The organism is Pseudooceanicola sp. HF7 (genome assembly GCF_011806405.1).
Taxonomy (GTDB): domain Bacteria; phylum Pseudomonadota; class Alphaproteobacteria; order Rhodobacterales; family Rhodobacteraceae; genus Pseudooceanicola.
This window is the reverse complement of the sequence record NZ_JAATOW010000031.1, coordinates 1-51,866: the sequence shown is the minus strand read 5'-3', so window position 1 is coordinate 51,866 and position 51,866 is coordinate 1. Positions and strand designations below refer to the sequence as shown.

At 66.0% G+C, this 51,866-nt stretch carries 38 protein-coding genes and 1 tRNA gene; 19 read left to right on the top strand and 20 right to left on the bottom strand.

Annotated elements, in window-relative coordinates; genetic code table 11:
- Nucleotides 1–182: 182 nt before the first annotated feature.
- Nucleotides 183–1,556, top strand: a complete 1,374-nt coding sequence (locus tag HCZ97_RS15630; RefSeq protein ID WP_167689790.1) for an aspartate aminotransferase family protein — start codon at nucleotides 183–185, stop codon at nucleotides 1,554–1,556.
- Nucleotides 1,557–1,888: 332 nt separating this feature from the next.
- Entirely contained in the window at nucleotides 1,889–2,362 is a 474-nt protein-coding gene (locus HCZ97_RS15625; RefSeq protein ID WP_167689789.1) for an acyl-CoA thioesterase, read from the top strand.
- 247 nt (nucleotides 2,363–2,609) lie between these two features.
- On the opposite strand, the gene HCZ97_RS15620 is transcribed toward HCZ97_RS15625, so the two are convergent.
- Nucleotides 2,610–2,695, bottom strand: a tRNA-Leu gene (locus HCZ97_RS15620).
- 156 nt (nucleotides 2,696–2,851) lie between these two features.
- On the opposite strand from HCZ97_RS15620, the gene HCZ97_RS15615 reads away from it, so the two are divergent.
- Entirely contained in the window at nucleotides 2,852–3,835 is a 984-nt protein-coding gene (locus HCZ97_RS15615) for a complex I NDUFA9 subunit family protein (RefSeq protein ID WP_167689787.1), read from the top strand.
- A 77-nt stretch (nucleotides 3,836–3,912) separates the two neighbouring features.
- Here HCZ97_RS15615 and HCZ97_RS15610 read toward each other — a convergent pair whose 3' ends face one another.
- Nucleotides 3,913–4,743 carry an undecaprenyl-diphosphate phosphatase gene (locus HCZ97_RS15610; RefSeq protein WP_167689785.1) on the bottom strand — a complete coding sequence of 277 codons (831 nt, stop codon included), beginning with the start codon at nucleotides 4,741–4,743 and terminating at the stop codon, nucleotides 3,913–3,915.
- A 218-nt stretch (nucleotides 4,744–4,961) separates the two neighbouring features.
- Here HCZ97_RS15610 and HCZ97_RS15605 point away from each other — a divergent pair, with 218 nt between their 5' ends.
- Nucleotides 4,962–6,434 (top strand): NAD(P)-dependent oxidoreductase, encoded by a 1,473-nt coding sequence (locus HCZ97_RS15605; RefSeq protein ID WP_167689783.1) that lies wholly within the window; start codon nucleotides 4,962–4,964, stop codon nucleotides 6,432–6,434.
- Nucleotides 6,435–6,736: 302 nt separating this feature from the next.
- Entirely contained in the window at nucleotides 6,737–11,275 is a 4,539-nt protein-coding gene (gene gltB / locus HCZ97_RS15600; RefSeq protein ID WP_167689782.1) for a glutamate synthase large subunit, read from the top strand.
- Nucleotides 11,276–11,458: 183 nt separating this feature from the next.
- Here the strand turns inward: gltB and lhgO are convergent, their stop codons facing one another.
- Complete coding sequence (gene lhgO, locus HCZ97_RS15595) at nucleotides 11,459–12,655, bottom strand: L-2-hydroxyglutarate oxidase (protein ID WP_167689780.1); 1,197 nt, start codon at nucleotides 12,653–12,655, stop codon at nucleotides 11,459–11,461.
- 426 nt (nucleotides 12,656–13,081) lie between these two features.
- Between lhgO and HCZ97_RS15590 the strand changes: the two genes are divergently transcribed.
- The 4 genes from HCZ97_RS15590 to purU all read left to right on the top strand — a co-directional run bounded on the left by HCZ97_RS15590 (nucleotide 13,082) and on the right by purU (nucleotide 16,872).
- Nucleotides 13,082–13,387 carry an antibiotic biosynthesis monooxygenase gene (locus tag HCZ97_RS15590; protein ID WP_167689778.1) on the top strand — a complete coding sequence of 102 codons (306 nt, stop codon included), beginning with the start codon at nucleotides 13,082–13,084 and terminating at the stop codon, nucleotides 13,385–13,387.
- Between the two features lie 241 nt (nucleotides 13,388–13,628).
- Complete coding sequence (locus HCZ97_RS15585; protein WP_167689776.1) at nucleotides 13,629–14,780, top strand: CaiB/BaiF CoA-transferase family protein; 1,152 nt, start codon at nucleotides 13,629–13,631, stop codon at nucleotides 14,778–14,780.
- A 268-nt stretch (nucleotides 14,781–15,048) separates the two neighbouring features.
- Complete coding sequence (folD, locus tag HCZ97_RS15580; RefSeq protein ID WP_167689774.1) at nucleotides 15,049–15,951, top strand: bifunctional methylenetetrahydrofolate dehydrogenase/methenyltetrahydrofolate cyclohydrolase FolD; 903 nt, start codon at nucleotides 15,049–15,051, stop codon at nucleotides 15,949–15,951.
- 36 nt (nucleotides 15,952–15,987) lie between these two features.
- The gene (gene purU / locus HCZ97_RS15575) at nucleotides 15,988–16,872 is read left to right on the top strand and encodes a formyltetrahydrofolate deformylase (RefSeq protein ID WP_167689772.1); all 885 of its coding nucleotides are present in this window, start codon (nucleotides 15,988–15,990) and stop codon (nucleotides 16,870–16,872) included.
- 381 nt (nucleotides 16,873–17,253) lie between these two features.
- Here the strand turns inward: purU and fghA are convergent, their stop codons facing one another.
- The 4 genes from fghA to HCZ97_RS15550 form a co-directional block, all read right to left on the bottom strand.
- Nucleotides 17,254–18,093, bottom strand: coding sequence for an S-formylglutathione hydrolase (fghA, locus tag HCZ97_RS15570; protein ID WP_167689770.1), 840 nt, complete (start codon nucleotides 18,091–18,093; stop codon nucleotides 17,254–17,256).
- Nucleotides 18,093–19,202, bottom strand: coding sequence for an S-(hydroxymethyl)glutathione dehydrogenase/class III alcohol dehydrogenase (locus HCZ97_RS15565; RefSeq protein ID WP_167689768.1), 1,110 nt, complete (start codon nucleotides 19,200–19,202; stop codon nucleotides 18,093–18,095). Before HCZ97_RS15565 ends, fghA begins: the two co-directional genes overlap by 1 nt.
- Before the next feature lie 239 nt (nucleotides 19,203–19,441).
- Complete coding sequence (locus HCZ97_RS20635; RefSeq protein ID WP_254871559.1) at nucleotides 19,442–21,064, bottom strand: hypothetical protein; 1,623 nt, start codon at nucleotides 21,062–21,064, stop codon at nucleotides 19,442–19,444.
- Between the two features lie 80 nt (nucleotides 21,065–21,144).
- The gene (locus tag HCZ97_RS15550; RefSeq protein ID WP_167689766.1) at nucleotides 21,145–22,182 is read right to left on the bottom strand and encodes an NAD-dependent epimerase/dehydratase family protein; all 1,038 of its coding nucleotides are present in this window, start codon (nucleotides 22,180–22,182) and stop codon (nucleotides 21,145–21,147) included.
- Nucleotides 22,183–22,591: 409 nt separating this feature from the next.
- On the opposite strand from HCZ97_RS15550, the gene HCZ97_RS15545 reads away from it, so the two are divergent.
- Both HCZ97_RS15545 and HCZ97_RS15540 read left to right on the top strand, forming a co-directional pair.
- Nucleotides 22,592–23,344 (top strand): siderophore-interacting protein, encoded by a 753-nt coding sequence (locus tag HCZ97_RS15545; protein WP_167689765.1) that lies wholly within the window; start codon nucleotides 22,592–22,594, stop codon nucleotides 23,342–23,344.
- Nucleotides 23,345–23,522: 178 nt separating this feature from the next.
- The gene (locus HCZ97_RS15540; protein ID WP_167689763.1) at nucleotides 23,523–24,578 is read left to right on the top strand and encodes a dipeptidase; all 1,056 of its coding nucleotides are present in this window, start codon (nucleotides 23,523–23,525) and stop codon (nucleotides 24,576–24,578) included.
- Nucleotides 24,579–24,601: 23 nt separating this feature from the next.
- On the opposite strand, the gene HCZ97_RS15535 is transcribed toward HCZ97_RS15540, so the two are convergent.
- The 3 genes from HCZ97_RS15535 to HCZ97_RS15525 form a co-directional block, all read right to left on the bottom strand.
- Entirely contained in the window at nucleotides 24,602–26,521 is a 1,920-nt protein-coding gene (locus HCZ97_RS15535; protein ID WP_254871558.1) for a nucleoside-diphosphate sugar epimerase/dehydratase, read from the bottom strand.
- 105 nt (nucleotides 26,522–26,626) lie between these two features.
- On the bottom strand, nucleotides 26,627–27,250 hold the full coding sequence (locus HCZ97_RS15530) for a sugar transferase (RefSeq protein WP_167689760.1): 624 nt from the start codon (nucleotides 27,248–27,250) through the stop codon (nucleotides 26,627–26,629).
- A complete protein-coding gene (locus tag HCZ97_RS15525) occupies nucleotides 27,247–28,236 on the bottom strand; it encodes an NAD(P)-dependent oxidoreductase (RefSeq protein WP_167689758.1) in 990 nt (329 codons plus the stop codon). The genes HCZ97_RS15530 and HCZ97_RS15525 overlap by 4 nt, the downstream gene beginning before the upstream one ends.
- A 198-nt stretch (nucleotides 28,237–28,434) precedes the next feature.
- Here HCZ97_RS15525 and HCZ97_RS15520 point away from each other — a divergent pair, with 198 nt between their 5' ends.
- The 6 genes from HCZ97_RS15520 (at nucleotide 28,435) to glmM (ending at nucleotide 35,929) form a co-directional block, all read left to right on the top strand.
- Nucleotides 28,435–29,235: a flagellar motor protein MotB gene (locus tag HCZ97_RS15520; protein WP_368484383.1), complete on the top strand. Its 801-nt coding sequence runs from the start codon at nucleotides 28,435–28,437 to the stop codon at nucleotides 29,233–29,235.
- A 111-nt stretch (nucleotides 29,236–29,346) separates the two neighbouring features.
- Nucleotides 29,347–30,648: a flagellar hook protein FlgE gene (locus tag HCZ97_RS15515; protein ID WP_167689756.1), complete on the top strand. Its 1,302-nt coding sequence runs from the start codon at nucleotides 29,347–29,349 to the stop codon at nucleotides 30,646–30,648.
- Nucleotides 30,649–30,708: 60 nt separating this feature from the next.
- Nucleotides 30,709–32,163 carry a flagellar hook-associated protein FlgK gene (flgK, locus tag HCZ97_RS15510; protein WP_167689754.1) on the top strand — a complete coding sequence of 485 codons (1,455 nt, stop codon included), beginning with the start codon at nucleotides 30,709–30,711 and terminating at the stop codon, nucleotides 32,161–32,163.
- Nucleotides 32,164–32,166: 3 nt separating this feature from the next.
- Complete coding sequence (locus HCZ97_RS15505; RefSeq protein WP_167689752.1) at nucleotides 32,167–33,174, top strand: flagellin; 1,008 nt, start codon at nucleotides 32,167–32,169, stop codon at nucleotides 33,172–33,174.
- Nucleotides 33,174–34,286, top strand: coding sequence for a flagellar basal body P-ring protein FlgI (locus HCZ97_RS15500; protein ID WP_167689750.1), 1,113 nt, complete (start codon nucleotides 33,174–33,176; stop codon nucleotides 34,284–34,286). The genes HCZ97_RS15505 and HCZ97_RS15500 overlap by 1 nt, the downstream gene beginning before the upstream one ends.
- A 302-nt stretch (nucleotides 34,287–34,588) precedes the next feature.
- Nucleotides 34,589–35,929 (top strand): phosphoglucosamine mutase, encoded by a 1,341-nt coding sequence (gene glmM, locus HCZ97_RS15495; RefSeq protein ID WP_167689748.1) that lies wholly within the window; start codon nucleotides 34,589–34,591, stop codon nucleotides 35,927–35,929.
- Here glmM and HCZ97_RS15490 read toward each other — a convergent pair.
- The 10 genes from HCZ97_RS15490 to HCZ97_RS15445 form a co-directional block, all read right to left on the bottom strand.
- Nucleotides 35,926–36,897 carry a glycosyl transferase family protein gene (locus HCZ97_RS15490; RefSeq protein WP_167689746.1) on the bottom strand — a complete coding sequence of 324 codons (972 nt, stop codon included), beginning with the start codon at nucleotides 36,895–36,897 and terminating at the stop codon, nucleotides 35,926–35,928. The two genes, glmM and HCZ97_RS15490, sit on opposite strands and share 4 nt — an antisense overlap.
- Nucleotides 36,894–39,518 carry a nitrate reductase gene (locus HCZ97_RS15485; RefSeq protein ID WP_167689744.1) on the bottom strand — a complete coding sequence of 875 codons (2,625 nt, stop codon included), beginning with the start codon at nucleotides 39,516–39,518 and terminating at the stop codon, nucleotides 36,894–36,896. Before HCZ97_RS15485 ends, HCZ97_RS15490 begins: the two co-directional genes overlap by 4 nt.
- Nucleotides 39,518–39,850 carry a nitrite reductase small subunit NirD gene (gene nirD / locus HCZ97_RS15480; protein WP_167689742.1) on the bottom strand — a complete coding sequence of 111 codons (333 nt, stop codon included), beginning with the start codon at nucleotides 39,848–39,850 and terminating at the stop codon, nucleotides 39,518–39,520. Before nirD ends, HCZ97_RS15485 begins: the two co-directional genes overlap by 1 nt.
- Entirely contained in the window at nucleotides 39,847–42,279 is a 2,433-nt protein-coding gene (gene nirB / locus HCZ97_RS15475) for a nitrite reductase large subunit NirB (RefSeq protein ID WP_167689740.1), read from the bottom strand. The genes nirD and nirB overlap by 4 nt, the downstream gene beginning before the upstream one ends.
- A gap of 15 nt (nucleotides 42,280–42,294) precedes the next feature.
- The gene (locus HCZ97_RS15470; protein ID WP_167689738.1) at nucleotides 42,295–43,236 is read right to left on the bottom strand and encodes a GAF domain-containing protein; all 942 of its coding nucleotides are present in this window, start codon (nucleotides 43,234–43,236) and stop codon (nucleotides 42,295–42,297) included.
- Nucleotides 43,236–44,939 carry an ABC transporter ATP-binding protein gene (locus HCZ97_RS15465; protein ID WP_167689736.1) on the bottom strand — a complete coding sequence of 568 codons (1,704 nt, stop codon included), beginning with the start codon at nucleotides 44,937–44,939 and terminating at the stop codon, nucleotides 43,236–43,238. Before HCZ97_RS15465 ends, HCZ97_RS15470 begins: the two co-directional genes overlap by 1 nt.
- A gap of 5 nt (nucleotides 44,940–44,944) precedes the next feature.
- Nucleotides 44,945–46,027: an ABC transporter permease gene (locus HCZ97_RS15460; protein ID WP_167689734.1), complete on the bottom strand. Its 1,083-nt coding sequence runs from the start codon at nucleotides 46,025–46,027 to the stop codon at nucleotides 44,945–44,947.
- A gap of 122 nt (nucleotides 46,028–46,149) precedes the next feature.
- Complete coding sequence (locus HCZ97_RS15455; RefSeq protein WP_167689732.1) at nucleotides 46,150–47,517, bottom strand: CmpA/NrtA family ABC transporter substrate-binding protein; 1,368 nt, start codon at nucleotides 47,515–47,517, stop codon at nucleotides 46,150–46,152.
- Between the two features lie 271 nt (nucleotides 47,518–47,788).
- Nucleotides 47,789–48,970 (bottom strand): CmpA/NrtA family ABC transporter substrate-binding protein, encoded by a 1,182-nt coding sequence (locus HCZ97_RS15450; RefSeq protein WP_167689730.1) that lies wholly within the window; start codon nucleotides 48,968–48,970, stop codon nucleotides 47,789–47,791.
- Nucleotides 48,967–49,551: an ANTAR domain-containing response regulator gene (locus HCZ97_RS15445; RefSeq protein ID WP_167689729.1), complete on the bottom strand. Its 585-nt coding sequence runs from the start codon at nucleotides 49,549–49,551 to the stop codon at nucleotides 48,967–48,969. The genes HCZ97_RS15450 and HCZ97_RS15445 overlap by 4 nt, the downstream gene beginning before the upstream one ends.
- Before the next feature lie 260 nt (nucleotides 49,552–49,811).
- Here HCZ97_RS15445 and HCZ97_RS15440 point away from each other — a divergent pair, with 260 nt between their 5' ends.
- Entirely contained in the window at nucleotides 49,812–50,795 is a 984-nt protein-coding gene (locus HCZ97_RS15440; RefSeq protein WP_167689727.1) for a pirin family protein, read from the top strand.
- Nucleotides 50,796–50,857: 62 nt separating this feature from the next.
- On the top strand, nucleotides 50,858–51,866 hold a 1,009-nt coding region (locus tag HCZ97_RS15435; protein WP_167689725.1), incomplete at its 3' end, for a bifunctional transcriptional activator/DNA repair enzyme AdaA.

The window sequence follows — 51,866 nt, the reverse complement described above, 5'->3', positions numbered from 1 at the left end:
GGAAAATAGGCTGGCAGGGCCGGTCGGTGACAGGGCCAGACCCGCGCCTTCGATAGAGCCAGAGCGCACAACCTGAAGCGGCGGAAGGGCGCCGTCTGGATCTATTCAAAAGCCAAGGCTGGTACTGTCTGGGCGACAGCGACTCGGATATGTGCGAAGATGGATAAGAAGGTGAGGTCCCCATGTACGATAACGATTTGAGCGACGTCGTCGCCGCAGACAAGCGCCACGTCTGGCACCATCTCGTGCAACACAAGGCGTTCGAGGCCTCCGATCCCCGCGTGATCGTCGAGGGCAAGGGGATCCATGTCTGGGATGCCACCGGCAAACGCTACCTCGACGCGGTGTCCGGCGCGGTCTGGACGGTCAACGTGGGCTATGGCCGCGAAAGCATCGCGGATGCGGTGCGCGACCAGCTGGTGAAGCTGAACTACTTCGCCGGTGCGGCCGGCACCGTGCCAGGTGCGATCTTCGCCGAGAAGCTGATCGAGAAGATGCCGGGGCTGAGCCGCGTCTACTACACCAACTCGGGGTCAGAGGCGAACGAGAAGGCCTTCAAGATGGTGCGCCAGATCGCGCACAAGAAATACGGCGGCGAGAAGCACAAGATCCTGTTCCGCGAGCGCGATTACCACGGCACGACCATCGGCTGCCTCTCCGCCGGCGGCCAGCCCGAGCGCAATGCGCAATACGGCCCATTCGCCCCCGGTTTCGTCGAAGTGCCCCACTGCCTTGAATACCGCGCGCAATGGGATGTCACGGGCGCCGAATACGGTCGCCGCGCCGCTGATGCCATCGAAGAGGTCATCCTGCGCGAGGGCCCCGAAACCGTCGGCGCGCTCTGCCTTGAGCCCGTGACCGCTGGCGGCGGCGTCATCACCCCGCCCGAGGGCTACTGGGAGCGCGTGCAGGAGATCTGCAAGAAGTACGACATCCTGCTGCACATCGACGAGGTCGTCTGCGGGCTCGGGCGTACGGGGACCTGGTTCGGCTACCAGAACTACGACATCAAGCCGGACATGGTGACCATGGCCAAGGGCGTCGCCTCCGGCTACGCGGCGATTGCCTGCCTCGTGACCACGGAAGAGGTCTTCGACATGTTCAAGGACGATGCATCCGATCCGATGAACTACTTCCGCGACATCTCCACCTTCGGCGGCTGTACCGCCGGGCCGGCCGCCGCGCTCGAGAACATGCGCATCATCGAAGACGAAGACCTGCTGGAGAACACCAAGGTCATGGGCGCGCGCCTGATGGAGCGCCTCGAGGAGCTGAAGGCGAAACACCAGGTCGTCGGCGACGTCCGGGGCGCGGGCCTGTTCTGCGGCGCCGAACTGGTCGCGGACCGCGCCACGAAAGCGCCGGTCGACGAAAAGCAGGCCCAGGCGGTCGTCGCTCATTGCGCGGCCAACGGCGTGATGATCGGCGTGACCAACCGCTCGCTGCCGGGGCTGAACAACACGCTCTGCCTTTCGCCCGCGCTGATTGTCACCGCTGAGCAGATCGATGAGATCGCCGCCGCCATCGATGCCGCGCTGACCGAAGTCTTCGGCTGAGCCATGCAAACGCACCCACGGCCAGGGCGCGACTCCCCGCGGAGTCGCGCCTTTTGCAAATGTACCAGGGGGGCTTTGCCCCCCGCCTGCGGAAGGACTTCCGCAGGCTCCCCCCAAAGTACTTTCGGCCAGATGAAGAGGGATCCTGTCTTCATCTGGCCAAAAATACTTCGGGGGAGTCCCCGCAGGGGACGGGGGCTGGCCCCCGCTGCCCGCCCTGATGCAGCCGCGCAGCGATTGACCCGGGGCGTCGCGGAAATGCGACGGCGGATATTGCGGTGGCTGACGGTCCATCTAGGCTGACCGGAAACCTTCTGTTCCGGAGAACCCCGATGCCCGACAAGACCCTGGAGATGACCGTTCTGATGACGCCCGACATGGCGAACTTCAGTGGCAAGGTGCATGGGGGTGCGCTGCTGAACCTGCTCGACCGCGTCGCCTTCTCCTGTGCCTCGCGGTATTCGCAACGCTATGCGGTGACGCTTTCGGTCGACCAGGTGACCTTCAAGGAGCCGATCAACGTGGGAGAGCTGGTGACTTTCCGCGCCACGGTGAACCACACCGGGCGCACCTCGATGGAGATCGGGATCCGGGTGGAGGCGCAGGAGATTCGCTCCGGCCTCTCGCGGCATACGAATTCCTGCTATTTCACGATGGTGGCCGTTGATGACAACGGCAAGCCGACCGGGGTGCCCCCGGTGGAGGTCGAGGGCGAGGAGGCGCAGCGGCGGTTCCGTGCGGCAGAGATCCGGCGCGATCTGCGGCGCGAGTTCCAGACCCGGATGCAGGAGGCGGCCAAGGGCTGAGTCCTTTTTCGCGGCAGGCGGATTCGGTCGGGGAGCCGGCGCGGTCCGCCTGTGCGCGCGCTGAAGCGCAGGTTTGGTACGGAAAACATCGGGCCAAGCGTGCTGCCGGATCAGGCGGGATCCTTCGGCAGATCCATCACGGATGGGGTGCTCGCCGGCGCGCTGTTCTGTGGGATGTGGTGGGGCAAGGTCCAGAGGACAGGAAAACCCCCGAAATTATTAAGCTATAATTTTCGGGGGTTTACCGTGGTGCCCAGGAGAGGACTCGAACCTCCACACCCTTGCGAGTACTAGCACCTGAAGCTAGCGCGTCTACCATTCCGCCACCTGGGCAGGTGTCGTGGAGGGGCGTATATGGCCGTAGGAAAACACTGTCAACGGCGATTCGACGGATTTTCTGAAACTGCCGTAGAGAAAACGGCCTGAGCGCTTGCCGCGACCCTGCGACAGGGCTAGGAACAGGATGATTAGACCAGCCGGAGGTGCTTTATGTCCAAGCTCGTCACCGTGTTCGGCGGATCGGGATTCGTCGGCCGCTACATTGTCCAGCGCCTCGCGCATGAGGGATGGCGCGTGCGCGTCGCATGCCGGCGCCCCAACGAGGCCGGGTTCCTGCGGACCTATGGCACTGTCGGCCAGGTCGAGCCGGTCTTCTGCAATATCCGCGATGACGATTCGGTGCGGGGTGTCACCCATGGCGCCGATGCCGTGGTGAATTGCGTCGGCACCTTCGATGTCGGCGGCAAGAACAGCTTCGATGCGATCCACGTGGAGGGTGCGGGACGCATCGCCCGGATCGCCTCTGAGGAAGCGGTTGAGCGGATGGTCCATATCTCTGCGCTTGGCGCGGATGCAGAGGGCCCCAGCAAATACGCCCAGTCCAAGGCTGCCGGGGAAGAGGCCGTGCTGGACAGCATGCCGGGCGCGATGATCCTGCGCCCCTCCGTGATCTTCGGGGCAGAGGATGGCTTCTTCAACAGGTTCGCGGGCCTCAGCAAGCTGGGTCCGATCCTGCCGCTTTTCGGGGGCAAGACGCTGTTCCAGCCAGTCTTCGTGGATGACGTTGCCGCGGCGGCCGCCAAGGGCGTCACTGGGGAGGCGCCCGGCGCGATTTACGAACTGGGCGGGCCGCACGAGGGCACGCTGACGGAATTCGTGAAAGACATGCTGGAGGTGATCCATCGACGCCGGATCGTCGTGAACAATCCCTTCTTCCTGGGGGCGATCCTGGGCTCTGTCCTGGATGTGCTTTCCGCGATTTCCCTGGGGCTCTTCACCAACAACGTTCTGACCCGCGACCAGGTGCGCCAGCTCAAGGTGGACAACGTGGTCAGCGGCGAACTGCCGGGTTTCGAGGAACTGGGGATCGAGCCCGTCTCGGCGGAAACCGTGATGCCCGATTACCTTTGGCCGCACCGGCCGTCGGGGCAATATGCGGCGATCAAGGATTCGGCCCGCAACCTCAAGATCTGATCCGGCTCTGTCCGGAACATGAAAAACCCGGCGAATTTCGCCGGGTTTTTTGTTGTCTTGCAGGTGGTTGCCTGGGGTCAGGCGTGGGCGGGCATTTCCGCGCCGTGCACGTAGGCGAACCACAGCAGGAAGAGGCCCAGCACGACCCGGTAGATGACATAGGGCGTGTAGCTGACCGAATTCAGCAGTTTCATCATCAGCGACAGCGCCAGCAGGGCCGAGAGAAAGGCGAAGACCGCCGCGATGGCGCCATCCTTGGCGGCCTGGATATCCGCCGTGGCGATGACCTCTCCTGACAGGTAGGCGGCGGAGGCGATGATCATCGGAATCGACATCAGCATGGAGATCTTGGCCGCGGCCTTGCGCTCATATCCGGCGAAGAGCGCGCCGGTGATGCAGATGCCCGAGCGCGAGGTGCCGGGGATCAGGGCGATGGCCTGCCAGAGGCCGAACTTGATCGATTCCACCAGGGTCCATTCCTCTGGCATCTTGCCGCTGTCGCCGCGCCGGTCCGCAATATAGAGCAGAATGCCGAAGCCCAGCATGGTCCAGCCGATCACCGCGACGGAGCGCAGCATGTCGTCGATGCCGGTGAGCGCCAGGAAGAGGCCGAAGAGGATGCCGGGGATGGTGGCGATGATCAGCAGCATCGCCAGGCGGGAGCCGGGGGTGTCGGCCTTGCCCGAGAGCAGCCGGGGCAGGCCCTGGATCGCCTCGCGGACATCAGCCCAGAAGTAGAGCACGACGGCCCCGAGCGTGCCGACGTGAACGGCGACATCCAGCACCTGGCCCTGGTCGGCCATGCCGGTGAGGCCGGGCAAGAGAATCAGGTGGCCTGAGGAAGAGACGGGCAGAAACTCTGTGATGCCCTGGATGACCGCGAGCAGCAGAAGATGAAGCAAAGGCATTATGAATGGTATTCCTTGCGCGTGCAGATTCTAGTTTGTTGAAAAAGCTTGGAAATTATAACAATAGGTCCGCTTTGTTACATAAATTCGGGCTCCCGAGCGGTATCAGGGGTGGGGTAGAAGGAAAAAGCTTTAATATAGGTCAGCATTTATGACTTTTATTATCCTTCACGATGTCATAAAACCTCGCGAGACGTTATGCGTAAAGGAGCTAGGCCGTGGCGAAGCAACCGATGCTGAAATTCGTGACCGTTGACCGGGATATGCCCGAGAAACGTGATGCGAAAGTACGCGCCCACGATTTCGATGAGATTTACGCAGAGTTTGCCGCTGCGAAGGCCGAAGAGCAAGCCAGCCGCTGCTCGCAATGTGGTGTGCCCTACTGCCAAAGCCACTGCCCGCTGCACAACAATATCCCCGACTGGCTCAACCTGACCGCGACTCACCGGTTGGAAGAAGCCTATGCAATTTCCCAGGCTACCAACACTTTTCCCGAGATCTGCGGTCGCATCTGCCCCCAGGACCGCCTGTGTGAAGGCAACTGCGTGATCGAGCAATCCGGTCACGGAACAGTGACCATCGGTGCTGTCGAAAAATACATCACCGATACCGCCTGGGAGAAGGGCTGGGTCAAGCCGGCCAACCCGGAGGTTGAGCGCGAGGAAAGCGTGGGAATCATCGGCGCGGGCCCCGGTGGCCTGGCCGCCGCAGACGTGCTGCGCCGCGCCGGCCTTCAGGTCACCGTCTATGACCGTTACGACCGCGCAGGCGGGCTGCTGACCTACGGCATCCCCGGCTTCAAGCTGGAGAAAGACGTGGTCATGCGCCGCATCAAGCAGCTTGAGGACGGTGGCGTCAAATTCGTACAGAACTGCAATGTCGGCGAGGACACGTCTTTCGCGGAGATCCGCGAAAAGCACACCGCCATCATCATCGCCACCGGCGTCTACAAGACCCGCGACCTGCGCGGAGAAGGCAGCGATTCCAAAGGGATCGTCCGGGCCATCGATTACCTGACGGCCTCCAACCGGGCATCGAACTTCGGCGACACCGTGCCCGAGTTCGACAGCGGCGAGCTGAACGCCGAGGGCAAGAAGGTTGTCGTGATCGGCGGCGGCGATACCGCAATGGATTGCGTGCGCACGGCGATCCGCCAGGGCGCGGAAAGCGTGAAATGCCTTTATCGCCGGGACCGTGCCAACATGCCCGGTTCCCAGCGTGAGGTCGCCAACGCGGAAGAGGAAGGCGTGGAATTCGTCTGGCTGTCCGCTCCGGTCGGCTTCACCTCCGGCGTGATCGAACCCGGCGCGGCCGGGGCCGGTGCCGGCGTGGTCAAGACGACGCTGGTGCAGAAGATGCGCCTGGGCGCGCCGGATGCCACGGGCCGTCAAAGCCCCGAGGTGATCGAGGGCAGCGACTACCACGAGGACGCGGACCTGGTGATCAAGGCCTTGGGCTTTGAACCCGAAGACCTGCCCAAGCTCTGGGGCGAAGACGGCCTGGAAGTGACCCGCTGGGGCACCGTGCGGGCGGAATTCGGCAGCGGCAAGACCAGCCTGCCGGGCGTCTACGCGGTGGGGGATATCGTGCGCGGTGCCTCCCTTGTGGTCTGGGCGATCCGCGACGGGCGCGACTGTGCCGCCGCGATCCTGGACGACCTGGCAAGCGGCGCGGCAATCGCCGCCGAATAAGGCCCCGGCCCCCGCCGGAGCGGCCCCCGAAAGGGCCCCCGGCACTGGGTGCGAAACCGGATCGGTGCCCCGTCTGTATCATGTCGGTTTGACGTCGGTATCACGTCGGTGCGCAGCGAACGGTGAGAATTTGGAAAGGACAGCCACCCTGTCCTGTCCACAGGCAAGAATTCACGAAGTCGCAAGACTTCATCCTAGACAGGCGGTCCTGCGCCGCGCCCCATGGGCAAATGCCGGATCACTTCAACACTCAGGGGGCGGGGCTGCCGGACAGCCCGCCGCTTCGGCAAGGGAGACCTGACATGACCAAGATCGATGCAAGCTGGGCCGCAGCCGAGGAAGCCAAGCGCAAGTTCATGGAAGAGAACGGCATGTTCCGCGAGGAGCATGAACATTCGTCCTGTGGCGTGGGGCTTGTGGTTTCCATCGACGGAAAACCCAGCCGCAAGGTTGTCGAAGCCGGGATCACCGCGCTGAAGGCGATCTGGCACCGCGGCGCGGTGGACGCCGATGGCAAGACCGGCGACGGCGCCGGCATCCACGTGCAGATCCCGCTGCCCTTCTTCTATGACCAGGTGCGCCGCACCGGCCACGAACCGCGCGAAGACCAGCTGATGGCCGTGGGCCAGGTCTTCCTGCCGCGCACCGATTTCGGGGCCCAGGAAACCTGCCGGACCATCGTGGAATCCGAAGTCCTGCGCATGGGCTATTACATCTACGGCTGGCGCCACGTGCCGGTGGATATCGAATGCCTTGGCGAAAAGGCCAATGCGACCCGTCCGGAGATCGAGCAGATCATCATCTCCAACTCCAAGGGCGTGGACGAGGAAACCTTTGAGCGCGAGCTCTACGTGATCCGTCGCCGGATCGAGAAGGCGGCGCTGGCCAAGAACGTCGGCGGGCTTTACATCGCCTCGCTGTCCTGCCGGTCGATCATCTACAAGGGCATGATGCTGGCCGAACAGGTCGCGGTCTTCTACCCCGACCTGATGGACGAGCGCTTCGAGAGCACCTTTGCGCTCTATCACCAGCGCTATTCCACCAATACCTTCCCGCAGTGGTGGCTGGCCCAGCCGTTCCGCATGTTGGCTCATAACGGCGAGATCAACACGCTGAAGGGCAACATCAACTGGATGAAAAGCCATGAGATCCGCATGGCGAGCGGCACCTTTGGCGACCTGGCTGAAGACATCAAGCCGATCATTCCCGGCGGGTCCTCGGATTCCGCCGCGCTGGATGCCGTGTTCGAGGTGCTGGTGCGCGCGGGCCGTTCCGCGCCCATGGCCAAGACCATGCTGGTGCCGGAATCCTGGTCCAAGCAGGCGGTCGAGCTGCCGCAGGCCTGGCGTGACATGTATTCCTACTGCAACGGCGTGATGGAACCCTGGGACGGCCCCGCCGCCCTGGCGATGACCGATGGCCGCTGGGTCTGCGCCGGCACGGACCGCAACGGGCTGCGCCCGATGCGCTACGTGGTGACCGGTGACAACCTGCTGATCGCGGGCTCCGAAGCGGGCATGGTGCCGACGGACGAAGGCACCGTGCGCGAAAAGGGCGCGCTTGGCCCGGGCCAGCTGCTGGCCGTGGATACCCAGGAAGGCAAGCTCTACCACGACACCGAGATCAAGGATAAGCTGGCCGCCGGTCAGCCCTTCGGCGAATGGGTCGGCAAGATCAACGAGCTGGACGAAAGCCTGGAAGGGGTCGAGGAAAAGGCCCTGTTCGAAGGCGGCGAGCTGCGCAAGCGGCAGATCGCGGCTGGTTTCTCGATCGAGGAGATCGAGAACATGCTGGCGCCCATGGCCGAGGACGGCAAGGAGGCCCTGGCCTCCATGGGGGATGACACGCCCTCTGCCGTGCTGTCCAACAAGTACCGCCCGCTGAGCCACTTCTTCCGTCAGAACTTCAGCCAGGTGACCAACCCGCCGATCGACTCCCTGCGCGAATTCCGCGTGATGAGCCTGAAGACCCGGTTCGGCAACCTGAAGAACGTGCTGGATGAAAGCAGCGCCCAGACGGAGATCCTGGTGCTGGACAGCCCCTTCGTGGGCAATGCCCAGTTCGAAGAGCTGAAGACGCATTTCAACGCCGAGATGATCGAGATCGATTGTACCTTCCCGGTGGGTGGCGGTGATCACGCGCTGCAGGAAGCGCTGGATCGCATCCAGGCCGAGGCCGAGGATGCCGTGCGCTCGGGCGGGGGGCACATCGTGCTGACCGATCAGCATCAGGGCCCGGAGAAGGTCGGCATGCCGATGATCCTGGCGACCTCTGCCGTGCACTCCTGGCTGACGGCGAAGGGTCTGCGGACCTTCTGCTCCATCGGGGTGCGGTCGGCGGAATGCATTGATCCGCATTACTTCGCGGTGCTGATTTCCTCTGGCGCGACGATCGTGAACGCTTACCTCGCGGAAGACACGCTGGCGGACCGCATCAAGCGCGGGCTGCTGGACGGCAGCCTGACCGACAACATGAAGCGCTACCGCGAGGCGATCGACCAGGGTCTGCTGAAGATCATGGCGAAGATGGGGATCTCCGTGATCTCTTCCTATCGCGGTGGTCTGAACTTCGAGGCCGTGGGGCTGAGCCGCGCCATGTGCGCGGAGTATTTCCCCGGCATGCTGAGCCGGATTTCCGGGATCGGTGTCCACGGCATCCAGAAGAAGGTCGAGGGCGTCCACGCGCTTGGCTGGCTGAAGGGCCAGGACGTGATGCCGATCGGCGGCTTCTACAAAGCGCGCAAGAGCGGCGAGACCCACGCCTGGGAAGCGCAGACCATGCACATGCTGCAGGCGGCCTGTGACCGGGGCTCCTTCGAGATCTGGAAGCAGTTCAGCGCGCGGATGCAGGCGAACCCGCCGATCCACCTGCGTGACCTGCTGGCGATCAAGCCGATGGGCAAGGCGATCAACATCGACGAGGTGGAAAGCATCACCTCCATCCGCAAGCGTTTCGTGACGCCGGGCATGTCGCTGGGGGCCCTGTCGCCCGAGGCGCACAAGCTGCTGAACGTCGCCATGAACCGCATCGGCGCCAAGTCCGACAGCGGCGAGGGCGGCGAGGATCCGGCGCACTTCGTGCCTGAGCCGAACGGCGACAACCCAAGCGCCAAGATCAAGCAGGTCGCTTCGGGCCGCTTCGGTGTCACCGCCGAGTACCTGAACCAGTGCGAAGAGCTTGAGATCAAGGTCGCCCAGGGCGCCAAGCCCGGCGAGGGCGGACAGTTGCCGGGGATGAAGGTCACGGACCTGATTGCCCGGCTGCGCCATTCGACCAAGGGCGTGACGCTGATCAGCCCGCCGCCGCACCACGATATCTACTCCATCGAGGATCTGGCGCAGCTGATCTATGACCTGAAGCAGATCAACCCGACCGTGAAGGTGACGGTGAAGCTGGTCTCCAGCTCCGGCGTGGGCACGATTGCGGCGGGTGTGGCCAAGGCCAAGGCCGACGTCATCCTGATCTCCGGCCACAACGGCGGCACGGGGGCATCGCCCGCGACTTCGATCAAGTTCGCGGGTCTGCCCTGGGAAATGGGCCTGACAGAGGCCCACCAGGTCCTGGCGATGAACAAGCTGCGCGAGCGGATCACCCTGCGGACCGATGGCGGTTTGCGCACGGGGCGTGACATCGTCATGGCCGCCATGATGGGCGCCGAGGAATACGGCATCGGCACCGCCGCCCTGATCGCCATGGGCTGCATCATGGTGCGTCAGTGCCAGTCCAACACCTGCCCGGTCGGTGTCTGTACCCAGGACGAGCGCCTGCGGGCCAAGTTCACCGGCACGGCGGACAAGGTCGTGAACCTGATCACCTTCTATGCGCAGGAAGTCCGGGAAATCCTGGCCTCCATCGGGGCGCGCAGCCTGGATGACGTGATCGGCCGTGCCGATCTGCTGCACCAGGTGTCCCGTGGCGCAGAGCACCTGGATGACCTGGACCTCAACCCGCTGCTGATCACCGTGGATGGCGCCAAGGACATCCATTACGATCGCCTGAAGCCGCGCAACCCGGTGCCCGACACCCTGGACGTGGAGATCGTGCGCGACGCGGCCCGCTTCCTGAAGGACGGCGAGAAGATGCAGCTGTCCTACGCGGTGCAGAACACGCATCGCTCGGTGGGCACGCGCACTTCCAGCCACATCGTGCAGGCCTTCGGCATGCGCAACGCGCTGCAACCCGATCACCTGACGGTCAAGCTGACCGGCAGCGCGGGCCAGTCGCTGGGCGCCTTCGCGGCCCCGGGCCTGAAGATCGAGGTTTCGGGCGAGGCGAACGATTATGTCGGCAAGGGCCTGTCCGGGGGCACGGTCGTCGTGCGTCCGGCCATGGCATCGCCCCTGGTGGCGAGCGAGAACACGATCATCGGCAACACGGTGCTTTACGGCGCGACGGATGGCTACCTGTTTGCCGCCGGCCGCGCGGGCGAGCGCTTCGCGGTCCGCAACTCGGGCGCGAAGGTGGTGATTGAGGGCTGCGGCTCCAACGGGTGTGAATACATGACCGGCGGCGTTGCGGTGATCCTGGGCAGCATCGGGCCGAACTTCGGCGCGGGGATGACCGGCGGCATGGCCTACCTCTATGATCCGGAGGGGCTGACGGCGGACATGATGAACATGGAAACGCTGGTGACCTGCCCGGTCACGGTGCCCCATTGGGTGAGCCACCTGCAGATGCTGATCGAGCGCCACGCGGAGGAGACCGGAAGCCGGAAGGCCGCCGATATCCTGCAGCATTGGGACATGGAGCTGGGCAACTTCGTCCAGGTCTGCCCGAAGGAAATGCTGCCGAACCTGTCCCACCCCATCATGGAAGAGGACCAGGCGGTTCCGGCGGAGTAACCTGCCCGGCTGACAGTCTGACGAAAGTAATTGGAAGGGTCCCTGCGGGGGCCCTTTCGCGTTCCGGTCCATGGGTGTCTGATCGGGGGGGGCTTGGCAGGGCAAAGCGCGCCGCTGGTCCGGGAGGCGCCAGCCGACAACGGGCGGGGGGCCCTAAATGGGGCGCCCGCCCGTCCGCTCGCGTCAGGCGGGGGACAGCACCTTGTCCGCCACCAGATCCCCGATCGGCAGGGCAGAGGTGGCCGCCGGCGAGGGGGCGTTGCAGACATGGACCATGCGCGGCGTCGTGCGGAAGACGAAATCCTGCTGCATGGTGCCATCGGCCATCACCGCCTGGGCGCGGATGCCGCAGGTCATCGGGGTCAGGTCCGCCAGCGTCAGCTCCGGGCAGTAGCGGCGGCATTCCTCAAGATAGCGGGACTTGAACAGGGAATTGCCCAGCTCGTTCAGTCCGGGCCTGATGAACTGGAAGATGGATTTCCAGAAGCCGGGGAAGGCGGCCATCTCCAGCGTGTCGCGCAGGTTGAGCGAGAACTTCGGGTAGCCTTCGCGCGCCAGGCCCAGCATGGCATTTGGCCCCACGGTGACGGAGCCGTCGATCATCGGCGTCAGGTGGGTGCCCAGGAAGGGCAGCCCGGGTTCAGGCACCGGGTAGATCATGGCGTTGACCACCCCGTTGCGGGCCGGCGCCAGGCGGTAGTATTCGCCGCGGAAGGGCACGATCCGCAGGTCGAGGTCGATCCCCGCCATCTTCGCCACCCGGTCCGATTGCAGCCCGGCGCAGGCCACCAGCCGGCGGGCCTGCACCGTGGTGCCGGTGGTGGTGCTGATCGTGACATGCTCGCCGCTTTCGCGGATGCTGTCCGGCGCGGTGGCATAACGGATCTCTGCCCCCTGGTCGGTCAGCTCCTGTGCCAGGGCCTCAAGGATCCGGGTGTAGCTGACGATGGCGGCCTCGGGCACGTAGATGCCCTTGAGCGCGGTGATGTTGGGTTCGCGGCGCATGACCTCTTCGCCGGGGATGAGCTCTGCCGTGATGCCGTTTTCGCCGGCGCGGCCATGCAGCGCGTCGAGGCGGGGGATCTCGTCCGGGCGGGTGGCGACGATCATCTTGCCGCGTTCCTCGTAGGGAATGCCGTGCTGCTGGCAGAATTCCTTGGTGCGCACGCAGCCTTCGCGGCAGAGCTTCGCCTTGAAGGAGCCGGGGGCGTAGTAGATGCCGGAATGGATCACGCCGGAATTATGCCCGGTCTGGTGGCGGCCCAGGTCCTCTTCCTTTTCCAGCAGGACAAGGCTGGCGCCGGGCTGGCGTTGCAGCAGGGCGCGGGCGGTGGCCAGGCCGACGATGCCGCCGCCGATGACGCAGTAATCGTGGATCATGACGGGTCGAATCCCCTGGGTCTGGGGCCCATGGCCCTTGGGTGAGCAATGCCTAAGGGCACAGGATCACGCCTTGGACGCCGGGAGACAAGAGGTGTTTCGGGGGTGTTTGGGTGGGCGGGGCCGCCCAAGCAAAAGCGCCGCCCCCGGGAATGGGAGACGGCGCCGATTGAGAAACCGCGGGGTCGGGAAACCCCTTTGGTTAGGGCTTGATATAGGGCGTTTTCCCGGAAGGGTAGCGCCTGTCTTCACCTTCCTGCGAATGAGCGCGAAAACTTCCGATTTTCCGCCCCCCGCCCGGTGGCGGCGGCCGCCGGTTCATGCCAGCATATCGCCTGCGGACAGGAGCGGAAGGGCGGGGCCGGCAGGCAATTCCGCCCCTCCTGCGGCTTCGGTCCGGACCTGAATTCTTGCGAAGGCTGACACATGATCCGAGAAGTTGCGCAACTGACCATCGACCCCGCCAAGGAGGCCGATTTCCTGGCGGCGGTGGAAAAGGCCGTCCCGATCTTCCAGGCGGCAGAGGGCTGCAAGGCGATGCGGCTGGAAAAGGTGATCGAAACCCCGGGCATGTACCGGCTGATCGTGCTCTGGGAAACGCTGGAGGCCCATACGGTGACCTTCCGCGAAAGCCAGGGGTTCCAGGACTGGCGCGCGCTGGCCGGCCCCTTCTTTGCCGAGACGCCCAGCGTCGACCATTCCGAGGCCGTGGTGGAGGGCTTCGGGGGCTGAGCGCCCCTCATGCGCTGATGCTGCTCATGCGCCGCCCCTGCATTCGGGGGCGGCGTTCGCGTTCTGGGCGGGGTTTTGGCCCGGGTGATGCGCAGCGCGCATGAAGCGATGATGATTTCTTGTTATAAATCCCCGGATCGGCCCTGTAGGTATGAGGATAACGGGTAGGAGGGGCGCTGCCCCTCTGGAGCCGGAGGCTCCATTCACCCCGGAGTTTTCGGGCAAGAAGAAAGGCAGGACGATGGCAGAGGCTCCGCTGAAGGGTTTGAAGGTGGTCGAACTGGCACGGATCCTGGCCGGGCCCTGGCTGGGCCAGGTTCTGGCGGACCTGGGGGCCGAGGTCATCAAGGTGGAGAGCCCGGCGGGGGACGATACCCGCAAGTGGGGCCCGCCCTTCATCACCCGGCCCGACGGCAAGGGCGGCACGGAGACGGTGGCGGCCTATTTCCACGCGGCGAACCGGGGCAAGAGCTCTGTCATCTGCGATTTCGGGGATGCGGAGGACCTGGCGAAGGTCAAGGCGCTGATCGCCGAGGCCGACGTGGTGATCGAGAATTTCAAGCTGGGCGGGCTGAAGAAGTTCGGGCTGGATTACGAGAGCCTGGCCGAGGTCAATCCGCGGCTGGTCTATGCCAGCATCACCGGCTTCGGCCAGGCGGGGCCGCGCGCCGCGCAGCCAGGCTACGATTTCCTGATCCAGGGGATGAGTGGCATCATGGATCTGACCGGCGATCCGGAGGGCGAGCCGCAGAAGATCGGCGTGGCCTGGATCGACATCTTCACCGGGCTTTACGGGGTCATCGGCGTGCAGGCGGCGCTGGCGGAGCGGGCGCGCTCCGGCAGGGGGCAGCACGTGGACCTGTCCTTGCTGGACAGTGGCGTGGGGGTGCTGGCCAACCAGGCGATGAACTTCCTGCTGGGCGGGGGCAACCCGACGCGCCTGGGCAATGCCCATCCCAATATCGTGCCCTACCAGGTCTTTCCGGCCAGCGACGGCCACCTGATCGTGGCCTGCGGCAATGACCGCCAGTTCGCCGGGCTGTGCGGCCTTCTGGGACTGGTGGACCTGCCGGAGGATCCCGCCTACGCCACCAACCCCGCGCGGGTGGCCAACCGGGATGTGCTGTGCCCGATGATCGCGGAGAAGACCGCGCAGCTGACCAAGGCGGAGCTGATCGCGGGGCTTGAGCGTGCCGGTGTGCCGGGTGGCCCGATCAACACCGTGGCAGAGGCGCTGTCCGATCCCCAGGTCCTGGCGCGGGGCATGCAGATCGCGCCCGAAGGGATTGCCGGGGTGCGCACGCCGATCCAGTTCTCGCGCTCGCCCCTGGCGCTGGACAAGGCGGGTCCGGCGCTTGGCGCGGGGCACTGGGGTTTTTCCGACGACAGCTGAGCCGGGTTCGTCCTGAGGCGGGGCTTTGCGGGCGACTCCCCGGGGGCCTGGCCCCCATGCGCTTGCGCCCGCATGCTGATCAGAGCGGGGCCGGGGCCTGCCCCGCCGCGTTCCCTTTCGGAAATTTTCGTGCCCAAGCGCGCCCTCTGGCCGGCCGCGCGCCGGTCTTGGACGCAAAGAGGTCGTCACCGGCGATGCGCGCCCCTGTCGCTTCGGAGGATTTTCCGGTACGCGAGGGCGGCCTGTTGGATGGAGAGCCGAGGACAAGATGACTGCAACATTGATCGATGGAAAAGCTTTCGCCGCCCGTGTCCGTGACGAGGTCGCCAAGGGTGTGGCGGCGTTGAAGCGGGATCACGGGATCACCCCCGGCCTTGCAGTGGTGCTGGTGGGCGAGGACCCGGCCAGCCAGGTCTACGTGCGCAACAAGGGCAAGCAGACGATCGAGGCCGGCATGGCCTCTTTCGAGCACAAGCTGGCCGATACCACCCCGGAGGCCGATCTTCTGGCGCTGGTGGAAAAGCTGAACGGCGATCCGGCGGTGCATGGGATCCTGGTGCAGCTGCCGCTGCCCGATCACGTGGATGAATCCAAGGTGCTGGCGGCCATCGATCCGGCCAAGGACGTGGACGGCTTCCACGTGCTGAACGTCGGGCTGCTGGGCACGGGGCAGAAGGCCATGGTGCCCTGCACGCCGCTGGGGTGCCTGATGATGCTGCGCGACCACCTGGGCAGCCTGAGCGGCAAGAATGCCGTGGTGGTGGGGCGCTCCAACATCGTGGGCAAGCCGATGGCGCAGCTTCTGCTGGGCGACAGCTGCACGGTGACCATCGCGCATAGCCGCACGCAGGACCTGGCCGAGGTCTGCCGGCGTGCCGATATCCTGGTGGCGGCCGTGGGCCGGCCGCAGATGATCCCCGGCGATTGGGTCAAGCCCGGCGCGACGGTGATCGACGTGGGCATCAACCGCATTCCCGCCCCGGAAAAGGGCGAGGGCAAGACGCGCCTTGTGGGCGACGTGGATTTCGACAGCGCCCGCGAGGTTGCCGGTGCCATCACCCCGGTGCCGGGCGGCGTGGGGCCGATGACCATCGCCTGCCTGCTGGCCAATACGCTGACCGCCTGTTGCCGCGCCAACGGGCTTGCCGAACCCGAGGGCCTGACGGCCTGACCTTTCATCCGCCCCTTCTTATCAAGGACGACCTGCATGAGCGACTTCACTCTCACCGTCACCTGCCAAACGCGGCGGGGCATCGTGGCCCGGATCTCGGGTTTCCTTGCCGAGGCGGGCTGCAATATCCGGGACCTGGCGCAATACGACGATACCGAGACGGAGATGTTCTTTGCCCGGATCACCTTCGTCAGCGAGACCGGCGCCAAGCTGGACAGCCTGCGCGAGGGGTTTGCCGCCGTGGCGGAGGAGTTCGGGATGATCTGGGATATCCATGATCCCGATCACCGGATGAAGGTCATCCTGATGGTGTCGCGCTTTGGCCATTGCCTGAACGACCTGCTGTATCGCTGGCGGATCGGGGCGCTGCCGATCGACATCGTGGCGGTGATCTCCAACCACATGGATTACCAGAAAACCGTGGTAAATCATGACATTCCCTTCCACTGCATCAAGGTGACGAAAGAGAACAAGCCGCAGGCGGAAAGCGCGATCATGGACGTGGTGCGCGACACCGGGGCGGAGCTGATCGTGCTGGCGCGCTACATGCAGATCCTGAGCGACGAGATGTGCCAGAAGATGTCGGGGCGGATCATCAATATTCACCATTCCTTCTTGCCGAGCTTCAAGGGGGCGAATCCGTATAAGCAGGCCTATGAGCGGGGGGTGAAGCTGATCGGGGCGACGTCGCATTACGTGACGGCGGACCTGGATGAGGGGCCGATCATCGAGCAGGACACGGTGCGGGTGACCCATGCGCAGAGCCCGTCCGATTACGTGTCGCTGGGGCGGGACGTGGAGAGCCAGGTGCTCGCGCGGGCCATTCATGCCCATATCCATCACCGGGTTTTCCTGAATGGAAACAAGACGGTGGTCTTCCCCGCCAGCCCCGGCAGCTATGCCAGCGAGCGGATGGGCTGACGCTTCGGGCGCGCTTTCGGGAAGGGGCAGGGCGAGGCCTGGGGCCCCGGATCCCGCGACGGTCTTCATCAGATTCAAGCGATGCGAGCGGCCCCCTTTGCGGGGCCGTTCGTGCATTCATGCACAGGGGATTGCGGGGCTTTTGCGGTGTCTGTGCGGCGTCTGTATCGCGTCGGTATGACGTCGGTATCACGTCGGTGCGCAGCGCGCGCTGGGGTAGGATTTCGTTATGTGCATCGCTGCAGCGATGGGTCCGGCGCTCGCTCCTGCGGAGCCTCGCCCCGCCCGCCATCCCGTGAGGGCGGCCCGCGCCATTCGTCCGGGAGGCGCAGACGACGACAGCCGCGCCCCTCTCGATGGGGGGCGCGGCTGTTTCTTGGCTCAGGCCTTCAGGCGTTCGGCGTGCCAGTCCAGGTGGTCTGACATGAAGGTCGAGATGAAGTAGTAGCTGTGGTCGTAGCCTTCCTGCATGCGCAGGGTGAGCGGCTGCTCTGCCGCCTTGCAGGTTTCCACCAGAAGCTCCGGCTTCAGCTGGCCTTCCAGGAAATTGTCCGCCGTGCCCTGGTCCACCAGGATGTCGGGCAGGCGGGCGCCGTCCTGGATCAGGGCGCAGGCGTCATAGGCGCGCCAGGCGGCCTTGTCGGTCCCGATGTAGCCCGAGAGCGCCTTTTCCCCCCAGGGGCAGTTCAGCGGAGAGACGATCGGCGCGAAGGCCGAGACCGCCTTGAACTGGTCCGGGTTGCGCAGCGCGATGGTCAGCGCGCCGTGGCCGCCCATGGAATGGCCCATGATCGATTGCCGCGACATGTCGGCCGGGAACTGGTCGCCGATGAGGGCGGGCAGTTCCGACTCGATGTAGCTTTGCATCCTGTAGTTGGCGGCATAGGGCGCTTCGGTCGCATCGACGTAGAAGCCGGCGCCAAGGCCGAAGTCATAGGCGCCCTCTGCATCGTCTGGCACGCCTTCGCCACGGGGCGAGGTATCGGGCGCGACGAAGATCACGCGGTGCCGCGCGCAGGCCTCGCGGAATTCGCCCTTTTCGGTCACGTTGGCATGGGTGCAGGTCAGCCCCGAGAGGTACCAGACCACCGGCAGGGTTTCCCCCGCCGTGTGGTCGGGCACGAAGACAGAGAAGGTCATCTCTGTCCCCGTGGCCGAGGAGGCGTGTTTGTAGACACCCTGCGTGCCGCCATGGGCGCGGTTGGTGCTGACGGTTTCCATCAGTAGACCACCACGGAGCGGATGCTTTCGCCAGCGTGCATCAGGTCGAAGCCCTTGTTGATCTCTTCCAGCGTCAGCTGGTGGGTGATCATGGAGTCGATCTCGATCTTGCCGTTCATGTACCAGTCGACGATCTTGGGCACATCGGTGCGCCCCTTGGCGCCCCCGAAGGCGGAGCCCTGCCAGACGCGGCCCGTCACCAGCTGGAACGGACGGGTGGAGATTTCCTTGCCCGCTTCGGCCACGCCGATCACGGTGGAAACGCCCCAGCCGCGGTGGCAGGCTTCCAGCGCCTGGCGCATCACGGTGGTGTTGCCGGTGCAGTCGAAGGTGTAATCCGCGCCGCCATCGGTCAGCTTGACCAGCTCAGAGACGATATCGCCGTCGATCTTGGTGGGGTTGACGAAGTCGGTCATGCCGAACTTGCGGCCCCATTCTTCCTTGCTGTCGTTGATGTCCACGCCGATGATCTTGTCCGCGCCGACCATGCGGGCCGCCTGAAGCACGTTCAGGCCGATGCCGCCCAGGCCGAAGACCACGACATTGGCGCCCGGTTCGACCTTGGCCGTGTTGGTCACGGCGCCGACGCCGGTGGTGACACCGCAGCCGATGTAGCAGGAGGTGTTGAAGGGCGCGTCTTCGCGGATCTTCGCCACGGCGATTTCCGGCAGAACGGTGAAGTTCGAGAAGGTCGAGCAGCCCATGTAGTGATAGATCGTCTCACCCTTGTAGGAGAAGCGCGAGGTGCCGTCGGGCATCAGGCCCTTGCCCTGCGTGGCGCGGATCGCGGTGCAGAGGTTGGTCTTGCCGGAGAGGCAGCTTTTGCACTGGCGGCATTCGGGCGTGTAGAGCGGGATGACGTGATCGTCCTGCTTGACGCTGGTCACGCCGGGGCCGACGGCGCGGACGATGCCGGCACCTTCGTGGCCCAGGACAGAGGGGAAGATCCCTTCGCTGTCGAAGCCATCCAGCGTGTAGGCATCCGTGTGGCAGATGCCGGTTGCCATGATCTCTACCAGGACTTCGCCTTCCTTGGGGCCTTCCAGGTCAAGTTCGACGATCTCGAGAGGTTTCTTCGCCTCGAAGGCGACGGCGGCGCGGGTTTTCATATTCAATAATCTCCCTGAAGCTTTTCTCTTTCAAACACAGAGACAAGCCCTTGGGAAGACGTGGAGGCGACGGATTTTTCGATGCCGGCGACCGGATTTCTTGATCCGCGGTGCCGGTGGGCCGGGGGCGGCCATTGCCGGGGCGTGCGCGGCCCGGGTGCGGGGGTGGCAGGGCCCCGGATGCGGGGCGCCTGCGAGGTGCTTGTGAGGTGGTTTTCGCGCCGGGTCCGCTGCCGGGATCAGCGCTTGTGGATCACCACCACCTGGTCCTTGCGCCGCTTCTGGAACTTCGCCTGGAAGACGAAGCTGCCGGAGATGTCGATGCGCTGGGCGTTGAATTCTTCGGCCACCTTGGGATCGACATGGGCGAAGGCGCCGGTTTCGGCATAGGCCTGGAACATGGCGGCTGTCTTGGTGATGCCGGGGATCTCCATCTCATCTGGCTGCCAGCGCAGGTCCTCGATGATGTAGAGCCCGCCGGATTTCACCTTTGGGAAAAGCTCAAGGAAGGCGTTCTGCTGGTGGTGGCTGGCGTGGCTGGCATCGTCGATGGCGATATCGAGCGCGGGCAGGTCTGCCGCGACCTCTGCCAGCTTCGCGCGGTCGCCCATGTCGCAGCGGTGGAAGGTAAAGCGGGGATCCTCGAACCAGGAGAAATCCGAGACATCCAGCCCGTTGATCCGCGCCTTGGTGAAATACTCCAGCCACATGCGGATGGAGGGCGCATCGGTGGTCGTGCGGTCGGGGGATTTGCCGTGCTCTGGCCCGCCGATCTGCAGCCCCATCTCAAGGAAGTCGATGCTGCGGTTGCGGTAGGGCAGGAAGAGCATCTGGTAAAGCTCTGTGTAGCGGTGTTTCACCGAGCCCTTGTCAGAGCCGTAGGCATCCGCGAGGTCGGTCAGGTTGACCTGTCCGCGCCCGGCCTTTTCGGCGGCGGGCAGGGGCGGGGTGACGGGGTGAGCCGGGGTTTCTGCGGGGGCAGCCACGGGCGTCTCCTTTTTGGCGGCGTCGCGGTCCTTGCGGGACCGGATCGGCGCAAGGGTCGGGTCAATGTCGTGTTGGGTCAAGAGCTTGCCGATCAGGCTGTCGGGATGGGGGATGCCATCGTAGCGATCGGAGATGAATTCCCGCACCCGCCGCCCGTAGAGGTGGATGGAATAGGTGTTTTCGGTGATGTAGCCGGAGGTATCGACCCCGGGGCGCATCATCAGGCGGCGTTGCTTGAAACCGATGGGATAGAGCGCCTCCTGCGGGAGGGCATGGCGGATCTCTCCGGTCTGCTGCAGGCAGTGGGTCACCAGGTGCGGGCCCCAGACGCCCCAGGGCTGTTCGCCCGCGTGCACCGGGGTGCCGGCGTCGCGCTTGGCGGTCAGCTCTGCCTCGTAATCGGGGCCGTAATAGGGCGGGATGGCGTATTCATCGGTGGTCCAGTCCAGCAGGGCGGCCAGGGTGTCACTGTCATGGGGCAGGCCCAGGACGCCGCCGTTGACGTGGTGGGGGCTTTCCCAGCCGTAGAAATGGCCGTTGGGCGTGTCGAACTGGCGGACGCAATAGGCATCCGTATCGGCCCAGATGGTGTCCCGGCTCTTGGCCAGCATGTGGTAGCGGAAGAGATCGGAATGCAGCGCCGGGGAGCCCGTGCGCTCGTGCTTGAGGAAGTTTTCCTGGGGCAGGATCTCATTGGCATCGGCAAGCTGGATGCCATCGGGGACGTTCTGGAGCTCTCCGTAGTGATAGAGCACGACGTTGCGGTGCCCGGCGTCCAGGAAGCTCTTCAGGCAGAGCTGTTCCAGGAAGCTGAGCGGGCCCTGCATCCAGAGCGCGGCGATGGTGTAATCCTTGGTCGGCTTTGCGGTCGGCATGTGTGGGCCTGTGCTGGCCGGGCAGCGCCCGGGCGGGGGGAAAGACGCAGCCCGGGGCCAACCCCGGGGCCGAAGCGGGCTCAGGCGCTGTTGAGGCGCATGTAATCGCGGTACCAGTCGACGAATTCGCCGACCCCGTCCTGAAGATCGGTGCGCGGCATCGGCCCGATCAGCTGGGTCAGCAGCCCGGCATCGGCCCAGGTGGCGGGCACGTCGCCCGGCTGCATGTCCATCATGTTCTTGCGCGCGCTGCGCCCGGTCGCCCGTTCGATGGCCTCGATGAAATCGAGCAGCTTCACCGGGGCGGAATTGCCGATGTTGACCACCCGGAAGGGCGCCACGGGCGAAAGGCTGTCGCCGGGCAGCGGGGCCCCGCGCCCCTCTGCCGCGGGGGGCACGGCGGAGAGCAATTGCTCCATCGCCCAGGTCAGATCGTCCACCTGGGTGAAATCGCGGCTCATGTCGCCGTGGTTGTACACGTCGATCGGCTGGTCGGTCAGGATCGCGCGGGTGAACTTGAACAGCGCCATGTCGGGCCGCCCCCAGGTCCCGTAGACCGTGAAGAAGCGGAACATGGTCGTGGGCAGCCCGTAGAGATGGGCATAGGAATGTGCCATGCCTTCGGTCGCCTTCTTCGTGGCGGCATAGAAGGACATGGGCCAGTCGGCCTTGTCCGTTTCGGCATAGGGCATCTTTTCATTCGCGCCATAGGCCGAGGAGGTGGAGGCCAGCAGCATGTGTTCGGGCGGGAAGGCGCGGGCGGCCTCGAGCAGCTCGAAGGTGCCGATCAGGTTGGCCTCCACGTAGGAGCGGGGCTCATCGATGGAATAGCGCACCCCGGCCTGGGCAGCCAGGTGGATGACCCGCGTGGGGCGCTCACGCTCGAACAGGGCGCGCAGCAGGCCGGGTTCTTCCAGGCGGGCGGTGACGGTGACGTAATCGGGAAAGGCCTGCAGGATCTCAAGCCGCCGGGTCTTGAGCGCGGGATCGTAGTAATCCGTCAGCGCATCCAGCCCGATCACCCGGTGCCCCGCCGCCAGCAGCCGGCGCGCCATGTGGAAGCCGATGAAGCCGGCAGCGCCGGTCACGAGGATCGTCTGGGAAGGCAGGCTGGTCATAAGCAATCGGTCCGACAGGATAATGGCCGAAGTCTTACGCCCGGGCCTGCCGCCGCACAAGAAAGCCGGCGTGGCAGGGCGGCACCCGCGCGGGCCTGTGGCTTCGCTGCGCCAGTCGGGCCCGGTTCTGGGCCCGGTTTTGGGGGGAAAACGCGCCTGAGCCGCCCGAAAGGGGCCCATTGCGCCCCTGGGCGGGCCTTTTCCGGCCTTGGGGCCGGCAAAAACCCGGGCCTGCCGCGGGATGGCTTGCCCGGCGGTGCGAAATCCTGATAGAAAGACTCACCTATGCGGGCCAGCCGGGCGCGCAAGTCTAAGTGCCACCTGTCGCGCGGGACGCGCGGCGCAGGGCAGCCCCGGGGCTTCGGCCTGGGCCGGATGGCCGCCCCGATCAGGATCAGACAGGATCATCATGACCGCGACAGAGACCCTTCCCACCCCGACAATCGAACGTATCCGCCATGAGCTGCGCCGCCGCGCGCTGACGGTGATCGCCCGGGAAAACATCACCCCAAACATGATCCGCATCACCCTGCAGGGTGAGGACATGGACAGCTTCGTTTCGGGCGCTTTCGACGATCACGTGAAATGCTTCTTTGCCGAAGAGGGCGAAGAGAAGGTCATGCGCGATTACACCCCGCGCCGCCATGATGCCGAGGCCGGGACGCTGGTGCTGGATTTCGCCGTGCATGCGGCGGGGCCGGCCACTGAATGGGCGGTCAATGCCCGCGAAGGCGACGTGTTGCAGATCGGCGGCCCGCGCGGGTCGCGGCGGATCCTGGGGCCGCGCAAATGGCTGCTGATCGGGGATGAGACCGCGCTGCCCGCCATGGGCCGTTTCGCCGAAGAGGTGCCGGCGGATCACGCGGTGGCGATGATCGCCGCCGTGCGCGACGCCTCCGAAGAACAGGTCTTTGACAGCGCGGCGAAGCTGACCCTGCGCTGGGTGCATCGCGGTACAGAGGCCGCCGATCCCGCGCCGCTGCTGGCGGCTGTCGAGGGGTTGGAGCTGGACGAGGGCACCTTTATCTGGATCGCGGCAGAGGCCGGGGTGACCCAGGCCCTGCGTGCCCATTTCACCGACAATGGCCATCCGCTGGTCTGGACCAAATGCGCGGGCTACTGGGTTGCCGGGGAAGCGGACAAGACGGTCAGTTTCGACTGAGCCCTTTCATTGGGAAACGCGCGGAACGGGCCGCCCGGCAAGGCCGGTGCGGCCCTTTTGCCCCTGGCCGCGCGCCCTTGGATCGGTGTGCGCCACAACCCATGCGTGCACATGCAAATTCCGCTTTCCGACGCCGCTGGCTTCTGCTCTGTTGACGTATAGGTAAAGGAGACCTGGAATGACGCATTCCCCGACCACGCCGGGCATTTTCGACGGCCATAACGATCTGATCCTGCGGATGATCACAGGCAAGGCGACGGCAGAACAGCTGCGCGAGGGGATGCAGAGCGGGCATATCGACCTGCCCCGCGCCCGGGCGGGCGGGTTCGCCGGGGGCTTCTTTGCCATCTTCGTCCCCGGGGCGGTGGAACCCGGCGGGGGGCTGCATTTCTCTGGCCCAAGCTACGACGTGCCGCTGCCCGAACCGCTGGCGCAGGCCCCGGCGGAACAGGTCGTGCAACGCGGCTTTGCCGCGCTCGAGGCGCTGGAGGCCGAGGGCGTGGTGACCCTGTGCCGCGATGCCGACAGCCTGGAGCGCGCCATCGCCGGAGAGACCATGGCCGCCATCGCCCATATCGAGGGGGCAGAGGCGATCGACCCGGAGTTCCGCGTGCTCGAGGCGCTGCATGCGCGCGGGCTGCGCTCGCTCGGCCCGGTCTGGAGCCGCCCGACGATCTACGCGGAGGGGGTGCCGTTCCGCTTCCCCTCGACCCCGGATATCGGCGGCGGGCTGACCGAGGCGGGGCGGGCGCTGGTGAAGAAATGCAATGATCTGAAGATCATGCTGGATCTGTCCCACCTGAACGAGAAGGGCTTCGACGATGTCGCGGCACTGTCGGATGCGCCCCTTGTGGCGACCCATTCCAACGCCTGGGAGATCTGCAACCACGCGCGCAACCTGACCGACCGGCAGATGCGGGTGATCGCGGAAAGCGACGGGATGGTGGGGCTGAATCTGGCCTCGGCCTTCCTGCGGCCGGACGGGCAGATGGAGGCGGATTTCCCGCTGGAGGTGCTGCTGCGCCACCTGGATCACATGATCGGCGTGCTGGGCGAGGACCGGGTGGGTTTTGGCTCGGATTTCGACGGGGCGGTGGTGCCCGAGGATATCGGCGATTGCGCCGGCCTGCCGGCGATGCGCAGCGCGATGCGGGCGCATGGCTACGACGAGGCCTTGATGGAAAAGCTCTGCTGGCGCAACTGGGTCCGGGTGCTGCGCAAGACCTGGGAGTAAATGGTGGGCGCAGGGGCGGGGGCTCAGCCGGTGGCAGAGACCCGCGTGCCCGCCTTGCCGAAGACCCATTTGTCCAGGGCCGCGCGGGCGCTGGCCTGGTCGCGGCAGTCCACCGCGCGGCGGATCTCGGACAGCGCGGCGGCGACCTGAAGCTGGGACAGGTGCCCTTCCTGCGCGCGCAGGATGCGGTCATGCGGCGTGGGGCGCATGTCGGAGCCGATGAAGAGCTCTTCATGCAGTTTCTCGCCCTCGCGCAGGCCGGTGAAGCGAATCTCTATGTCGCCGTCGGGCCTGGCGTCATCGCGCAGGGTCAGCCCGGCGCCCAGCACCATCTGGCGGGCCACCTGCAGGATCTCCACCGGGTCGCCCATGTCCAGCGCCAGCACGTCCCCGCCGCGCGCGAAACTGCCGGCGATCAGCACCAGGCGCACGGCCTCTGTCACGGTCATGAAGTAGCGCGTGACCTCGGGGTGGGTGACGGTGACCGGGCCGCCCCGGGCGATCTGGTCCTCGAACAGGGGGATGACGGAGCCGGAAGAGCCCATGACATTGCCGAAGCGCACGATGGCGAAGCGGGTGCCGTTTGTCCCCGAATCCGGTCGCGCATCGGGGCGGCGCGCGGCGAGGTCCTGCACGATTTCCTCTGCCAGGCGCTTGGTCGCGCCCATGACGCCGGAGGGGCGCACGGCCTTGTCGGTGGAAATCAGGATGAAGCGCTCCACCCCCGCATCGGCGCAGGCCTCTGCCAGGACCTTGGTGCCCAGCACGTTGTTGCGCAGCCCCTCCAGCATGTTCTGCTGGACCAGTGGCACATGCTTGTAGGCGGCGGCGTGCAGCGCGATCTCAACCCCTTCGTCGCGCAGCAGGGCGCGGACCAGCGGTGCTTCGCAGACAGAGCCCAGCGCCGGGGTCAGCGCCAGCTGCGGCCAGGTTTCGCCCAGCTCGCGCGCGATGGTGTAAAGCGCCAGTTCGGAGTGATCGAGCAGTACCAGGCGCGCCGGACCCAGCGCGGCGACCTGGCGGCAAAGCTCTGCCCCGATGGAGCCGCCGGCCCCGGTGACCAGCACCACGCGATCGCGGTAGCTGTCGCCGGCCTGCGGGATCTCTTCATCCAGGTGCTTGCGCCCCAGTAGCGCCTGCATCGGCATCTGCCCCCTCTGCGGCGCGGCCGCCCGCCCCTGCAACAGGTCCGAGACCGAGGGCGGCGAGAGCAATTCGCAATCCGTGGCCGCCAGCGCCTGGGCCTTGCGGCGGCGGGCATCATCGGGCAGGGCCAGCACGATGGCGTCTATGTCCAGCCGCTGGACAAGGGTTTGCAGGCGCAGGGGAGAGAAGACCCGCAGCCCGGCAATGGTCAGGCTTTGCAGGCGGGGGGTGTCATCCAGGAAGGCGACGGGGCGCATGGTCTCATCGGCATCCAGCGCGGCGGCCAGTTGCTGGCCCGCCCGCCCGGCCCCGTAGATCAGCAGCCGCTTGCGGGTGCGCGCCAGCCGGTAGAGCGCGGCGGTGATCCGCAGCAGCGTGAGCCGCGCGGCAAAGGAGAGCGCCAGGAAAAGCAGCCCGCAGAGCAGGACATGCGCCAGCTCCGCCCGGGGGCCCGGAACCGGACTCTGCCCGCTACCGTGCCAGGTATTCACCAGGGCGCAGGCGGCGCTGATGCTGGCGGCGACGATGCAGGTTTCGACCATGCCGTGCTTTTCATAGGCCAACAGCTGCATCCGGTGAAGGCCCAGGTACCAGCTGACCCCCATGGCGGTCAGCAGGCCCGCCAGCAGGAAGCGCGGCTGGGTCAGCAGGGCAGCCTGGGCAAGCGCCGCCTGCGTCCCCGCGGCAGGGGACAGCAGCCGGTCCGTCATCACCAGGGCGGCCAGCGCCGTCAGCCCGTCCAGCGCCAGCAGGATCGCCGCCTTTTCCGCCCGGCCCAGCCGTGTCACGAAGCGCATGTTCATTGCTGCCGCCCTGTTGCCCTTTCGTTCAGCTAAGACGCAAAGCCGTAACCATTCCGATAACGCCGGAAGATCCCCTGACAGACCCCTGGAACATCCGGCCTAGGAGCGCCGGACCGCCCCCGGCAGCAGCCTGCGGAAGGTGCGCCCCAGCAGCAGCAGGTCCAGCCCAAGTGAGCGCCTGCGCCGGTAGACAAGATCCAGCCGTGCCTTGGCCGGGATGCAGCGGCGGGTATAGACGCGCTCTGTTTCCTCTGCCGTGCGGCAGCGGGCCAGCAGCGCGGCTTCGCGTGCGTGGAATTCGATGCTGGCCAGCCCGGTCAGGCCGGGGCGGCAGGCCAGGACTTCGGCGTAAAGCTCTGGATGGGCCTCCACGTAGCGGCGCAGGGGCGGGCGGGGGCCGACCAGGCTCATGTCGCCGCGCAGGACGTTCCAGACCTGGGGCATCTCGTCCAGCCGGTAGCGGCGCAGCACGGCGCCGGTGGGCGTGATGCGCGCGGCCTTGTCCCCGCCAGAGACCCCGCGATCCGCCGGATCCGGGGCCATGGTGCGGAACTTCACCAGGGCAAAGGCGCGCTGGGGGCTGTGCATCCGTTCAGAGACATGCAGCACCGGGGCCCCGTCGCGCAGGCGGATCACCAGCGCCACGCCCAGCATCAGCGGCCAGAGCAGCGCCAGGGCGATCAGCCCGCCCGCAAGATCCATGGCGCGCTTCCAGGGGGTCACGGCAGGCTGTCCTGAAGGCCCGGTTGTCCGCGGTAGGCGGTGGGCGGCAGGGGCTGCGCGATGTCGATGACCTGGGTCTGCTGATCATCCGTATCTGGGTCGCCAAGGCGATCCAGCGCCCGGAACTGGCGCGCGGCCTGCCATTGCGCCACCAGCGCCGTGGCGCGGCTGCTGTCGGGCAGCGGTCCGGTCAGCCGGTGCAGGCGGTCGCATTCCATCTGCACCTCTTGCAGCGCCCGGGGCGGCGCGGCGCGCCAGGTAAAGGGATGGCGGGCAGCATTCAGGATGTCATCCATGCCCAGCGCACGGGGCCCGGCCACGTTCAGGACGGGCGGCAGCGCTTGCGCCTTCTGGTGCAGGCGGCAGACCAGCCCAAGCAGATCGCGCGGGGCCAGGTAGCTGCGCCGCGCCGCGCGCCCGTCGGGGAAGCGGTCGAGCAGCATGGGCGCGCCCTTGTCGAGGTTGGTGAACAGCATGTCCGCCCCGGCCAGGTTCGCCAGCCGCAGGATCGTGCTGCGCACCGGCGCGCCGGGATGGCTTTGGTGCCAGACGGCAATCGCCTGCTCCATCTCCTGCTTGGCCTGGCCATAGGCGGTGACGGGCTGCAGCGGGCTGTCTTCACTGGCGGCGCTGGCCGGCCCGTAGACCGCCGCGCTTGAGACATGCAGCACCCGGGTCGCGCCGGTCTTCAGCGCGAGGTCAAGCGCCTCCCAGGCAAGGGCGGCATTGGCGGAAAGCGCCGTCTGCGTGCCGGAAGTCACACCCCAGAGGGCCAGGATGGTGCGGGCGCGCAGCGGCGCGGGATCGCCCGGCGTCCAGCCAATCAGGCCGGGCCCGCCCCTGCGGCTTTGCCAGGCCAGGCTTGGCATCACCATGTCGCCGGTGGACTCCCGCGTGGCAAAGCCCCGCAGCATCCGCCCGATCCTGCCCCGGCTGCCCAGGACAAGGATATCGCATTCCCCGTGGAGGTCGTTGAACTGTGTCATGCCCTTTGCTTTAGGGCGCGCTTGGTTAACAAACCGTTCTTGCTATGGTCCCCTTTCGCCCCTTCGCCGCCCTTGCGTCCGGGAAACAGCAACAATTGGGGATGTTAAGCTCTCTGCAAGACCTGGGCGCTAGGTCTGGTGCCGGGTGAGATAACGGTGGTGAGAGATATGGCCGGGCAAGGGAATGCCGCGCCAGTCATCATCAAGAAGGTAAAGAAGGGCGGCGGTGATGGACATCACGGTGGCGCCTGGAAAGTGGCCTACGCCGACTTCGTGACGGCGATGATGGCTTTCTTCCTTCTGATGTGGCTGTTGAACGCGACGACGGAAAAGCAACGCAAGGGGATCGCGGATTACTTCTCTCCGACGATTCCGATCAACCCCGTCTCTGGCGGGGGGGACGGTGCCTTTGGCGGCGAAAGCGTCTTTTCCGAGATCGCCAATCCCCAGGTCGGGACCGGATCGACCTCGACCAACCCCATGGATCAGAACAAGGCCGCGGGCCGCAATGACCGCCGTTTCGACGAGGAAACGGAAGAGCTGCGCAAGGTGGAGGAGATCCTGGTCGGCAAGGCGGGGGAAAGCGATGTGCACCCCGATGTGCTGAAGCATATCGTGACGCGGGTCACCGACGAGGGCCTGGTGATCGAGCTTTTCGACAACGAGGATGCGACCCTGTTCGTGGAGAATACCACGCAGCCGACCAACCTGCTGTCCCAGCTGGCGGGCATGCTGGTGCGGGTGACGGCGCTAGTGGACAACAAGATGGCGCTGGAAGGCCATGTCCACGCCCGCCCGGTGGTGCTGAACGACAACCCGGTCTGGACGCTTTCGGCCGACCGCGCCGAATCGATGCGCCAGCTGATGACCGGCTCCGGGATGGATTACGACCGGGTGCTGCGGGTCACCGGCCATGCGGACCGCGAACTGGTCGCGCGCAACCCGATGTCACCCCGGAACAACCGCTTGGAAATCATCCTGCTGCGCAAGGAAAGCTGACCCCCGCGAAGCGGTGGAAGTAGCGAGGATTTTAGCTGTTAGCCGCATATTAATTCGGCGCGCTTAGCTCTGTTGCGAGACGAGAGGTCGACGCAGCAGAAAGGCGTATCCATGACTATTTCCTCATCCCTCAATGCGGGTATCGCGGGGCTGACCAGCAATGCGACGCGTCTGGCGACGATCGCGGACAATATCGCGAACTCGCAGACATACGGGTACAAGAAGGTAGAGGCGGATTTCCATTCGCTGGTGCTTGGGGAAAGCGGTGCGGGATATACCGCCGGCGGTGTCCGGGCCTCTACCATGCGGATCATCGACCAGCGGCGCTCCATCGTGCCGACGGACAACGCGACCGACCTGGCGGTGCGCGAACGCGGCATGCTGCCCGTTGCCAGCGCCACGGAGGTCGAGGCGACCGGCACCTTCAAGCAGATGATGCTGACCTCGACCGGCTCCTTCCGGCTGGATGACGCGGGCTACCTGCGGTCCGCCAGCGGGCTGATGCTCCTGGGCTGGCCCGCGGATGCCAATGGCGAATTCCCGGCGGTCTCGCGTGAGACCGACTCCGGCCTGGTGCCGATCCAGGTGGACCAGAGCTCCTTCTCCGGCAATCCGACGACGGAGATCGGGTTGGGCGTGAACCTGCCCGCCACGGAGACGGAGCCGACGGCCTCTGGCGATCCGGTGCAGCTGTCGATCGAATATTACGACAACCTGGGCAAGCCGCAGTCGCTGACGGTGGTCTTTACCCCCGATACCTCTGGCCCCCTGGCCACCAATGCCTGGAACATGCAGATCACCGATGAGGTCGATGGCACCCTGGTGGGCGATTACGACCTGACCTTCAACGATACCCGCACCGGCGGCGGCACCCTGGCCAGCGTGACCCTGGGCGCGGCCGGCGGGGCCTATGACAACACGACCGGCACCGTGGTGGTCAATGTCGCCGGCGGCCCGATCGAGGTTGAACTGGGCCTGCTGGGCACATCGGACGGGCTGACCCAGCTTTCCGATACCTTCGCACCCACCGGGATCACCAAGGATGGCGCCGAAGTGGGCACGCTGACCGGGGTCGAGGTGGATCCGACCGGCTTTGTCCGGGCCAATTTCGATAATGGCGACGTGAAGATCCTCTACCAGGTTCCGCTGGCGGATGTGGCCAACCCCAACGGCATGCAATCGCTGGACTACCAGACCTACGTGGCGACCCCGAACAGCGGCCCCTACTACCTGTGGGATGCCGGTGACGGGCCGACGGGGGACATCGTGTCCTTCGCGCGCGAGGAATCGGGCACCGATGTCGCGGGTGAGCTGACGAACATGATCCGGACCCAGAGGGCCTATTCCTCCAACGCGAAGGTCTTCCAGACCGTGGACGAGATGCTCCAGGAAACCACCAATATCAAACGCTGATCTCGGCCGGGCGCCAGCACGGCGCCCGCCCGTTTCCCTAGCAGCAGAAAGGCCTGAAACATGAGCCTGTCCGGAGCCCTCTCCAACGCCCTTTCCGGGCTGACGATGACCCAACGCGCGGCCTCTGTCGTGTCGTCCAATGTCGCCAATGCGCTGAACGACGGCTACGGCAAGCGCGAGCTTGAAGTGTCCACCCGCGGCGTCGGCAGCTATGGCGGCGTGCGCATCGACGGCGTGGTCCGTTACATGGACGACAAGCTGGTCAGCGAATGGCGCGCGGCGGGATCCGCCCTTGCCTATACAGAGACCAGCGCGACCTACCAGAACCGGCTGGAAAGCCTGATGGGCACGCCGGAGGACTCCAGTTCGCTGGCCGCGCGGGTCGCCAGGTTCGAAACCTCGCTGATCTCCGCCGCCTCGCGCCCGGATCTGCCCGAACGGCTGACCGCCGTGTTGGATGCGGCCAAGGACATGGCCGGCGAGATGAACGATATCTCCGACGGGATCCAGACCATCCGCGAAGAGGCCGATGCAGAGATTTCCGCCACGGTGGATCGCACCAACGTGCTGCTGGAACAGGTCCATGACCTGAACGGCTCCATCCGCCGGGCGATCAACGTCGGGGATGACGCCAATTCGCTGATGGACCACCGCCAGGCGGTGATCGATGAGCTGTCCCAGATCATGCCGGTGCTCCAGGCGGGGCGGGAGGATGGCGCGGTGGCGCTTTACACCCCCGGCGGCGCGATCCTGGTGGACAGCTCCCCGGCGGAGCTGGGCTTTAGCCGCACCAACACGATCACGCCGCATCTGACGCGCGACAACGGCTTCCTGTCCGGCCTGACGATCAATGGCCAGCCGGTCGAGACGGATACCTTCAACGATCCCATCGGCGGCGCGCGCCTGGCCTCTCTGTTCGAGATCCGCGACGTGTTCGCTGTGGAGGCGCAGGCCAACCTGGACACGGTGGCCCGCGACCTGATCGAACGGTTCCAGGATGCCGGGATCGATACCACCCGCGCCGCGGGCGACCCGGGGCTGTTCACCGACAACGGGCTGTTCTTCGACCCCGCGGATGAGCTGGGTATTTCCGCCCGCATCGCGGTCAACGCGATCGTCGATCCGGCACAGGGCGGGGAAACCTGGCACCTGCGCGACGGGCTTGGGGCGGCGACATCGGGCAGTGCCAGCGATGCCAGCCTGATCTTCGACATGAAGGCGGCGCTGGAAACCCGGCGCACGCCGACCTCGGCCGTCTTCGGGACGGAGGGGCTGTCTGCCTCTGGCCTGGCGTCCAGCATGATGTCCATCGTCTCCTCTGACCGCAACACCGCCGACCAGGCGATGACCTATGCCAATACGCGCACCGCGGAACTGAAGGAGCGGCTGCTGTCGGACGGGGTCGACACGGACGAGGAGATGCAGCGCATGCTGCTGATCGAACAGAGCTATTCCGCCAATGCCCGGCTGGTTCAAACGATCGAGGAAATGCTCGATATTCTGATGAGGATCTGATCCATGTCGTTGATTTCAATAGGCGACCTGGCGCAAAGCTTCATGCTGCGCCAACAGAACACGGACCTGAAGACCCGCATGGGATCGCTGGTCGAGGAACTTGCAAGCGGCAAGGCCTCTGACATCGGTCGGCACCTGTCGGGCAGCTATTCCTACCTGTCGGACGTGGACCGCAACCTGACCCTGCTGGATGCCTACGAGGATGCCACCGGGGAGGCGATCCTGTTCACCGACGGCATGCAGAGCGTGCTGGGACGGTTCCAGGACATGATCTCCGAGCTTGGGCTGGCCTCCATGAGTGCCTCCAGTGCCGGGCTGGCAGAGGTGGTCAACAATGTCTCTGACCGGGCGGTGCAGGACCTGCGGGTGATCGTCAGCGCGCTGAACACCGACGTGGCCGGGCGGACGATGTTTTCCGGCGTGGATACCGATCAGCCGGCGCTGATCAGTGCCGACGAGATCCTGGATGAGCTGCGCCCGCTGGTCGCCGGGGAAACCACCCTGGCGGGGATCCAGGCCCAGCTGGACACCTGGTTCGACAGCGCGGGGGGCGGCTTTGAAACGGTGGCCTACCAGGGGGCGACGACCTCTTTGCCGGCGTTCCAGCTGGGGGCGGGGGAAACCGTGGACCTGGACCTGCGCGCCGATGATCCGGCGATCCGGGTGCTGCTGAAACATGCCGCGATGGCCGCCCTGGCGGGCGATGACGCGCTGAGCTTCCCGGTGAACCTGCAGAAGGAGATGCTGGGCGCCGCCGGAGAGGGGATGTCCTTTGAACAACAGGGGCTTGTCCGGATCCGGGCCGACCTGGGCTATGCCCAGTCCCGCGCCGAGGAAGGGCAGGTCAGGATCTCTGTCGAGCGGACCAGCTACAACATGGCGCGCACCAACCTGCTGGAGGTCGATCCCTACGAGACGGCCTCGAAGCTGGAGGATGTGCAGTTCCAGCTGGAAAGCCTGTATGCCGTGACGGTGAAACTGTCGCGCCTGTCGCTGACGGATTACCTGTAATGGGCTATGGCAAGCTGTCCCGCCTTCTGCTCTGCCTGGCCCTGCTGCTGCCGCAGCTGGCCGGCGCCGCCCCGATCCGGATCAAGGATCTGGTGGAATTCGATGGCGTGCGGGGCAATGACCTTGTGGGCTATGGCTTGGTCGTGGGTCTGAACGGCACCGGCGATGGGCTGCGCAATGCGCCCTTCACCGAAGAGATCATGACCAACATCCTGGAACGGCTGGGCGTCAACGTCACCGGCGAGCAGTTCCGGCCCAAGAACGTGGCGGCGGTCTTCGTGACCTCGACCCTGCCGCCCTTTGCCCGGGCCGGGGGCACGGTGGATGTGACGGTCTCGGCCATCGGGGATGCCAGCAGCCTGCTGGGCGGGACGCTGATCATGACGCCGCTCAACGCGGCGGACGGGCAGATCTATGCCGTGGCCCAGGGCACGGTCATCGCCGGCGGCGCCTCTGCCGAGGGCGACGGGGCGCAGGTTGTCCAGGGGGTGCCGACATCCGGCGTGATCCCCTCGGGGGCGCGGGTGGAACGGGAGGTGGATTTCCAGCTTTCCTCTCTCAACTCCCTGCGGCTGGCGCTGCGGACGCCGGATTTCACCACGGCGGGCCGGATCGAACAGGCGATCAACCGTGATTTCGGCCGGCCCGTGGCGGTGATGCTGGATTCCGGCACCGTGCGGCTGGATATCGGCGGGACGGGCATGTCCTCTCCTGCCCATGCGCTTGGCCGGATCGAGAACATCCGCGTAGAGCCAGAGACGCGGGCGACCGTGGTGGTCGATCAGCGCTCCGGCACGATCGTGATGGGACAGGATGTGCGGATCAGCCGGGTGGCGGTGTCCCAGGGCAACCTGACGCTGCGGATCCAGGAAGAGCCTTTGGTGGTGCAGCCCAATCCCTTTGCCGAAGGGGAAACCGTGGTGGTGCCGCGGACCCAGGCAGAGATCCGCGAAGAACCGGGGATCGGCCTGGCAGAGATCGACGAAGGCACGACCCTGTCGGAGGTGGTCGCGGGGCTGAACGCGCTTGGCGTCTCTCCGCGCGACATGATCGACATCCTGAAAAGCATCAAGGCCGCCGGCGCGCTGCACGCTGATTTCATCGTGCGCTAGGGGCGGCGGCGGGTCGGGGGATCCGCAGCAAGGCAATGAGAACCGGCGGGCCGCAGGGTGCCGCCGGTTTTTGCGTCATCGGGGCCTGACCCCTTCTTGTAGCTTTCATGGCCATGGAGCCGCGCGACGGGATCGGCCGGCCCGGTGGGGGGTGGGCGGAAACCCACCAAGGGCTTTGCACCCGGCGGAGGCGCTGGTTAGACGGGCGGGGGCGCGCGTGGCTCCATCACGGGTTGGACAGAGCGCGGCGCAGGGCCTATACCGCGCTTTACGCCTTTAAAATGAAGGATCGGGGGCAAGACATGGCGGAGAAACTCTTCGGAACGGACGGCGTGCGCGGGCGGGCCAACAAATGGCCGATGACCGCCGATGTCGCCATGCGGCTGGCCGCGGCTGCCGGGCGCTATTTCCGGCGGGACAGCCAGGAACACCGGGTGGTGATCGGCAAGGACACGCGCCTGTCGGGCTACATGCTTGAGAACGCGCTGACCGCCGGCTTCACCTCTACCGGCATGAACGTCTTTCTGCTGGGGCCGGTGCCGACGCCGGCGATCGGCTACCTGACCCACAGCCTGCGGGCCGACGTGGGCGTGATGATTTCCGCCAGCCACAACCCGGCAGAGGATAACGGGATCAAGTTCTTCGGCCCCGACGGCTTCAAGCTGAGCGATGAGGCCGAGGCCGAGATCGAGCGCCTGCTGAACGAAGGCGTCCCCCCGGCGCAGCCGCAGAACATCGGCCGGGCCCGCCGCTACGAGGATGCGCGCGGGCGCTACGTGGAATATGCCAAGGCATCGGTGCCGCGCAGCACCCGGCTTGACGGGCTGCGGATCGTGCTGGATTGCGCCAATGGCGCGGCCTATCGCACCGCCCCCGCCGTGCTCTGGGAGCTGGGCGCAGAGGTGATCACCCTGGGCGTGGAGCCCAACGGCTTCAACATCAACGAGGATTGCGGTTCGACCCATCCGGAGGCCGCCGCGCAGCGCGTGCGCGAGGTGCGCGCCGATATCGGCATCTGCCTGGACGGGGATGCGGACCGGGTGATCCTGATCGACGAGACCGGGCGCGTGGCCGATGGCGACCAGATCATGGGGCTGATCGCGGCCCGCTGGAAGCAGGCCGGGCGGCTGGCCAATGACACGCTGGTGGCGACGGTGATGTCCAACCTGGGGCTGGAACGCTACCTTGCGGACAAGGGCATTGCGCTGGAGCGCACCGCGGTTGGCGATCGCTACGTGGTCGAGCGGATGCAGGCCGGGGGCTTCAACCTGGGCGGCGAGCAATCGGGCCACATCGTGATGACCGATCACGCCACCACCGGGGATGGCCTGCTGGCGGCACTGCAGTTCCTGGCCGCCATGGTGGAGACTGGCGAAAGCGCCAGCGCGCTCAGCACGGTCTTCGAGCCGGTGCCGCAGAAGCTGGTCAACGTGCGCTACGAAGAGGGCCGCAAGCCGCTGGAAGACGATGCCGTGCAAAGCGCCATTGCCGCAGGAGAGGCGAAGCTCGCCTCTGGCGGCCGGCTGCTGATCCGCAAGTCCGGGACGGAGCCGCTGATCCGCGTCATGGGCGAGGCAGAGGACATGGTCCTGCTGGACAGCGTGCTGCAGACGATCGTGGATGCGGTGAAGGCCGCCGCTTAGGCCAGCGCTTCGGCGTTGCGGCTTTCCCAGAGGCGGCGGGCGGTATCGCCCGGCGTCGGGTCGCCCAGGGTGGCCAGCGCCAGTTCCGCCGTGCCCAGCACCACGGCTTCGGCAAAGGGATCGTGCCAGTCGCCGGACCACAGGTGGGCAATCCGCGCCTGGGTCTGCCAGCCCTGGTTCAGTTTCACGTGTTCCTCGATCAGCGCGGGTTCGGAGCCGGTGTAGGGCGCGCCATCGCGCAGCCCGAACAGGGAAACCCCCTTGGCCGGGTGGCGTTCGAATTCGCCGCCGCCGCCCTTGATCACGGTCAGGTTCTTCTGGCCCAGGATCAGCCCGGCATCGGCCTGAAGCTCTAGGTAGGGCGGGTGAAACACCCCCTGGACCGAGGCCGCGGCCCTGGCCGGGTTCAGCACCCTCAGAACGGTGTTCACGCAGGAGCGCAGGTTGAACTTGTCACGCAGCTGGAGCAGCTCCAGCAGCTTTGGCTGGAAGGATTCCAGCGGCAGGTAGGCGATGCGGTGCTCCTCAAGAAGCCTGCCGGCATGTTCGACCGAGGTCGCCTCTGAAATGCCGGCATGGGTCAGGCCGCCCCGGATCGATGCCGCTTCGGCCATATGCGCGGCGGAGTTCCAGCCATGCAGCAGCACCGGATGCCCGGCGCTGGCGACCAGCCGGGCAGACAGCAGGAAGAAGGGCAGGCCCCGGCTGCGCCCGGCGGCATAGGAGGGCCAGTCGAGCGCGGGCGCGGGGATCCGGGGCAGGGTGTCCCGGGCGGCGGCGGCGAAACCGGCGATCTCTTCGGGCACTTCTCCCTTCATCCGCATCAGCATGAGAAGCGCGCCGATGCTTTCCGGCGCGGCCTCTCCGGCCAGGATCAGGCGCATCGCATCGAAGGCCTCTTCATAAGTCAGCGACCGGGCACGCCCCGGACCGCGACCCAGGTGACGGACATAGGGCGCGATGGTCATTCTGCGGCCTCTCTGGCTGGCAGGCGGGCCAGGAGCTCCGCCAGTTCGGGGCGGCAGGAGCCGCAGTTGGTCCCGGCCTGGAGGGCTGCGCCGATGGCGTCCACGCTCATCAGCCCCTGGTCCTCTATCGCGGTCAGGATCGTGTTCACGCCCACCCCGAAGCAGGAGCAGATGACCGGGCCGGGATCTGGCTGATCCGCGCCCAGCCGTCCGGCCAGTGCCTGGGGGGCTTCCGTTCCGGCAAGGCCGGCGATGTAGTCGCGCATCACCGCGACCGGTTCGGGCGCGACGAAGAGCGCGGCCTGAAGGCGGCCTTCGCGATGGAAGGCGGCACGGAAGGTGCCGCGCCTGAGATCGGACAGGATCTGCATCTCTCCCCCATCAAGCTGGAACAGGTCACAAGCATAGGCCGTCCAGTCCTCTGGTAAAGAGCTTCCGGCAAATTCGGCGCGCCAGCCCTGGGCCGTGCGGGCCCGGGCCCAGTAGTCCGCCTGCGGGGTGAAGCGCTGCGTGGCGACGGCGAAGGCGTAGAAACCGGCGTCATAGCGCTGCACGGCGGCGACGGCGGCCTTGCTTTCCGGCTGGCCAGAGACCGGGTCGGTGACCGGGGCCACCAGCGCGTCGATCCGGGCGGAGGGCGCGGTTTCGCCGGTCCAGTGCATGGGGGCGAAGACCTCTCCGGGTTGGACGCGGTCTGTGATCAGGGCGCGCAGGATGGATCTGCCGTGGGGCGAGGTGACCGTGACCAGGGCAGAGGGCGTGATCTTCAGCGCCTTGGCATCGGCCGGGTGGAGTTCCAGGAAGGGTTCGGCCAGGTGGCCGGACAGCTTTGCGGATTTCCCGGTGCGGGTCATCGTGTGCCACTGGTCGCGGATGCGCCCGGTGTTGAGGCGGAAGGGATAGCGTTTGCCGGTGCTGGCCTGCGGCGGGCGCGGGGTCAGCGCCAGCATCTGCGCCTTGCCCGAGGCGGTGAAGAAGCGGCCATCGCCGAAGAAGCGCCCGCCCTTGCGGCCCGCCGTGACCGGCCATCGCACCGGCGCCATCTGGTCGTAGTCGGCGTCCGACAGGTCCTGCAGGCCCGAGATGTCGAAATCGAGGCCAAAGCCGCCCGAGATCGAGGACAGCGCGGCGTATTCGCGGAAGACCTCTGCCGGAGAGGTGAAATCGAAGGCCTGGGCCCAGCCCATGCGGCGGCCGAATTCGGCCAGCTGCCACCAATCCGGGCGGGCCTCTCCCGGGGCGGGCAGCACGGCGCGCTGGCGGCTGATCGTGCGGTCCGAATTGGTGACGGTGCCGGATTTCTCTGCCCAGCCGGTGGCGGGCAGCAGCAGGTGGGCCAGCCGCGCGGTATCGGTCTGGCCGGTCACGTCCGAGACGGCGACGAAATCGCAGCCCTCAAGCGCGGCCTTCACCGCGTCGGCATCGGGCATGGAGACGGCGGGGTTGGTGTGGATGATCCAGATCGCCCTGATCTCTCCGCGTCCGACCGCCTGGAACATGTCGACCGCCTTCAGGCCCTGCTTTTCCGGCATGGCCTCTGCATCCCAGAACTGGCGGAGGGCCTGGCGGTGATCGGGGTTCTCGATATCCATGTGGCAGGCCAGCGTATTGGCCAGCCCGCCGACCTCGCGCCCTCCCATGGCATTGGGCTGCCCGGTGACGGAGAAGGGCCCCATGCCGGGCCTGCCGATGCGCCCGGTGGCAAGGTGGCAATTGAGGATCGCGTTGACCTTGTCGGAGCCGGAGGAACTTTGGTTCACGCCCTGGGAATAGACGGTGACGACCTTTTCAGTGCGCACCCAGAGCTGGAAGAACTGGCGCAGCAGCTCCGGATCAAGGGCGGTGAGGCCAAGGTCGCTCTGACGGGCGGTAGCCAGCGCGGCGTCGAACCCGTCGACGTTTTCCAAGAAGGCGTCGTTCACGGCGCCGCCCGTCTGGATCGCGGCAAGCAGGCCGTTGAACAGCGCCACGTCCGATCCGGGGGCCAGCGGCAGGTGCAGGTCCGCCAGGTCGCAGGTGGCGGTGCGGCGCGGGTCGATGACCACGACGCGCATGTCCGGGCGGGCGGCCTTGGCTGCCGCGATGCGCTGGAACAGCACCGGGTGGCACCAGGCCAGGTTGGAGCCGGTCAGCACGACCAGGTCGGCCTCTTCCAGGTCCTCGTAGGTGCCGGGCACGGTGTCGGTGCCGAAGGCGCGCTTGTGCCCCGCGACGGTCGAGGCCATGCAAAGCCTTGAATTCGTGTCGATATTGGCCGAACCGATGAAGCCCTTCATCAGCTTGTTGGCGAGGTAGTAATCCTCTGTCAGCAACTGGCCGGAGACATAGAAGGCCACGGAGTCCGGCCCATGGGCGGCGATGGTGTCGCGGAACCGCGCCGCGAGCGTCTCTATGGCGGTGTCCCAATCGACCCGGGTGCCGTTCAGCACCGGGTGCAGCAGCCGGTCCTCAAGATCGACGGTCTCGCCAAGGTTGGTCCCCTTGGAGCAGAGCCGCCCGAGGTTCGCCGGATGCTCCGGGTCGCCCCGGACCGCCAGCCCGCCCGCGCCATCGGGGCGCAGAAGCACGCCGCAGCCGACGCCGCAATAGGCGCAGGTGGAGCGGACCTCCCCTGCGCTCATCAGGCCGCGCTCCGCTTGCCGACGCTCTCACCGTCCAGCAACAGCCGCCCGTCTTCGACCCGGATGGGGTAGGTGGCGATCTGTTCTTCCTCGATCCCCTGCGACAGGCCGGTTTCCAGGTCGAAGACCATGTTGTGCAGCGGGCAGGTGATCTTTCGATCATGGACGATGCCGTCCGACAGGGGGCCGCCCTTGTGCGGGCAGCGGTCCGAGACCGCATAGACCTGGTCCGGGGTCGTGCGGAAGACGGCCACGCAGCCCGCCGGGGTCTTCACCACCCGCGCGCCGCGGACGGGGATGTCTTCGATATGTCCGATGTCGATCCAGTTCATTCGGCGGCCTCCTGTGTCAGGTCTGCAAGGGGCTGGTAATACTCGGCCCGCTTTTCGGCGTGTTCGGCCCAGGGATCCTTGCGATAGACGGATTGCGAGATTTCGAAGCGCTCGTTCAGGGCGGTGCGCTCAGCCGGGTCGGAAAGCACTTCCTTCACCCAGGGCAGGCCCACCTTCGCAACCCATTTGTAGGGCCGGTCCAGGTACTTGCCGTTTTCGCGGTAGAGCTGGATGAAGGCGGTGGTCCATTCGATGGCCTCTTCCTCTGTCGGCACATCGACAAGGCGTTCGGTTTCCTTCACGTCCATGCCCGCTGCGCCGCCGACGCCGACCTGGTAGCCGGAGTCCACGCAGATGATGCCCACGTCCTTGCAGGTCGCCTCGGCGCAGTTGCGGGGGCAGCCGGAGACGGCCAGCTTGACCTTGTGCGGCGTCCACGACCCCCAGAGCTTCTTTTCCAGCTTGATGCCAAGGCCGGTGCTGTCCTGCGTGCCGAAGCGGCAGTGATCGGTGCCGACGCAGGTCTTCACCGTGCGCAGCCCCTTGGAATAGGCGTGGCCCGAGACCATACCCGCCTGGTTCAGATCATACCAGATGGCGGTCAGGTCCTGCTTCTTGACGCCCAGAAGGTCGATGCGCTGGCCGCCGGTGACCTTGACGGTGGGCACCTTGTACTTGTCGGCGGCATCCGCGATCGCGCGCAGCTCGTCCGGGGTGGTGATCCCGCCCCACATGCGCGGCATGACGGAAAAGGTGCCGTCCTTCTGGATGTTGGCGTGGTTGCGTTCGTTCACGAAGCGCGATTGCAGGTCGTCCTGGTACTCCAGCGGCCAGTCGGCCAGCAGGTAGTAGTTCACCGCCGGGCGGCAGACATGGCAGCCATTCGGAGTTTTCCAGCCCAGCTCCTGCCAGACGGCGGGCTGGGATTTGAGCTCCTGCGCCTTGATCAGGCGGCGGACGTCCTCGTGGGTCAGGTCGGTGCAGCCGCAGACCGGCTGGGAGGTGGGCAGGACGAAGTCGTCGCCCAGGGTGACAGACAGCACCTGTTCCACCAGTCCCGTGCAGGTCCCGCAGGAGGCGCTGGCCTTGGTCGTGGCGCGGATCGCGCCCAGATCGCCTGCGCCCGCCTCGATGGCCGCCACGATGTCCCCCTTGCATACGCCGTTGCAGCCACAGATTTCCGCCTCAGGCGGTAAGGCTGCAACGGCTGCCATAGGGTCCGCCTGGGCCCTCCCCTGGAAGGCCGGGCCGAAGATCAGGTTGTCGCGCATCTCGGATACGTCGGTACCGTCCTTGATCAGCCCGAAGAACCAGTTGCCGTCGGCGGTGTCGCCATACATGACCGCGCCGATCAGCTGGTCATCCTGGATCACGAGGCGCTTGTAGATGCCCCGGCCCGGATCGCGGAAGACGATGTCCTCGCGGCCCTCGCCCTCGGCAAAGTCGCCGGCGCTGAACAGGTCGCAGCCGGTGACCTTCAGCTTGGTCGAAAGCTCCTTCATCCTGAAGGCATCGGCGTCGCCCAGCAGGGTCTTCGCCAGCACCTTGGCCTGGTCGTAAAGCGGCGCGACAAGGCCGAAGAGGTTGCCCATGTATTCGACGCATTCGCCCACGGCATAGACATCCGGGTCCGAGGTCTGCATCTGCGCGTCGACCTCGATCGCGCGGTTGACGGTCAGCCCGCAATCCTTCGCCAGTTGCACGGCGGGGCGGATGCCAACGGCCATGACCACGATATTGCAGGGCAGGACGGTGCCATCGGCCAGGTGCACGGCCTCGGCTTGGTCGCCGCCGGTGATTTCCTGCGTCTGAGCCTGGAGGATCACCTTGATCCCGCGCTTTTCCAGGTCCTTCTTCAGAAGGTAGCCGGCGGCTTCGTCCAGCTGGCGCTCCATCAGGTGGGTGGCGATGTGCAGCACCGTCACCTCCATCCCGCGCAGGCGCAGGCCCGCTGCGGCTTCCAGCCCCAGAAGACCGCCGCCGATGACCACGGCGCGGGCGCCGGGCTTGCCCGAGGCCTCGACCATGGCGTTGGTATCCTCAAGGTCGCGGTAGGCGACGACGCCCTGCTTGTCATGCCCGGGCAGCGGGATGATGAAGGGCGACGAGCCGGTGCCGAAGATCAGCTTGTCATAGGGCACTTCGCCCTTCTCGCCGATCACCACCTTGCGGTCCCGGTCGACCGAGAGCACCTTTTCCCCGAAGCGGCAGGTGATGCCGTGCTGGCCGTACCAATCGTCGTCATGGGTGACGATTTCGGCATAGGTCTTTTCGCCCGACAGCACCGGGGAGAGCATGATGCGGTTGTAGTTGCCGCGCGGTTCGGCGTTGAACAGCGTGATGTCAAAGGCATCAGGCGCGGTTTCCTTCAGGTGCTCAAGAACACGGCCAGAGGCCATGCCGGCACCGATGACGACCAGTTTCTGCATCTGTGCGTTCCTTTCTCAGCAATACCAGGCGACGATGTGAGCGATCTCACCGTCGAGGTGGATGGGAAGGGCGATCAGCGTTTCGTAGCCGGCGGTCAGGCCGGGCGTGCCGCTTTCGACCACCGGAAGGCCGGTGCCCAGGACGCGGCCGATCAGCCCCTGCCAGGCGGCGACGCGGCGGGGCTCTTCAGTTTCACCGACCCAGAGCGCGCCTTCGCGGGCGCAGATCCCGTCCGTCAGGATGGCAGAGGGTTCGCCCTTGCCGACGCGGGCAGAGCGCGCATCCCACAGCTCGAACCGGCGGGCGATGGGGGTGCCGCGCGCCGAGAGCAGGGCCAGCACGTAGCTTGCGCCGTCCGGCACCGGGATCGGCATGCCGATGCCCGTGGTCAGCCCGGCCTTGCCGGCGCTGTCGGCGCGGATGAAGCGGTAGCCGGAGCCGAGGTCGCGCATCAGGATCGGGGTCTGGGAGGCCCAGACGCCACCGGGCAGCCCCTGCCCATGGGGGAAATGCGTATGCTGGGAGACCCATTCGAAATGCCTGGCCGCCCCGTAGTAGCCATCTTCCAGCATCATCACGCCCGAGGAATACTTCCAGACCTCGATCGCGCCGGTGCGGTGATCGTCATCGGCGCAGAAGACGACCAGCACGGCCTTCAGCACCTTTCCGGAGAAGACCGGCACGGCGACGGCAGCGGTCAGCCCGGCCTCTTTTGCGGCCTCGGTGCGCTTGAAGTAGGAGCCGTCGAAGGCCTTCAGCACCACCGGGCGCCCTTCGGCCCAGGCCTTGCCCGGCAGGCCTTCGCCCCAGGCGAAGCTCTCCCGGCGCGAGGCTTCGGCAAAGGCGTCCAGAGTGCCGTAATTGCCGTCCCCCAGCACCAGCTTGTCACCATCGGGCACCCAGACCTCGGCCACTTCGATGAAGGTCCTGGCGGGGGTATCGATTGCAGTATCCATCACGCGGCCTCCTGGCTGCTGTCCGATTTTTCAGTTTCGGGCTGCGGGGCTTGCGACTTGCCCTTCGCGCCATGCTCGTATTCCTCGAGGAAGCTCAGGACCTGCTCGCGGTAGAGGTAGTAATCAGGGTGTTCCAGCAGCGCCTTGCGGGTGCGGGGGCGGGGCAGATCGACCTTGGTGATCTTGCCGATGGTGGCCTGTGGGCCGTTGGTCATCATGACCACGCGGTCGGCCAGCAGGATCGCTTCGTCCACGTCGTGGGTGACGCAGATCGCGGTGACCTTGGTGCGCGACCAGACCTCCATCAGCACTTCCTGAAGCTCCCACCGCGTCAGGCTGTCGAGCATTCCGAAGGGTTCATCCAGCAGCAGAAGCTTGGGGCTGAGCGCAAAGGCGCGGGCGATGCCGACGCGCTGCTTCATGCCGTTGGACATGGAATGCGCGGGGCGGTCCATGGCATCGCCCAGGCCGACACGCTCAAGATAGTATTCGATCACGTCGCGTTTTTCGGCCGCGCTGGCCCTGGGGTAGACCTTGTCGACGCCGATCGCGACGTTCTCCTTGGCGGAGAGCCAGGGGAAGAGGTTGGGCGACTGGAAGACCACGGCGCGTTCCGGGTCCGCGCCCTTCACGTCGAACCCATCGAGCTTGATCACCCCCTTGGAGATGGCGTTCAGGCCGGCGGTCATGGTCAGCACGGTGGATTTGCCGCAGCCGGAGTGGCCGATCAGGCTGATGAATTCGCCCCGGTCCATCTTGAGGTTGAAATCCTCAACCACGGTGAGTGGGCCCTTGGGGGTCGGATAGACCTTGTGCAGCCCCTCGAAGGAGAGGAAGCGCTGCTCCAGCATCCCCTTCTGCGCGTCAGAGATGGCCTTGGGCAGGTTGTGGATGGCGGTGACGTTGGGCAGGTGGCGGGTTTCTTCCGCCTTGGCCTGGATGCCGACATCCATCAGGTAATTGGTGACCGCCAGGCGCAGCGCCTTGAACCCTTCGTCGTGGTTCATGGCAGAGCGGTCGCGGGGGCGCGGGATGGCGACGGGGAATTCCTGCCCCAATGTGCCATCGGGGTTGAGCGCGATGATGCGGTCGCCCAGCAGGATCGCTTCGTCCACGTCGTTGGTGATCAGCACGCAGGTCTTCTTGTCCTCGTTCCAGATCTGTTCGATCTCATCGCCGAGGTTGGCGCGGGTCAGCGCATCGAGCGCCGATAGCGGCTCATCCAGCAGAAGGACCTCGGGGTTCATGGCCAGGGCGCGGGCCACGTTGACCCGCTGGCGCATCCCGCCCGAAAGCTCTGCCGGGCGGCGACTGGCGGCGTAGCTGAGGCCGACCATCTTGATGAAATGGGCTGTCTTTTCCGCTTTCTCGGCCCGGGACATGCCGGGGAAGACCGAATCCAGCGCCAGCTGCACGTTGCCGGCCACGGTCAGCCAGGGCATCAGCGAATAGCTCTGGAAGATCACGCCGCGTTCCGGGCCGGGGCCGGTGACCGGCTTGCCCTTGAAGGTGACGGTGCCGCTGGTGGGCTTTTCCAGCCCGGCCATCAGGTTGATCAGGGTGGATTTCCCGGTTCCGGAGAAGCCCAGCAGGACCAGGAATTCGCCTTCCTTCACGGAGAGGTCGATATCCTTCAGCACATGGGTCGCATGGGTGCCCTGGCCGAAGCTCTTGGAGACGTTTTCGAACGTGAGGATGCTCATGGGGATCACCGGTTGTTCGAGAAGGTGAAGAGGGATTGCAGGGCGAACATCACGCGATCCAGCAGGAAGCCGATGATGCCGATGGTGAAGACCGCAACCATGATCTTGGCGAGGGAGGAGGAGCTGCCGTTCTGGAACTCATCCCAGACGAATTTCCCCAGGCCGGGGTTCTGGGCCAGCATTTCCGCCGCGATCAGGACCATCCAGCCCACCCCGAGCGACAGGCGCAGCCCGGTGAAGATCAGCGGCAGGGCAGAGGGTAGCACCAGCTTGGTGATCTTGGTCCAGGTGTTCATCTTCAGCACCTTGGAGACAGAGATCAGGTCCTTGTCGATCGAGGCGACGCCGAGGGAGGTATTGATCAGCGTCGGCCAGAGCGAACAGAGCGTCACGGTGATCGCGGAGACCAGGAAAGACTTGGCGAAGAGCCCGTCATTAGTGGCGTAGACGGCGGAAACGACCATGGTGACGATGGGCAGCCAGGCCAGCGGCGAGACCGGCTTGAAGATCTGGATCAGCGGGTTGAGCGCAGAGTTGGCGGTGGCCGAGAGCCCCGCCAGGATGCCCAGCGGAATGGCCACGGCAGAGGCCACGAGGAAGCCGAAGAAGACCGTCTTGATGGAGGTCCAGATCTGTTCGTAGTAGCTGGGCGCGCCGGTATAGGGGATCTCCTTCACCTTCTCCGGCTGGCCGTTGTCGATGAAGCGCTGGTTGCGCGCCTCCACGCGCTCCTGGAAGGCGCGCTTGTCCGCGGCGGTCTGGAGCGCGCTCTGGTGCAGTTGCACGGCCTCGTCCCAGACGGCAGCGGGGCCGGGGATCGCCCCGAGCGAGGTCTGCACCTTGGGCGCCAGCGCGCCCCAGAGCGACAGGAAGACGGCGATGGCCAGCAGCGGCACCAGCAGCAGGCGCCAGATCTCTTTCATCTGGGCGCGGGGATTGTCCCCGGCGGCGGCTTTCAGGATCGGGGTGATCCAGGCCAGGCCAAGGACCTGGAACCACTTGTCGGCGGTGTTAATGCGGGTGAAAAGCTTGGCACGGCGGGCTTCGCGTGCCTCAGCACGTGCAAAATCGGGATCGACGGTGGTCATTGTCATGTCCTTGATCTGACGGGCTGGACCCGTTGCGGAATTGGTCTGGGAAGGGATGGTGCGTGCAGAGCACGCACCCTACGAGGCGCCCGTAGCGTGCGTGATGTCACGCACCGTGAGGGTTACCCCTGGATCTCATTGCCCACGACGACCTGTTCGCCCTTCAGGCCGATCGGCAGGCTTTCGAGGTAGGCGTTGGGGGTGCGGCCGTCATAGGGGATGCCGTCGATGATATCCGCGGCCGGGGTGGGATCCTTGTAGCCGTCGCTGTCCCAGTCGAAGTCGGCTTCCTGTGCGAGGCCCTCGTCCACCAGCATCCGCGCGGCTTCGAGGAAGATCTCCGGTTTGTAGACGGAGCGCGCGACCTCATCGTACCAGCTGTCGGGCTTGGCCTCGGCGATCTGGCCCCAGCGGCGCATCTGGGTCAGGTACCAGATGGCATCGGAGTAATACGGGTAGTTGGCGTTGTAGCGGAAGAAGACGTTGAAATCGGGGACCTCGCGCTTGTCGCCCTTTTCATACTCGAAGGTGCCGGTCATGGAGTTCGCGATGACCTCGTAATCCGCGCCGACGTATTCGGGGCGTGCCAGGATCTCCACGGCGTCTTCGCGGTTCGCGTTGTCGTTCTCATCCAGCCACTGGGCGGCCCGGATCAGCGCCTTGGTCACGGCGAGCGTGGTGTTGGGGTTTTCCTCTGCGAAGGTGGAGGAGATGCCGAAGACCTTTTCGGGGTTGTTCTTCCAGAGCTCGTAATCGGTGATCACCGGCACGCCGATGCCCTTGAAGACGGCCTGCTGGTTCCAGGGCTCACCCACCGAGTAGCCGTAGATCGTGCCTGCCTCCAGGGTGGAGGGCATCTGCGGCGGCGGGGTCACGGAAAGCAGGGCCTCTGCCCCGATCTGGCCCGAGACGTTCTCGGGCGAGTAGTACCCCGGTTCGATCCCGCCGGCGGCCAGCCAGTAGCGCAGCTCGTAATTGTGGGTGGAGACGGGGAAGACCATGCCCATGTTGAAGGGCTTGCCCTGGGCATTGTAGCTGTCGATCACCGGCTTGAGGTAGGAGGCCGAGATCGGGTGTTCGATCAGCCCGTCATCACCGACCGGCAGCGCGGGCTTCATCATCTCCCAGACCTCGTTGGACACGGTGATGCCGTTGCCGTTCAGGTCCATTGAGAAGGGGGTGATGATATGGGCCTCGGTGCCGTAGCCGATGGTGGCCGCGATGGGCTGGCCGGCCAGCATGTGCGCCCCGTCCAGCGTGCCGGAGATCACGCCGTCCAGCAGGACCTTCCAGTTGGCCTGGGCTTCTAGCGTGACGAACAGCCCCTCGTCATCGAAGAAACCCTGTTCATAGGCCACGGCCAGCGGCGCCATGTCGGTCAGCTTGATGAAGCCGAAGGTCAGCACGTCCTTTTCCAGGTCGAGCATCTCTGCATGGGCCGGTGCGACCAGGGCGGTGGTTGCGGCGAGAGAAAGAAGAAGATGTTTCATAGTCTACCCCGTTGATCTGCCCGGGGCTGTTTTCTCCCGGGCCAAACGTGAAAAGCCACTCTGACAAGCTCCGTTCCAGATGAACGAAGTGTCGAGCGGCTTTGCTCAGTTGAACCCAGTCGGTGGGAGAATTCTTCAGGTGGGCGCCATTGCCTGCCTGTTCAGACTAAAAGCCGGATTCGGCGCGGCCAGGCAATCCTTCTGTGAAGACGGGGCGGGATTTTCCCCTGGATTGCGCTGACGCCGGGAGAGCACGCCGTAAAATTGAGCGTCAGAATGCCGAAGGCTCAAAAATACGGCCATCGAAGAACGTGTCGGGCAGTAGGGACAGCCGGCCCGATTCCGAGGCGATGGAGGTGACGGCGCGCACGGCGCCTTCGATCTTCATCGAGGCGCCGGGCAGATCGGCTTCCGTCCCGCGCAGGGCGGCGCGGTGCAGGTCGCTGCGGAAGGCGGCCCGTCCGGCGCGGATGGCCAGGTCCCGGTCAAGCCCGGTCCGGGAGGCAAGCTGCAGCGCGATCCATTCCGCCTGGCTGCGCCAGGGGAAGGTGGCGGTGCCACGGTGGAAGCCCAGGAAGCCGGGCACATCGCGCATGTCGCCGCGAGCGCTGATCGTCAGCCGCCCGGAAAGCGCCCGGTCCAGGATCTCTGCCGGCAGGTTGAGGTAGTCGGGCGCCGAAAGCAGCTCTGCCGTCAGGCTGCGTGAGGCGGGATCGCCCAGCCAGCGCCCGGCCCGCCAGACAGAGCGGATCAGCCGCCCCAGCAGCGCATCCTCGCGTTCCGCCCAGTCGGTGCGCACGGCCAGCACCTTTTCGGGGGCGAAGTTCCAAATCGCCTTGCTGGGCAGCAGCAGCGCCCCGGCGCCGTTTTCCACCGTGATGGAGCCCCAGGGTTCACCCACGCAGAAGGCGTCGACCTCTCCGGCGGCCATGGCCTGAGCCATGAGAGGGGGCGGCACGGTATGGATGGAGACCCCCTGCGGCGCGGGCAGGCCCACGGCAGAAAGCCAGTAATACAGCAGCTCTGCATGCATGGAGAAGGGGAAGGGCACACCGATGCGCAGGGGCTTGTCGGGATCCTTGGCGGCGATCAGCGCTTCGCCGGCGGCGCGGGCATCGTTGAAGGCGAAGTCATGGCCGACGTCGCGCAGGCGTTTTTCGAGGTCGTTGCTGACCCCGATCACGTTGCCATTGACCGACAGGACGGATACCGCGGAAAGCGCCCCGCCACCGCCGCCCAGCCCAAGCGCAGAGGCCACCGGCACGGGAGAGAGCATATGCGCCGCATCGACCCGTCCGAAGACCAGCATGTCGCGCAGGCTGGACCAGGAGGGCGCGCGCACGAGGTCAAGCGCGATGCCTTCCTCCGCGGCAAAGCCCATCTCATGCGCGGCCACCAGGGGCGCGGCATCTGTAAGGGCAATGAAGCCGACGGAGAGCGTTGCGGCCTTCATCCCAGAAGGCCCGCCGCCGTGACCAGAGCCTGGGCGACATCGGCCACCCGGCGGTTCTGGTCCATGGCCGCCTTGCGCAGCATGGCATAGGCCTGGTCCTCGTCCACGCCGCGGGCCTTCATCAGCAGGCCCTTGGCGCGGTCGATGACCTTGCGTTCCTCAAGCGCCTTCTTGGTGGCGGCCAGTTCCGTGCGCATCCGCTGGAACATGTTGAAGCGCACCACGGCAGCGTCGAGGATGGGCTTCACCCGGTCGGCCTTGAGCCCGGCGACGACATAGGCAGAGACCCCGGCCTCGATCGCGGCGCGTGTCAGGCCGTCATCGGACTGGTCCACGAACATGGCCACCGGCCGGTCAAGCGGGCCTGTGGCCAGCGTCAGCTCTTCCAGCATGTCACGGGAAGGGTTGGCGATGTCGATCAGCACCATGTCCGGGTTATGTGCCTGGATGGAGCGGGCAACGCCGGTGGGTTCGGAGATCACGTGAATGTCGTAGTCACCCGCTTCGCGCAGGCTGTCGACGATCAGCAGGGCGCGATCCCGGTCCGGTTCGACGACGATAATTGAAAGCTTGTCCGCCATGACTGGCAATGTGCCCGATGCCGGGCGCAAGTAAACGGACTAACGAAAAAGCCTGCCGGAAAACGCGGCAACCGCTGAAAAATGCGGCGGCGGTGCGCAAGGCCCTGTGCATTGGCTGGCGGGGGCGCTGGCCCGGCCTGGCCCCACCCTTTGATGGCCGGGAAGTCCGGCATGATACACCGGCTGTGCGCCCATGGGGGAGGTCAGGCCGGGCCGGATGCCCTAGGTTCCATGACAGACCGCTGCTTCAGGAGGACGACATGAGCTGGAACCCGATGGTGGATCTGACCGACCCCGACAGCATCGCGCGGGAGGCCCTGGAAACCGTGATCGTGCCGCGTGCACGTGACATCGGCGGGTTCGAGGTTCGCCGTGCGCTGCCCTCGCCCCGGCGGCAGATGGTGGGGCCCTTCATCTTTTTCGATCACATGGGACCGGCGGAACTGCTGACCGAAGAGCGGATCGATATCCGCCCGCATCCCCATATCGGGCTGGGCACGGTGACTTACCTTTATGACGGGGTCTTCCATCACCGCGATTCCGTGGGCAGCGACCAGTTGATCCGCCCGGGAGAGGTGAACTGGATGATGGCGGGCAAGGGTGTCAGCCATTCTGAACGCTCGCCCCGCACAGGCGCAGAGGGGCCGCTGCACGGGATCCAGACCTGGATTGCGCTGCCGGAAGACCGCGAAGACAGCGCGCCCTTCTTCCAGCATTTCGCACAGCCGGCCCTGCCCCTGCTTGAGGCAGAGGGGATCACCGCAAGGCTGATCCTTGGTACCGCCTTCGGAGAGGTCGCGCCGGCGCAGCTGTTCTCTGAAACCTTCTACCTGGATATCACCCTGGCGCCCGGCGCGGCGGTGCCGCTGCCCGATGATCACGAGGATCGCGGAGTCCATGTCTCGGCCGGCAGTGTCTCTGTCGCGGGGCAGGATTTCGAGGAGGGGCAGGTGCTGGTGTTCCGTCCCGGTGACCGGATCAGCCTGCGGGCCGGGCCGCAGGGCGCGCGGATCCTGGCGCTTGGCGGGGCCACGCTGAACGGGCCGCGCTACATCTGGTGGAACTTCGTCGGCTCCAGCCCGGAGCGGATCGAGGCGGCGAAGCTGGACTGGAAGACGGCCCATTGGGGCAAGGGGCTGTTCACCCTGCCCGAGGGCGACGCGGAAGAGTTCATTCCCCTGCCGAAGGATCCGGGCGGGAAGATGACGCCCATGCGGGCCGGGGCGCGATCCCTGCGTGCCTAGGTTTTCCAAATAGCCGCCCGATTTCCGGCGGCAGGGCGCGCCGGATCGGCTAAATTGGCCGCATGATGTTCAACCTGCCTGATCACGAAACGCTCTATGCCTCTCTCCTGGCGCGCGACGGCGCCTACGAGGGGCGCGCCTGGGTCTGCGTGAAGACCACGGGGATCTTCTGCCGCCTGACCTGCCCGGCGCGAAAGCCGCTGTCGAAGAACTGTAGTTTCCAGGCGGGCGTGGCGGCCTGCATGGAGGCCGGCTACCGGCCCTGCAAGCGCTGCCATCCGCTGGCCCCGGAAGCGGGTGCGGACCCGGCCATATCGGCGCTGCTTAGCGCGCTAGAGGCGCGGCCGGGCTATCGCTGGACGGAAGGAGACGTGGCTCGGATGGGGCTTGATCCCTCGACCGTGCGCCGCGCCTTCAAGCGCCATTACGGCATGACCTTCCTTGAAATGGCCCGGCAACGGCGTCTGCGCGAAGGCTTCACGACGCTGGCCACCGGCGGATCGGTGATCGAGGCGCAGCTTGATGCGGGGTTCGAAAGCCCCTCAGCCTTCCGCGATGCCTTTGCCCGCCTGATGGGCTGCGCGCCGGGCAGCCTGCCCAAGGGCGCGCTGCTGCGGGCGGAATGGATCCCCACGCCGCTGGGCGACATGATCGCCATCAGCTCTGCCAGCCAGCTGCACCTGCTTGAATTCGCGGACCGCAAGGCGCTGAAGGGCGAGGTGCAGAAGTTGAGTGCCCATGCGAAGGGATCGCTGGGCATCGGAAGCTTCCCGCCCGGCGCGCAGATCCGCGAGGAGCTGGCGCGTTTCTTCCGGGGCGAGTGCGCGTCCTTTGCCACCCCGCTGGCGCTGCACGGGACGGCCTTTACCCGGCAGGTCTGGGAGGTCCTGCGGCAGATCCCGCCGGGAGAAACCCGCAGCTATTCAGAGCTGGCCCGCGCGATTGGTCGCCCGGAGGCCGTGCGCGCCGTGGCGCGGGCCAACGGGGCCAACCAGATCGCCCTGGTCATTCCCTGTCACCGGGTGATCGGCGCGGATGGCAGCCTGACGGGCTATGGCGGCGGGCTGTGGC

Excerpts from the sequence above, each read along its gene's own strand:
- HCZ97_RS15550 (WP_167689766.1), bottom strand. The coding sequence starts at position 22,182 with ATGACCAGCCTGCCTTCCCAGACGATCCTCGTGACCGGCGCTGCCGGC.
- nirD (WP_167689742.1), bottom strand. The coding sequence starts at position 39,850 with ATGAACTGGATCGACATCGGACATATCGAAGACATCCCCGTCCGCGGC.
- HCZ97_RS15615 (WP_167689787.1), top strand. The coding sequence starts at position 2,852 with ATGTCCAAGCTCGTCACCGTGTTCGGCGGATCGGGATTCGTCGGCCGC.
- HCZ97_RS15500 (WP_167689750.1), top strand. The coding sequence starts at position 33,174 with ATGGGCTATGGCAAGCTGTCCCGCCTTCTGCTCTGCCTGGCCCTGCTG.
- HCZ97_RS15455 (WP_167689732.1), bottom strand. The coding sequence starts at position 47,517 with ATGAAACATCTTCTTCTTTCTCTCGCCGCAACCACCGCCCTGGTCGCA.
- HCZ97_RS15460 (WP_167689734.1), bottom strand. The coding sequence starts at position 46,027 with ATGACCACCGTCGATCCCGATTTTGCACGTGCTGAGGCACGCGAAGCC.
- HCZ97_RS15540 (WP_167689763.1), top strand. The coding sequence starts at position 23,523 with ATGACGCATTCCCCGACCACGCCGGGCATTTTCGACGGCCATAACGAT.
- HCZ97_RS15440 (WP_167689727.1), top strand. The coding sequence starts at position 49,812 with ATGAGCTGGAACCCGATGGTGGATCTGACCGACCCCGACAGCATCGCG.
- glmM (WP_167689748.1), top strand. The coding sequence starts at position 34,589 with ATGGCGGAGAAACTCTTCGGAACGGACGGCGTGCGCGGGCGGGCCAAC.
- HCZ97_RS15625 (WP_167689789.1), top strand. The coding sequence starts at position 1,889 with ATGCCCGACAAGACCCTGGAGATGACCGTTCTGATGACGCCCGACATG.
- HCZ97_RS15445 (WP_167689729.1), bottom strand. The coding sequence starts at position 49,551 with ATGGCGGACAAGCTTTCAATTATCGTCGTCGAACCGGACCGGGATCGC.
- fghA (WP_167689770.1), bottom strand. The coding sequence starts at position 18,093 with ATGGAAACCGTCAGCACCAACCGCGCCCATGGCGGCACGCAGGGTGTC.
- HCZ97_RS15450 (WP_167689730.1), bottom strand. The coding sequence starts at position 48,970 with ATGAAGGCCGCAACGCTCTCCGTCGGCTTCATTGCCCTTACAGATGCC.
- HCZ97_RS15630 (WP_167689790.1), top strand. The coding sequence starts at position 183 with ATGTACGATAACGATTTGAGCGACGTCGTCGCCGCAGACAAGCGCCAC.
- HCZ97_RS15470 (WP_167689738.1), bottom strand. The coding sequence starts at position 43,236 with ATGGATACTGCAATCGATACCCCCGCCAGGACCTTCATCGAAGTGGCC.
- folD (WP_167689774.1), top strand. The coding sequence starts at position 15,049 with ATGACTGCAACATTGATCGATGGAAAAGCTTTCGCCGCCCGTGTCCGT.
- purU (WP_167689772.1), top strand. The coding sequence starts at position 15,988 with ATGAGCGACTTCACTCTCACCGTCACCTGCCAAACGCGGCGGGGCATC.
- HCZ97_RS15565 (WP_167689768.1), bottom strand. The coding sequence starts at position 19,202 with ATGAAAACCCGCGCCGCCGTCGCCTTCGAGGCGAAGAAACCTCTCGAG.
- HCZ97_RS15505 (WP_167689752.1), top strand. The coding sequence starts at position 32,167 with ATGTCGTTGATTTCAATAGGCGACCTGGCGCAAAGCTTCATGCTGCGC.
- HCZ97_RS15585 (WP_167689776.1), top strand. The coding sequence starts at position 13,629 with ATGGCAGAGGCTCCGCTGAAGGGTTTGAAGGTGGTCGAACTGGCACGG.
- HCZ97_RS15485 (WP_167689744.1), bottom strand. The coding sequence starts at position 39,518 with ATGAGCGCAGGGGAGGTCCGCTCCACCTGCGCCTATTGCGGCGTCGGC.
- nirB (WP_167689740.1), bottom strand. The coding sequence starts at position 42,279 with ATGCAGAAACTGGTCGTCATCGGTGCCGGCATGGCCTCTGGCCGTGTT.
- HCZ97_RS15525 (WP_167689758.1), bottom strand. The coding sequence starts at position 28,236 with ATGACACAGTTCAACGACCTCCACGGGGAATGCGATATCCTTGTCCTG.
- lhgO (WP_167689780.1), bottom strand. The coding sequence starts at position 12,655 with ATGATCCACGATTACTGCGTCATCGGCGGCGGCATCGTCGGCCTGGCC.
- HCZ97_RS15545 (WP_167689765.1), top strand. The coding sequence starts at position 22,592 with ATGACCGCGACAGAGACCCTTCCCACCCCGACAATCGAACGTATCCGC.
- flgK (WP_167689754.1), top strand. The coding sequence starts at position 30,709 with ATGAGCCTGTCCGGAGCCCTCTCCAACGCCCTTTCCGGGCTGACGATG.
- HCZ97_RS15590 (WP_167689778.1), top strand. The coding sequence starts at position 13,082 with ATGATCCGAGAAGTTGCGCAACTGACCATCGACCCCGCCAAGGAGGCC.
- HCZ97_RS15490 (WP_167689746.1), bottom strand. The coding sequence starts at position 36,897 with ATGACCATCGCGCCCTATGTCCGTCACCTGGGTCGCGGTCCGGGGCGT.
- HCZ97_RS15610 (WP_167689785.1), bottom strand. The coding sequence starts at position 4,743 with ATGCCTTTGCTTCATCTTCTGCTGCTCGCGGTCATCCAGGGCATCACA.
- gltB (WP_167689782.1), top strand. The coding sequence starts at position 6,737 with ATGACCAAGATCGATGCAAGCTGGGCCGCAGCCGAGGAAGCCAAGCGC.
- HCZ97_RS15515 (WP_167689756.1), top strand. The coding sequence starts at position 29,347 with ATGACTATTTCCTCATCCCTCAATGCGGGTATCGCGGGGCTGACCAGC.
- HCZ97_RS20635 (WP_254871559.1), bottom strand. The coding sequence starts at position 21,064 with ATGCCGACCGCAAAGCCGACCAAGGATTACACCATCGCCGCGCTCTGG.
- HCZ97_RS15465 (WP_167689736.1), bottom strand. The coding sequence starts at position 44,939 with ATGAGCATCCTCACGTTCGAAAACGTCTCCAAGAGCTTCGGCCAGGGC.
- HCZ97_RS15535 (WP_254871558.1), bottom strand. The coding sequence starts at position 26,521 with ATGCGCTTCGTGACACGGCTGGGCCGGGCGGAAAAGGCGGCGATCCTG.